A 56,749-nucleotide genomic window follows, 5' to 3' on the forward strand; every position below is an offset into this window, starting at 1 on the left:
TTTTCCCGCATGGAGCGGGGGGTGTCATTACGGCGATGCTCGTCGTGATCTACTCATACGGCGGAACGGAAATCATCGGCGTCACGCTGGCGGAGACAAAAAATCCCGAAAAGGTGATCCCGAAAGCTGTCCGAAGCACGTTAACGCGGATTGTCGCTTTTTACTTGCTGCCGTTCTTCATCATCGTCAGCCTGATTCCTTGGAATCAAGTCAACAGCGTTCCGGAAAGCCCGTTTGTCATAGTATTTAAGATGATCGGAATTCCGGGTGCCGACCATATTATGAATGCCGTCATTCTTCTTGCGATTATCTCGTCTATGAATTCGGGACTGTACGGATCATCCCGCGTCTTGTTTACGCAGGCTTCTGACGGCCGGTTGCCGAAAATTTTTTCAAAACTATCGAAGAAAAAGGTTCCCGTCTATGCGATTCTGACTTGTACGTCATTTTTATATGTAGGCGTCCTGATTTCTTTATTCGCAGGAAGCCGGACGTTTAATTATTTGATGGGTTCACTCGGCTATACCGTGCTGTTCATCTGGCTGATTATCGGATTCGCCCATTTGAAATCAAGAAAACATTCAACAGAACAGCCGGCTTATTACGTCAAATGGTTCCCGTACACGACATGGTTCGCGGTGCTTGCGCTTTTGGCCATCCTGATCGGCGTAATTGCGACGACATCCATCGTCATCACATGCATCACTGCGGCCATCTATCTCCTCATTACGGCTGCGTATCTTGTGAAAGGGAGACGTCAATAAATAAAAAAACTCTTGCCCCGCGGCAAGAGTTTTTTTAATGAACGGCCTTTTTTTCTGCGGCCAGAGCAGGTGTTTTCAGTTTCTTCGGTGTTATATTCACTAAACAAATGCTTGTGACGATCAGAAGCAGTCCGGCTAAAAGGCTGACGGTCAGCGGCTCATGCAGGAATATCGAGCTGACGACAATGGATATGAGCGGGATCAGGAAGGTGTAAGAGGCAACCTTGCTTGCTTCCCCTGAACCGACAAGCGTAAAAAAGGCGAGCCAGCCGAGCGCGATAACAAAAACTGAAATGAACAGAAGGCTGAGAATGAACGGAGCTTTCCATTGAATGGCTGAAAAGCTTTCTGAAAAATGGCCGGAGCTGACAAGCAGCACGCCGCCGATCAGAAGCTGAAGAGCGACCATCCAGATAGAATCCGCGCGTCCGCCCGTTCTTTTCACATATACCGTGCCGAGCGCCCAGCTGACCGCAGAGCCTAAGGCCAAAAGAATGCCGGCGATGGAAATATGGCCTCCGAAACCGGCTGCGCTGATGACGGCGACACCGGCAAAGCCCAGAATAAGACCGGCTATTTTTAAAGGATACATCGATTCCCCGAGCCACAGCCAAGAAAAAACGCCCATTAAAACCGGCTGGAAAAACACGATGGCTGAAAATAAGCCGGCAGGCAGGTAATTCAATCCGACCGTTTGCAGGCCGTAAAATAAAGTAATATTTAAAATGGCAGAAATAAGATAGATCGGCCACGTTTCTTTAAAACGCAGCTTTTTAAAACGGGGCAGCGCCACCATTAATAATAGAAGTCCGCCGATCAGCGTGCGGATTCCGGCAAACAGAAGAGGCGGCGAATAGGCAAGCGCGGCCTTTGTCAGCGGCCAGTTAATTCCCCATACCGTGACTAGAAACGCCAGCATAAGAGCCGTCTGTATTTTCGAAAGCTGTTTCACGTCGTTCACTCCTTGTAGAACAATTCCATCATATGATACGGTAATCAGTAAGATAAATAAAATGAATCTTTTTTATAAGGAGCATAAGTAAAACGTTATGACGATTACACAACTGCGGGTTTTTGTTCAAATCGCTGAAACGGGAAGCTTTACAAAAGCGGGGCAGGCGCTGAATATGACGCAGCCCGCTGTCAGCCATGCCATCTCTGCGCTTGAGTCAGAGCTCGGCATCAAGCTGATCATCCGCGAGCGCCGCAACGGCGTAAGGCTCACGGACACGGGCGGAAAAATTCTCGTCCATATCAGAGAGGTGCTCAAAGGCATAGAAAAAGCCGAGCAGCTGGCGGCCGCGGAAAGAGGGCTTGAACAGGGAACGATACACATCGGCACATTTCCGGCCGCTTCCGCTTATTTCATTCCAAAGCTGATCAGCGTGTTTAAAAAACGGTATCCGAAGCTTGAACTGGTGCTTCATGAAGGAACGGCGGACGAAGTAAAAGAATGGCTGCAATCCCGGATGATTGACGCGGGCATTCTGCTGTTCCCGACAGAGGATATGGATTACTTTCTGCTGAAAAAAGACAAAATGGCAGCGGTTATGCATAAAGACCATCCTCTCGCCGCACGCTCAACCGTAACGATAAAAGATCTGGACGGTGAACCGATGGTGGTTTGCGAAGGCGGTTACACGTCACCTTTTGCAGGCCTGTTTAAACAAGCCGGTGCCGAACTTTGCGCCGCCTTTACCGTGTTTAATGTCAGCACGTCCATCAATATGGTGCGGGAGGGGTTGGGCATGGCAATCTTATCCGATATGTCCATGGCCGGCAATCCCCTCCCGGAAGAAGTGGTGATTAAAGAGTTTGCGCCGGATGTATTCAGGGAGGTGCAGCTGGCGGTTCCTTCCATGAAAGACGCATCACTTGCCGCCAAGCTTTTTATTGATGTCGCCGAGGAGCTGTTCATCCGTAAGAAAACCGCCGCTGACTGATTGTTCGAAGATCATCGAATCAAATTGTTTAACTCACGGGAAAAGCTGTGGTAAGGTGTGTGGTAGAGACCTTGTTTAAGATCTGCTTACACTAAACCGCAAAGGAGAAAACGATGGCTGAACATACATTGAAAGATACTGCGTTTTCCGTATTGAATTTATCGCCGGTCGTACAGGGAGGAACGGTTGCTGAATCGTTCCGCAACAGCATGGATTTAGCGCGCCGCGCCGAGGAGTGGGGCTATAACCGCTATTGGCTTGCGGAGCATCATAATATAGAAGGAGTTGCCAGCTCGGCAACAGCGGTGCTGATCGGCCACATCGCCGGCGGCACGAAAAAAATCCGCGTCGGTTCTGGGGGTATTATGCTGCCGAATCATTCTTCACTTGTGATCGCGGAGCAATTCGGAACCCTTGAAACGTTATATCCGGGGCGGATTGACCTGGGGCTCGGACGCGCGCCGGGAACCGACCAATTAACGGCGAGAGCCTTACGAAGAAACATAAACAGCGGGGAAGATTTTCCGGAGCAGCTTGAAGAATTGAGAAATTACTTCAAACCGTCAGGCAATGTGCGCAATCAAGTCCGCGCCATTCCGGGCGAAGGGCTGGACGTGCCGATCTGGCTTCTGGGCTCAAGCGGCTTCAGCGCGCGTCTTGCGGGAGAGCTCGGGCTTCCGTTCGCCTTTGCGGCTCACTTTTCACCGAAAAACACCGTGCCCGCCCTTGAGCTGTACCGCAGCTCCTTCCGTCCGTCAGACGTACTCGATCAACCGTACGCGATGGTCGGCGTCACCGTCATTGCCGCCGATACGGATGAAAAGGCGGAGCATCTGGCAACATCGCATTATCAAAGATTTTTAGACCTCGTCCGCGGCACGCCGAACCAGCTGAAGCCTCCTGTTGAAGACATGGATCAAATCTGGTCGCCGTATGAAAAAGCGATGGTTAATGATCAGCTCAGTTCAACGATCGTCGGCGGACCGGAGCGTGTGAAGGAAAAGCTGGAAAGCTTCATCCGGACAACACAGGCGGATGAAATCATGGTGAATTCAGAAAGCTTTGAGCATGCCGACAGAATGAGATCATTTGAAATCATCGCCGAATTAAAAAACAGCTGAGCAAAAAAAGCAATGTGCCGCGCACATTGCTTTTTTTATTCGCCGATCCGCTTGACTGAATTCCGGATGACGAGTTCCGGTTCATACACGACGTCATCCTTCTTCGGTTTTTTATGTTCTAAGCAGTCGATGACGTATTTTGCCGCCGCTTTCCCCATAATGGATTTCGGATGCTTGACAGAGGTGAGCTTCACCTCGGAAATCTGGGCGAAATGTGAATCGTCATAGCCCATGACCGACACGTCATCAGGCACCTTTAACCCGAATTCTCTGAGAAGATTAATCGTCTTCAGCGCAATTTCGTCATTGTAGCAAAGAATGGCCGTCGGATGTGACCCGCTGTTTTGCTCAAGGGTATGCTTAATTTTTTGGAGAAGCACGGTTTCTTTTTCCTCAGTCGTGTAAGTCACGATCATGTCCGGAGACGGAAAAATCCCGCGCTCCCGATGCGCCTGAAGATAGCCGTTCATCCGTTTGACGCCCTGCGTGTCATCCGCTTTAAAGATTCCCATAATGTGCGTGTGGCCGAGGGACATGACGTATTCGCAAGCCATCATGCCGCCTTTGACATCATTGACGGAAAAGCTTGGTGCGGCCAGCTCCGCATAAGAGGCGTTAATCATGGCAAACGGAATGCCGTTTTTCTCCAGATTGAGATAGTAGCCGATGTTGGGCGTCTGCAGCGCGCTTTTTGTAGGCTCGACAATCAGCCCGTCTATATTTTTGGACAGCAGGTTTTCAAGGCCGCGCCGTTCACTTTCTGTATTGTTGTTGGTGCTCGTCAGCAGCATGGAATAGCCCTGTTCGCTTAAATACGATTCGATTCCCCTGATGATGCTCGGAAAAATATAGTCTGATATGTACGTTGTAATGACGCCGATCGTTTTGTTTGAATGCATGGCTGATTTCGCCGTGCGTGAAGCGACAAAGGTGCCTCCGCCCTGAACGCTGTACAGCAGCCCTTGCGAGACCAAATCTCCGATCGCCTTTCTGATGGTATGGCGGCTGACGCCGAACTGCTGCATCAGCTCATTTTCCGTAGGCAGCTTTTCGTCCGGCTGTATTTTTCCTTGATTCAGCCATGAACAAATTTCTTCTTTTACTTGAGCATATTTCGGTAGCATATCAATTCCTCCAAAATGTATACGGACAAATTCCAGTATAACATAGTAAGCCCTTTCATCAAGCTGTAAAAATAATTGACAGATTATGAAAAACTGCTTATTCTTTATTTGTACGTACTAATTTTCCTTATTTTTAGATAAAATTCTTTATAAGTACGTACAAATGTGGCGATTCTGAAGAAAACAAAGCAACATCAAGCGCCGCACTCAGATTTGTAAGCGTTTTTATTCTATTATTCGCGGGAGGGTAAAATTCATGAAGAATCACCCGGCACCAATTGGCTCAAATGTACCTGTCACTCGGCAGCATTCCAAGTGGTTTGTCATTCTCATCTCATGCGCGGCCGGACTGGGAGGGCTTTTGTACGGTTATGACACGGCGGTGATTTCCGGCGCCATCGGTTTCCTGAAAGATTTGTACCGCTTAAGTCCTTTTATGGAAGGGCTCGTGATTTCAAGCATAATGATCGGCGGTGTTTTCGGCGTCGGGATTTCCGGATTTTTGAGCGACCGTTTCGGACGGAGAAAGATTTTGATGGCAGCGGCGCTGTTGTTTGCGGTGTCAGCGGTTGTCTCTGCGCTTTCTCAAAGTGTGTCTTCCTTAGTGATCGCCAGAGTCATCGGCGGTCTGGGAATCGGCATGGGCTCCTCGCTTTCTGTCACGTATATTACCGAAGCCGCTCCGCCGGCAATACGCGGCAGTCTGTCTTCACTGTATCAGCTGTTTACGATATTAGGGATTTCCGGCACTTATTTTATTAACCTCGCCGTTCAGCAGTCCGGCTCATATGAATGGGGGGTGCACACCGGCTGGCGGTGGATGCTCGCTTACGGCATGATTCCGTCCGTCATCTTTTTTATCGTGCTGCTTATCGTGCCTGAAAGCCCGCGCTGGCTTGCGAAAGCGGGGCGCCGGAATGAAGCCCTCGCCGTGCTGACGCGCATTAACGGCGAGCAGACCGCGAAAGAAGAAATCAAACAAATCGAAACGTCTTTACAATTAGAAAAAATGGGGTCATTGTCTCAGCTGTTTAAACCGGGGCTGAGAAAAGCGCTTGTGATCGGGATTCTGCTGGCTTTATTCAATCAGGTCATCGGCATGAACGCAATTACGTATTACGGGCCGGAAATTTTCAAAATGATGGGCTTCGGACAGAATGCGGGGTTTATCACGACATGCATCGTCGGTGTCGTTGAAGTGATTTTCACCATTATCGCGGTTCTTTTAGTCGATAAGGTGGGCCGGAAAAAGCTGATGGGGGTCGGATCTGCCTTTATGGCGCTGTTCATGATCTTAATCGGGGCATCCTTTTATTTTCAGCTGGCGAGCGGTCCGGCTTTAGTCGTCATCATATTGGGATTCGTCGCCGCTTTCTGCGTATCAGTCGGGCCGATTACGTGGATCATGATTTCGGAAATCTTTCCGAACCACCTCCGCGCACGCGCCGCCGGTATTGCGACGATATTCTTATGGGGGGCCAACTGGGCGATCGGCCAGTTCGTGCCGATGATGATCAGCGGGTTGGGGCTCGCGTACACCTTCTGGATATTCGCCGTCATTAATATTCTCTGTTTCTTGTTTGTCGTGACGATCTGCCCTGAGACGAAAAATAAATCATTAGAAGAAATAGAAAAACTCTGGATAAAATGAAAGCGTTTTACGACAAAAGTCCGCTCCGGCGGGCTTTTGTCTGTCACCTTCATTCCGTTTCTGTATATAATGACTGTATCAAGGAGATACTGGGAAATCCTGCGAAGAATGTCGACGAATTGACCTTTAACAGTTGAATTAACAATGTCATCCTGTTAAAATAATTAAAGAAAGCAGACATAATTTTTTTTGGCTATGATGGGACGTTTTTTGTCATAGCGGGACATTTTCTGTCCAGTATGAATAGGAAGGAACGTTTGAGTCATGAACCAGTTAATACAAGCTCAAAAAAAATTATTGCCTGATCTTTTGCTTGTGATGCAGAAAAGATTTGAAATCTTGCAGTATATCAGGCTTACCGAACCGATCGGCCGCAGAAGTCTTGCAGCCAGTCTCGGATTGACCGAGCGCGTTCTCAGAAGCGAGGTTCAGTTTTTGAAAGAACAGAATCTCATCGATATTAAAACAAACGGCATGACAATGACGGAAGAGGGCTACTCACTGCTTTCGATTCTGGAAGATACGATGAAGGATGTTTTAGGATTGACGCTTTTGGAAAAGACATTAAAAGAGCGGCTTAATCTGAAAGACGCCATTATCGTTTCCGGAGACAGCGACCAATCTCCTTGGGTCAAAAAAGAATTAGGGAGAGCGGCCGTTGCATGTATGAAAAAGAGATTTTCAGGCAAAAATATCGTCGCTGTAACCGGCGGTACGACAATTGAAGCCGTCGCCGATATGATGACGCCGGATTCAAAAAACCGCGAGCTCCTGTTTGTGCCCGCAAGAGGCGGTTTAGGCGAAGATGTGAAAAACCAGGCGAACACCATATGCGCGCATATGGCGGAAAAGGCTTCAGGCACTTACCGGCTTTTGTTCGTTCCCGGGCAGCTGTCACAAGGCGCCTACTCATCTATTATTGAAGAGCCTTCCGTAAAAGAGGTGCTTCACACGATTAAATCAGCGAGTATGCTCGTTCACGGAATCGGCGAAGCTAGAACAATGGCGGAGCGAAGAAACACGCCTTTGGAAGATTTGAAGAAAATAGATGACAATCATGCGGTGACAGAGGCATTCGGCTACTACTTTAATGCGGACGGAGAAGTCGTTCACAAGGTGCATTCAGTCGGAATGCAGCTTGATGACCTCGATGCCATTCCCGACATTATCGCGGTAGCGGGCGGATCATCAAAAGCAGAAGCAATCGAAGCTTATTTTAAAAAGCAGCGAAACACGGTTCTCGTCACGGACGAAGGAGCCGCAAAGAAGTTATTAAGGGATAACAGTCCCTCAATATAAATATCTCTCACTTATTTAAAGGAGGAAATAATCATGGCAGTAAAAGTCGGTATTAACGGTTTTGGTCGTATTGGACGTAACGTATTCCGCGCAGCATTAAACAATCCTGAAGTTGAGGTAGTAGCGGTTAACGATTTAACAGACGCTAACATGCTTGCTCATCTTTTACAATATGATTCCGTACACGGAAAATTAGATGCAGAAGTTAAAGTTGACGGCAGCAACCTTGTTGTTAACGGCAAAACAATCGAAGTTTCTGCTGAGCGCGATCCTGCGAAACTCAGCTGGGGCAAACAAGGCGTTGAAATCGTAGTTGAATCTACTGGTTTCTTCACAAAACGCGCAGACGCTGCGAAACACTTAGAAGCAGGCGCGAAAAAAGTTATCATCTCTGCACCTGCTAACGAAGAAGATATCACAATCGTTATGGGTGTTAACGAAGACAAATACGATGCGGCTAACCACCATGTTATCTCTAACGCATCTTGCACAACAAACTGCCTTGCGCCGTTTGCAAAAGTACTTAACGACAAATTCGGCATCAAACGCGGTATGATGACAACTGTTCACTCTTACACAAACGATCAGCAAATTCTTGATCTTCCGCACAAAGACTACCGTCGTGCGCGTGCAGCAGCTGAAAACATCATTCCTACATCAACTGGTGCTGCTAAAGCAGTTTCCCTTGTTCTTCCTGAACTGAAAGGCAAACTGAACGGCGGAGCTATGCGTGTGCCGACTCCAAACGTTTCTCTTGTTGACCTAGTTGCTGAACTGAACAAAGACGTAACGGCTGAAGACGTAAACGCAGCTCTTAAGGAAGCGGCTGAAGGCGATCTTAAAGGAATCCTTGGCTACAGCGAAGAGCCATTAGTATCCGGAGACTACAACGGCAATGCTAACTCTTCTACAATCGATGCTCTTTCTACAATGGTTATGGAAGGCAGCATGGTAAAAGTAATCTCTTGGTACGATAACGAAAGCGGCTACTCTAACCGCGTTGTTGACCTTGCAGCTTACATCGCAAAACAAGGTCTTTAATTCATAGCTCCCGGAAAGGGCCGGACTTGGTTCTTTCGGACAGAAACGCTATAATGAAAGCGGACAAGGGAAGGGGACGGACTCCCTTTCCCTTTTTCCATGAGAACCGGCTTTCAGAAAGCGCCGGATTGCTGCAGAACGTCCGCGTTTTGAAGTTTCCGCGGCACTTTCGTTTTCTGAGCCGCCTGCCCTGGCTCAGAAGACGATCTGCCCCGTGCCCGGAAGCTGCAATCTGCCCCGCGGCGGAAGCATCATGAGGCGTTTTCACGTTTCACGTTTTTCGTGCTATGCAAACCATTTTGAAGGAGGATCTCCTAAGGCATGAATAAAAAAACAGTAAAAGACATCGACGTAAAAGGCAAAGTCGTATTCTGCCGCGTTGACTTTAACGTTCCAATGAAAGACGGGGAAGTAACAGACGATACTCGTATCCGCGCTGCGCTTCCAACAATCAAACACCTTGCAGACCAAGGCGCGAAAGTCCTTCTTGCGAGCCACTTAGGCCGCCCGAAAGGCGAAGTGGTTGAGGAGCTTCGTTTAACTCCTGTCGCTGCACGCTTAGGCGAACTGCTCGGCAAAGAAGTGAAAAAAGCGGATGAAGCTTACGGCGATGCTGTAAAAGCACAAATTTCCGAGATGAAGGACGGAGACGTTCTTGTATTGGAAAACGTACGTTTCTATCCTGGTGAAGAGAAAAATGATCCTGAACTTGCAAAAGCATTTGCTGAGCTTGCGGATGTATATGTCAATGACGCATTCGGTGCTGCCCACCGTGCTCACGCATCTACAGCCGGAATTGCCGAGCATCTGCCGGCGGTTGCAGGATTCCTGATGGAAAAAGAGCTTGACGTTCTCGGCAAAGCCGTGACAAATCCTGAGCGCCCGTTTACGGCAATCATCGGCGGCGCGAAAGTAAAAGACAAAATCGGCGTAATCGAAAGTCTGCTTGATAAAGTGGACAACCTGATCATCGGCGGAGGTCTTGCTTACACATTCGTAAAAGCGCTTGGCTATGAAGTCGGTAAATCTTTGCTTGAAGAAGATAAAATCGAACTTGCAAAATCATTCATGGACCGCGCGAAAGAAAAAGGCGTTACATTCTATATGCCGGAAGACGTGCTCGTTGCTGATGATTTCTCTAACGATGCAAACGTTCAAATCGTGCCGATCTCTGAGATTCCAAGTGATTTAGAAGCGATCGACATCGGAACGAAAACCCGCGAAACGTACGCTGAAGTTATCAAAAACAGCAAACTTGTCGTATGGAACGGACCGATGGGCGTATTCGAAATCGACTTGTTCGCTCAAGGCACAAAAGCAGTGGCTGAAGCATTGGCAGAGGCAAACGATACATACTCTGTCATCGGCGGAGGAGACTCTGCGGCAGCCGTTGAAAAATTCGGCCTTGCTGACAAAATGAGCCATATCTCAACAGGCGGCGGCGCATCCCTTGAATTCATGGAAGGCAAAGAGCTTCCGGGTGTAGCTGCGCTGAACGATAAATAAAAACTGCTATAAGGAAGTGGAACAGATGAGAAAACCAATTATAGCCGGTAACTGGAAAATGAACAAAACACTCGGCGAAGCTGTCAGCTTCGTTGAAGAAGTGAAATCTTCCATTCCAGCAGCAGACAAAGCGGAAGCCGTTGTTTGCGCACCAGCTCTTTTCTTAGAAAAGCTGACTTCTGCTGTTAAAGGAACTGACCTGAAAGTCGGCGCCCAAAACATGCATTTTGAAGAAAACGGTGCGTTCACAGGTGAAATCAGCCCGGTCGCTCTGAAAGACCTTGGCGTGGATTACTGCGTCATCGGCCACTCTGAGCGCCGTGAAATGTTCGCTGAAACTGATGAAACAGTTAACAAAAAAGCGCATGCCGCTTTCAAACACGGCATTGTGCCGATCATTTGCGTAGGTGAAACGCTTGAAGAGCGCGAAGCCGGAAAAACAAATGATCTTGTTGCCGATCAAGTGAAAAAAGGTCTTGCGGGTCTTTCTGAAGAGCAAGTTGCCGCTTCCGTTATTGCGTACGAGCCAATCTGGGCAATCGGAACAGGCAAATCTTCTACAGCGAAAGATGCTAACGACGTCTGCGCGCATATCCGTAAAGTCGTTGCTGAAAGCTTCAGCCAGGAAACTGCTGACAAGCTCCGCATTCAATACGGCGGCAGCGTAAAACCTGCAAATATTAAAGAATATATGGCAGAGTCCGATATTGACGGTGCTTTGGTCGGCGGCGCAAGCCTTGAACCGCAGTCATTCGTTCAATTATTGGAGGAAGGTCAATATGAGTAAAAAACCAGCTGCACTCATCATTCTTGATGGGTTCGGATTACGCAATGAAACAGTCGGAAACGCAGTCGCACAAGCGAAAAAACCGAATTTCGACCGTTATTGGAACCAATACCCTCATCAGACGCTGACGGCATCAGGCGAAGCAGTCGGACTGCCTGAAGGACAGATGGGGAACTCTGAAGTCGGTCATTTGAATATCGGCGCAGGACGTATTGTGTACCAAAGCTTAACACGCGTGAACGTTGCCATCCGCGAAGGCGAATTCGAACGCAATCAAACGTTCCTTGACGCCATCAAAAACGCGAAAGACAACGACAAAGCGCTGCACCTGTTCGGCCTTCTTTCTGACGGAGGCGTACACAGTCATATCAATCATTTATTCGCGCTGCTGAAGCTTGCGAAAAGTGAAGGACTGACGAAGGTGTATATTCACGGTTTCCTCGACGGCCGCGATGTAGGTCCGCAAACAGCGAAAACTTACATTCAGCAGCTGAATGAGCAGATCGAAGAAATCGGTGTCGGCGAAATCGCCAGCATTTCCGGACGCTACTACTCCATGGACCGCGACAAACGCTGGGACCGTGTGGAAAAAGCGTACCGCGCAATGGCTTACGGCGAAGGCCCGTCTTACCGCAGCGCGATGGATGTAGTCGACGATTCTTATGCGAACGGCATTCATGATGAATTCGTCATTCCGTCCGTCATCACAAAAGAAAACGGTGAACCCGTTGCGAAAATTCATGACGGCGATTCTGTGATTTTCTATAATTTCAGACCGGACCGCGCCATCCAGATTTCAAACACGTTTACCAACAAAGATTTCCGCGATTTCGACCGCGGTGAAAATCATCCGAAAAACCTGTATTTCGTCTGCCTGACTCACTTCAGTGAATCTGTTGACGGATATGTGGCTTTTAAACCGGTAAACCTTGACAATACGGTCGGTGAAGTATTAGCACAGCACGGGTTAAAACAGCTTCGCATTGCAGAAACTGAAAAGTATCCGCACGTTACGTTCTTTATGAGCGGCGGCCGCGAAGAAGAATTCCCGGGCGAAGAGCGCATCCTCATTAACTCGCCGAAGGTCGCGACATATGACCTGAAGCCTGAAATGAGCGCGTATGAAGTGAAGGATGCTCTTGTAAAAGAAATCGCGGCTGACAAGCACGACGCGATCATCCTGAACTTTGCAAACCCTGACATGGTCGGCCACTCCGGAATGGTCGAACCGACGATTAAAGCAATTGAAGCAGTGGACGAATGCTTAGGCGAAGTGGTTGACGCCATCATCGCTAAAGGCGGACATGCCATCATTACCGCTGATCACGGTAATGCGGACATTCTGATTACAGAAACAGGCGAACCGCACACTGCCCATACGACAAACCCAGTCCCTGTCATTGTGACGAAAGAAGGCGTGACGCTGCGCGAAGGCGGAATCCTAGGCGACCTCGCACCAACGTTATTAGACCTTCTCGGTGTTGAAAAACCGAAAGAAATGACAGGAACATCTTTAATTCAAAAATAAGCGTAAATCAAAAGGAGAGACAAACTCATGCCATACATTGTTGATGTTTATGCACGCGAAGTCCTCGACTCCCGCGGCAACCCAACAGTTGAAGTTGAAGTATATACAGAAACAGGAGCTTTCGGCCGCGCATTAGTGCCAAGCGGAGCTTCTACAGGTGAATACGAAGCGGTTGAGCTTCGTGACGGCGACAAAGACCGTTACCTTGGAAAAGGCGTGTTAACTGCTGTTAACAACGTAAACGAAATCATTTCTCCAGAGCTTCTCGGCTTTGACGTAACTGAACAAAACGCAATCGATCAGCTTTTAATCGAGCTTGACGGAACTGAAAACAAAGGCAAACTCGGTGCGAACGCAATCCTTGGCGTATCTATGGCTTGTGCGCGCGCAGCTGCTGATTTCTTACAGATTCCTCTTTACCAATACCTTGGAGGATTCAACTCAAAAACGCTTCCTGTACCGATGATGAACATCGTAAACGGCGGAGAGCATGCTGACAACAACGTAGACATTCAAGAATTCATGATTATGCCTGTAGGCGCGCCTAACTTCCGTGAAGCGCTTCGCATGGGCGCTCAAATCTTCCACAGCCTGAAATCAGTTCTTTCTGCTAAAGGAATGAACACAGCTGTAGGTGACGAAGGCGGATTCGCTCCGAACCTTGGTTCTAACGAAGAAGCGCTTCAAACAATCGTTGAAGCAATCGAAAAAGCCGGCTTCAAACCTGGCGAAGAAGTGAAGCTTGCTATGGATGCTGCATCTTCTGAGTTCTACAACAAAGAAGACGGCAAATACCATCTGTCTGGCGAAGGCGTTGTGAAAACATCTGCTGAAATGGTTGACTGGTACGAAGAAATGGTTTCTAAATACCCAATCATCTCTATCGAAGACGGACTTGACGAGAACGACTGGGAAGGCCACAAACTTCTTACAGAGCGTCTTGGCAAAAAAGTTCAGCTTGTCGGTGACGACCTTTTCGTTACAAACACGAAAAAGCTTGCTGAAGGTATCAAAAACGGCGTAGGCAACTCTATCCTGATCAAAGTAAACCAAATCGGTACATTGACTGAAACATTCGATGCGATCGAAATGGCGAAACGCGCGGGCTACACTGCCGTTATCTCTCACCGTTCAGGTGAAACTGAAGACAGCACAATCGCTGATATCGCTGTGGCAACTAATGCAGGACAAATCAAAACAGGTGCTCCGTCCCGTACGGACCGTGTTGCGAAATACAACCAGCTTCTTCGCATCGAAGATCAGTTGGCTGAAACTGCTCAATACCACGGTATCAACTCTTTCTATAACTTGAATAAGTAATCGAAAAAACCTCCCCATGGGGAGGTTTTTTTATATATCTGCATAAAGCCTTACCATGTCGCGGCACTGTATCCCGTTTTCGAAAATCTCCTCTTCATAATGCCTGATGAAAAAATCATGGTCGATGGCTTGAAGTCTGAAGCCGCATTTTTGGTAAAGGGCAAGCTGGCCTATACTGGAGTTGCCCGTTCCAATTTCAATAGTCGCCGCTCCCATTTGTTTTGCCTTATTCACGGCCTCTTCTATGAGCTTTCTGCCGATGCCATTGTTGTGCATTGATTCTTTCACCGCAATATTGACGATTTCTACTGTTTTTGGTCTTGTTTTCAAAAGGACGAAGACCCCTGCAAGCTCGTCTGACGTCCAAGCCGTATAGCATTCTCCTCTTACAAGATAATCATCGACAATCTCTTTCAACGGATCGGCCAGCAGCAATAGTTCATACAGCGCTTCATCCGGCTCCGCGGCTTTTCGGATGCTCAGTTTTTGCATGTCCGTTTCTCCTCCTCCGTTATGATCGACAGCTATTTTTCAAAATAACTCCAAAATCATTCTACTTTATTATAAAATATGAAACATAGGAAAAGTTATACAAGTTTTGCAGATTGAATAGGAGGAAAGTCATGTTTTTTTGTAAGTATTGCGGCCAGCAGAACAACGAAGAGGCGCATTTCTGTAAAGAATGCGGAAAACCGATCGGGAAAGGAAGCCGGCTGGAGCGGCAGGCGGCTGAATCCGCATCACAGCCGAGAAAGCCGATCCCTAAAAAAACGCTCTTCCTATGGGGAGGCATTGCCGCAGCGCTGATCTTATTGATTGCCGCATATAAAACCGGAGCCTGGCTGACATCTGAAAAAAGGCTCACAGATCAATTCGAACAGGCGGTTCATGACGGGGACACGAAAAAGCTCGCAGCCCTGCTCACTCCTTCAGACAAAAAACTGAAGCTGAATGAGACCAATGTCAAACCGCTCCTTGCATACGCAAAGAAACACGATGAACTGCTGGCATCGCTTCGCGGCAATTCATCAGAAAAAGATGCGGTATACGTCAAAAAAGAGGGAAAAACCCTTCTTTTGTTTGACCATTACGAACTGAAAGTCGATCCGGTTTATTTCCGCGTCACAAGCAATTATAAAGGCGCCGATCTTTATATCAACAGCGAGAAAACAGGTACGGTCAAAAAAGCCGATGAAACCCAAATCTTCGGCCCGTATGCACCCGGTGTCTACACGGCGGAAGCCAAGCTTAAAAATGAGACGGTTGACGTTGTCAAAAAGCAAGAGGCAGAGGCGGCCGGCAGCCGGAATGTTGAGTTTGACCTGCCGTTAGACGCCGAGGATGTGACATTCACTCCGGCAGACAGCTTCAAAAGCGCGAAAGGCGATCTGCTGATAAACGGCAAGTCCGTCCATAAAGATCCGTTTACATCCGTTACATACGGTCCGCTCTTAACTGACGGTTCCATGACAGCCGCCGTGGAGGCTGATTTTCCTTGGGGGAAAATGAAAACTGCCGATGTTCCGATCAACAGTACTGATGTGGACTTAACGCTTATCCCGGATCAAGATACACAACAAACAATCATGGACACGATTGTCAAAGCAACGAAGCAGTATACAAAAGCGATGGCAGACGGAAATACCGATCAGATGACCGAGGCTGGTTCCGCCTGGAAAGAGCAGACGAAAGAAGTGGTATCCGGCATGAAGAGTTCCGGCACCTTTTTGAAGGATCAGTATAAAGAGACAAGCTTTGATCTGGATTCATTTGCGATTTCTCAAGAGAACGGCCGCTGGCAAGTAACTGTTACGGGTAAAGAGCTTCATGAGTCTGCTTATTTCGACGGGAATACGAAGCCTGATATGGAAGAGGCTGAGCCGAGTTTTCACTATGTACTCTCATATGATACAAAACATAAAAAATGGGTTTTCGAAAAAGCTGACCCTGCCTCAGATTCTTCTGGGACAAATGTAAAAAAAATAAAAAATGACCAGCCGAATACCTATACATCCGCATGGGCATCATCCAAAGGAAATACAGCTTCAGGCAGCGTGACAAACGAGCAAGTCACATCGTTTATGACTGATTACCTGACAAATCAATCAAGCGCCGTCAGCCTTAACAATTTTGCCATCATGGCGGGCAATTTAGAAGAGGGAAGCCCTTTGTATGCTGATCAGCAGAAACTGGTCAAAAAACTGCACAGCGAGGGGACGACCGAAGTATTTAATGAAGTGAATGTCAAAAGCTTTTCACAGAAAGGCTCTCATCTGACGATTCATACGTACGAGGAGTTTTATATTACGAAAGCCGGCGGCAGTCCGAAGCTCAGAACATACAATTGGACGTATGGCGGCGTTGTTAAAGACGGAAGAATTTATTTAACATCCATTCAATAAAAAAACCCCCGTGCCAATCAGGCGGCGGGGGTTTCCGTTTTTAAAAGAAGAAATAATTCATGAGTTCTTTTATATAATGCTTGATCGTGAATTGAAACGTTACGCAAATGATCAAATAGATGACGATAACAGAATAAATGATATCCGCCTTAGTAGTGAGCTGATGCTGATAGCTCGCCAGCATGAGCGGAGGCACGGCAAACGCCGCTCCTAAAAGACCGACAGCCAGAATGGTGAAGCAAACGGTTGTATGAAGCAGCATAAAAATGAGGGCAAGAAGCAAAATAGCTGTAAACGGAATCAAAAAGGCCCCGAATCTGGACAGCGAATCTTTAAATGACACCTGCGCGCCGCCGGCCTTCAAAGCGATAAAAATCAAGAGATACAGGCAGAAAACGCTTAATGCAAAGGTAAGCGCCGGTTTGATCACAACCGCGGTAAAACTGACGTCACGAAAGCCGTCTGATAGGAGAATATAAAACATAATCGGCGTCACCAGGCAGAAAAGCACCATGTTGATGATGCTGCTGACAAGCTGTTCGCCGCCTGTCGTTTTACATGTTTGGTACGGTCTCTTTAACACATCAAGCACGAATAAGGCAAATTGCTTTGAAGCCTGCTTAGCCGCAGCGCCGGCCTGAGCGGCCTGGCCTTGCGTTTGGCCTGCGCCTCCCTGCCCGGGCTGGGGCGCACCGCACTTTTCACAAAACTTTCCGCCATCAGTATGATGGCCGCATTGAGAACAATACATTCTAAAACTCCTTTTACAAGTAATATAGGGATTTTGTTCAATATTTACATTATAAAAGAAAATAGGGCGGATGTAACGGAGTTTTCTAAAGATATACAAATCACTTTCTCTATGAATTGATAATAGAGAAAAAGTACCCATTATGGTAGAATTTTAATGGAGCTGATAGATATCATGTCTCTCGGCGCATTGATTCAGAGTGAAAAAGGAAATTAACGCATGCTAAAAAAATTGAAAATGCTTTATCGGCTGTTGAAATTCGGAAAAGGCTTATGGAGATAGCAAACAGAAAAAACCGTCCTTACAAGGACGGTTTTTTTCTGTTTCCGGACCGTCCGGCTGAGGTTATAAAAAGCAGGCCCCGGGGTAAAAACCATGCATAAGAAACAGCGGAGAACAAAACATAACTCAATAACCGCAAGCCATAAGGAGGTACGCATGTTTTCATTCATCATTCATGTCTTCATTTCACTGTTTGCAGTCTCCAATCCCATCGGAAACGTGCCGATTTTTCTTTCACTGACGGAAGGGTATTCGGAGAAAGAACGGACAGCGATTGCGCGCAAGGCTTCCGTGCTGTCGTTTATCATCTTGGCGGCTTTTTTAATCTTCGGCCATCTGATCTTTAAACTGTTTGACATTAACATTCATGCCTTACGTATTGCGGGCGGCATTTTTATTTTCGGCATCGCTTATAATCTTCTGAACGCGAAGAAATCTCATGTACAGTCTCTCCATCATGAAGAGAAAGGGGAGAGCAAGGAGAAAGCTGATATATCCGTGACGCCTTTGTCGATTCCGATTATCGCCGGACCCGGTACGATCGCGACGGTGATGAGTCTATCGGCCGGCCATGGCGGCATCATCCATTACATCAGCGTGCTTATCGGCATTGCGGCCGTCATCGCGATGACGTTTATCTTCTTTCACTATTCATCTTTCATCAGCAATAAGCTCGGGAAAACCGAAATGAACGTCATTACCCGACTGATGGGGCTGATTTTGGCGGTGGTGGCGATCGGCATGATCGGCGCCGGTCTGAAAGGCATGTTCCCGATATTGGTTTCCTGACTTAAAAAAGCAGCGCACGGTTATCTTCGGGTGCTGCTTTTTTCTATTTTCGGCACATGCTGAAACACTTCTTCACTCTCAAAAAATTCTATCAAACGGCTCAGCCAGTCATAATAATGGAGCCAATCCGTCAGTTCATCCAAAAGCTGACGGGCTTTTTCTTCAATATCGGGACTGAGATTTTCCGATTCCAGAAGCTCAGTCAGCTCGCGGTTCAGCTTTTTATAGAGCATTTTGTTTTTGCTGACCGCCTTTGTCCAATTTGCCGTAAACAGGGAGATAAACGTCTGGTAATAATCACGCTCGACGTCGTAAAGGTCTTTCCGAACGCCTTTTTCAAACACTTTTTCAGCCAGATTGGCATCGGTCATTTCGCGGACCACCTGGCTCATCCTCGTTTTGCTCATCCCGGTCGCCTCTGACAGCTCATTTAACGTCATCGGCTTGCGGTTCATATAAATAATACCGAGCACACGTCCAAGTGTGGCCGGCATTCCGAATGTATGCATATTCTCGGCGATTCTCTCAATGAGATGCTCTTCAGCATGCCCGATGATATCAAGAGCGTTTTTTTCCACGGCTGATCATCCCTTCACTGGCTTTTCATGCTGACAATATATCATATTTTTTACAGTTGATGAAAAAGATGATGCGGCAGGATATGCGAGCTATCGGGAGCGATTGTAAGAACATCCGCATTGTCAGCGGGATAACATGAAAAAATACGTATATTGTATATAATTTCAACACATTGTAAACTTTTTATTTTACAAATTTCATCTTATAATAAAGATTATACTTTTCAGAAAAATAACGGAACCCTTCGGAGGTGCACGGATTGCTGAGATTAGAAAATGTATCGAAAGTCTATAAAGGCGGAAAAAAAGCTGTCAACAGCATTGATTTAAATATCGAAAAAGGCGAGTTTATTTGTTTTATCGGGCCGAGCGGCTGCGGAAAAACGACGACGATGAAAATGATTAACAGACTGATTGAGCCGTCATCCGGAAAGATTTTTATCGATGGCGAAAACATTATGGAGCAGGACCCGGTGGAGCTGAGACGGAAAATCGGCTACGTCATTCAGCAGATCGGACTTTTCCCTCATATGACCATTCAGCAGAACATTTCCCTCGTGCCGAAACTGCTGAAATGGCCGGAACAAAAGCGGAAGGAACGGGCGCGGGAGCTTTTGAAGCTCGTCGATATGGGCCCGGAATATTTAGACCGCTATCCTCACGAGCTGAGCGGCGGACAGCAGCAGAGAATCGGCGTGCTGCGCGCCCTTGCAGCGGAACCGCCTCTTATTCTTATGGATGAACCGTTCGGAGCGCTTGATCCGATTACGCGGGATTCCCTTCAAGAAGAATTCAAAAAACTGCAAAGAACATTGAATAAAACGATTGTGTTTGTAACACACGATATGGATGAAGCTATTAAGCTGGCTGACCGGATCGTCATTTTAAAAGCGGGAGAGATCGTTCAGGCCGGCACTCCTGATGACATTCTCCGGAATCCGGCTAATGAGTTTGTCGAAGAATTTATCGGCAAAGAACGGTTATTGCAATCAAGACCGGACATTGAACGCGTCGAGCAGATGATGAACAAAAAGCCTGTCACCGTTACGGCGGACAAAACGCTTTCGCAGGCGATACAGGTGATGCGGGAGCACCGTGTCGATTCCCTGCTTGTCGTTGATGACCTGAATGTGCTGCAAGGGTATGTCGATGTCGAGATCATTGATCAGAACCGGAAAAAAGCGAGCCTCGTCGGCGACGTGCTCCGCTCTGATCTGTATATGGTCGAGCAGGGGACACTGCTGCGCGATACCGTACGCAAAATTTTAAAGCGCGGAATGAAATATGTACCCGTCGTTGATGAACAAAGGCATTTAGTCGGAATTGTCACGCGGGCGAGCCTTGTCGACATCGTTTACGATTCAATCTGGGGCGAGGAAGACCAGCTGGTGACAGGCTGACAAGGGGAGGAACGCTTACAATGAATGAAATGATCAAGTTTTTGCAGACGAACGGCGGAGAACTGTTATATAAAACGTGGGAGCATTTATACATTTCGATCATCGCCGTCATATTAGGCATTGTCGTCGCCGTTCCGCTCGGAGTGGCGCTGACGAGAATGAAAAAGGGCGCAGGCGCCGTCATCGGCGCCGTCAACATTGTGCAGACCTTGCCGAGTCTCGCGATACTGGCATTTTTTATCCCGCTGTTAGGCGTGGGAAAGGTGCCCGCGATCGTCGCGCTGTTTTTCTATTCGGTGCTGCCGATTCTCCGGAACACGTATACAGGCATTCAAGGCGTAAACAAAAATCTGCTGGAATCGGGAAAAGGCATCGGGATGACGGTCTGGGAGCAGATCAGGCTTGTGGAACTGCCGCTTGCGGTTCCGGTGATCATGGCAGGCATCCGCACATCCACCATTTATCTGATCGGCTGGGCGACGCTTGCTTCCTTTATCGGGGGCGGCGGGCTCGGAGACTATATTTTTATCGGCCTGAATCTCTATCAGCCTGAATATATTATCGGCGGCGCCGTGCCCGTCACCATTTTAGCCATTATCATTGATTATCTGCTGGCGGCGACGGAACGGAAGGTGACGCCGAAAGGGCTGAAAGGACTGAAGGAAGTATCATAAGGAGTTGGCTGTTTTGAAAAGAAATCAAAAGAGATGGATGTGCGCACTGGCGCTGTCGGCTGCTCTGCTTCTAGGCGGCTGTTCCCTTCCCGGCCTGAGCGGGGCTTCCGATGATACGATCAAAATCGGGGCGCAAAGCATGACGGAATCAGAAATTATCGCCAATATGATCGCACAGATGATTGAACACAATACAGACTTGAATACGGCATTAATTAAAAACCTCGGATCGAACTATGTCCAGCAGCAGGCGATGCTCGGCGGTGAAATCGATATCGCCGCGACGCGCTACTCGGGAACGGATTTAACGAGCACCCTCGGCATGGAAGCGGAAAAAGACCCGAAAAAAGCATTAGCCATCGTCCAGAAGGAATTTGAGAAACGCTTCCATTACAAATGGTTTGATTCTTACGGATTTGAGAACACATACGCTTTTACCGTCACGAAAGAGCTTGCGGAAAAAGATCATTTAGACAAAGTGTCCGATATTAAGAAGCATGCGGATCAATTTAAGCTCGGTGTAGACAATGCGTGGCTGAAAAGAAAAGGTGACGGCTATAAAGGCTTTATCGACACGTACGGCTTTGAATTCGGCACAACCTATCCGATGCAGATCGGACTTGTATACGATGCCGTGAAAAACGGGAAAATGGATGCCGTCCTCGCCTATTCAACGGACGGACGGATCAAAGCGTACGATCTGAAAATTTTAAAAGACGACAAGCAGTTTTTCCCGCCGTATGACTGTTCGCCGGTCATTCCCGACAGCGTGCTGAAGCAGCATCCTGAACTGAAGGGCATTGTGAATAAACTGGTCGGCAAAATTGATACGGAAACGATGCAGGGATTGAATTACGAGGTGGACGGCAAGCTGAAAGAACCGTCCGTCGTCGCTAAAGAATTTTTGGAGAAACATCATTATTTTGAATAAGAAATGAGGTGGGGCAAATGGAAGTGCTGCAGCAGCTCGGCACTTATTATTCTCAAAACGGCGCCTATGTGCTTCAGGAGTTTTACCGCCATTTTCTCATGTCGGTATACGGCGTTTTATTTGCGGCGATCGTCGGGGTTCCGCTCGGCATCTTCATTGCCAGGTACAGAACATTAAGCGGCTGGGTATTCGCGGTGACAAACGTGATTCAGACCGTGCCGGCGCTTGCGATGCTTGCGGTGCTGATGCTCGTCATGGGGCTCGGCGCCAATACGGTGATATTGTCGCTGTTTTTATATTCGCTTCTTCCGATCATCCGGAATACGTACACGGGAATCGCCAGCATTGAACACGCTTATCTTGAATCGGGAAAAGCGATGGGCATGACCAAATTTCAGGTGCTCCGCATGGTGGAGCTGCCGCTTGCGCTTTCCGTCATCATGGCGGGGCTGCGGACGGCGCTCGTCATCGCGATCGGCATTACGGCAATCGGTACGTTTGTCGGCGCGGGCGGACTCGGTGACATCATTGTCAGGGGCTCAAACGCCACGAACGGAACCGCGATTATTTTGGCCGGCGCCATTCCGACAGCGCTGATGGCCGTTATCGCAGATCTTGTGATGGCATGGCTGGAGCGGGCGCTGAGTCCGGTGAGAAAGAAAAAACGAACCAAAGCGCCGAATGCGGCATGAAAAAAACGCCTTGCGGGTCAGGGCGTTTTTTTCTTATGGCTTCGGAACATGCTTGAAAATTTCTTCGCTTTCAAAAAACTCGATCAGGCGGCTGATCCAGTTGTAGTAATCAAGCCAATCCTTTAATTCTTTCAGCAGTTCGTTGATTTTTTCCTCAGCTTCTTCCGGCACGCCGTTTTCAAGGACGGCTGTCAGTTCGCGGTTCAGCTTTTTATGCATCATTTTATTTTTGCTGACGACCTTGCTCCATGTGGCCGTAAACAGCGTAATAAAGGTTTGGTAATAATCCTGCTCGACGTCGTATAAATCTTTGCGGACGCCTTTTTCAAACACTTTTTCCGCCAGATTGACGTCAAGCATTTCACGGACCGCCTGGCTCATTCTCGTCTTGCTCATGCCGGTCGCTTCTGATAATTCAGTTAAGGTCATCGGCTTGCGGTTCATATAAATAATGCCTAAAATGCGCCCCACCGTCGCGGGCATTCCGAATGTATGCATATTTTCAGCGATTCGTTCTATCAAATGATCTTCAGCTTGTTCGATTACGTGTAACGGATCTTTCTCCAACAGTTTCAATCCTTTCAGTCAGCAATTCCGATGTCAATATACCACATTTTTAAACCGGCGGAAATGCTCTTCCGAGAGAATTTGGCAGTAATCCGGAGCAATAAGAAGAACTTTGCCGGTCAATACGGGTTAATCAGTGCTTACACAACCTTTATATATAATATGGACAAATTGTAAACTTTTTAATTTACAAAGTTTAATTTATAATGGGAAACGTTCAATTGTCTGAAAAGTTAAATTTGAATTTAACGAATTGAATAAACTTAATCATGGAGGTGTGAGTGTTTGCTGACATTAGAAAATGTCTCGAAAATGTATAAAGGCGGGAAAAAAGCCGTCAACAGCATCAACCTGAATATCGCCAAAGGCGAATTTATTTGTTTTATCGGACCGAGCGGCTGCGGCAAAACGACGACGATGAAAATGATCAACCGCTTAATTGAACCGACAGAAGGCAGAATCCTGATAGAAGGCCGAAACATTATGGAACAAGACCCGGTGGAACTCAGAAGAAGCATCGGCTATGTCATCCAGCAGATCGGGCTGTTTCCGCATATGACCATTCAGCAGAACATTACGCTCGTTCCGAAGCTTTTAAAGCATCCTGCCGAAAAACGGAAGGAACGGGCGCGGGAGCTTTTAAAGCTCGTTGATATGGGGCCTGAATATTTAGACCGTTACCCTCATGAACTGAGCGGAGGACAGCAGCAGCGAATAGGTGTATTACGGGCACTTGCCGCAGAGCCGCCGCTCATCTTAATGGATGAACCGTTCGGGGCGCTTGACCCGATTACGAGAGATTCCCTTCAGGAAGAATTTAAAAAACTGCAAAAAACCTTACATAAAACCATCGTATTTGTTACCCATGATATGGATGAAGCCATCAAGCTAGCGGACAGAATCGTCATTCTGAAAGCGGGAGAAATCGTCCAGGCCGGAACGCCTGATGAGATTCTCAGATTTCCGGCGAATGAATTTGTTGAGGAGTTTATCGGCAAGGAACGGCTGATCCAATCATCCAGCCCTGATATTGAACGGGTGGAGCAGATCATGAATCCCGATCCCGTGACGGTAACACCTGAGAAAACACTGTCAGCCGCCATTCAGCTGATGCGTGCCGAGCGGGTGGATTCGCTGCTCGTCATTGATGAAAAGAACGTTCTCCAAGGTTATGTCGATGTGGAGATGATTGACCGCAATCGAAGACAAGCGGTAACCGTCGCGGAAGTGCTTGAACGGGATCTGTACACGGTCAGAAGCGGCACTCTGCTCCGCGACGCCGTCCATAAAATTTTAAAAAGAGGCATGAAATTTGTGCCGGTCCTTGATGAAGCCGGCCGATTAACGGGAATCGTGACAAGGGCAAGCCTCGTTGACATCGTCTATGACTCCATCTGGGGAGAAGAGAATCAGCTCGCGGTGATGTCATGAGGAGGCTTCAATTGATATGAATCAGACCGTGCAATTTTTACAGGCAAATGGAGGAGAGATGCTTTATAAAACATGGGAGCATCTGTACATCTCATTAATCGCCGTCATGGCGGGCATTCTCGCCGCCGTTCCGCTCGGCGTCCTGCTGACGAGGATGAAAAGAGGAGCCGGCGCCGTCATCGGCATCGTCAACATCATTCAAACCTTGCCGAGCCTTGCCATTCTTGCGTTTTTTATTCCGCTTTTAGGCGTAGGAAAGGTCCCGGCCGTTGCGGCGCTGTTTTTCTATTCCATGCTGCCGATTCTCAGAAACACGTATACGGGGATTCTCGGCGTCAATCGGCATCTTCTGGAATCGGGAAAAGGAATCGGCATGACGGCATGGGAGCAGATCAGGCTTGTAGAGCTCCCGCTTGCCGCTCCGGTCATCATGGCGGGCATCAGAACGTCTTCGATTTATTTAATCGGCTGGGCGACACTCGCCTCCTTTATCGGCGGAGGCGGGCTGGGAGATTACATTTTTATCGGCTTGAACCTTTATCAGCCGGAGTATATTATCGCAGGCGCCGTTCCGGTCACAGTGCTGGCGGCAGCCGTCGATTACATGCTGGGGATGACAGAACGGAAAGTCACGCCTGACGGGCTGAAGAGCATAAAGGATGCTACATAAGGAGGAGGTCTCTCATGGGGAATAGATGCAAAAAACGGCTGCTCGCAATCGCCTGTATCGGCATGCTGCTCCTTGGCGGATGCTCGCTCCCGGGATTGAGCGCCGCATCGGAGGATACCATTAAAATCGGCGCGCAAAGCATGACCGAATCAGAAATCATCGCGAGCATGCTCGGACAGATGATCGAACATCACAGCGGGTTGAAAACATCCGTTATTAAAAATCTCGGTTCCAACGCCGTACAGCAGCAATCCTTGATCAACGGTGATATTGATATCGCCGCTACGCGCTATACAGGTGACGCGCTGACCGGGACGCTTCGCATGGAGCCGGAAAAAGACCCGGACAAAGCGCTGCGGCTCGTTCAGCGTGAATTTCAAAGCAGATATGACATGAAATGGTTTGATTCTTACGGCTTTGATAATACATACGTCTTTACCGTTTCCGGACAGCTTGCCCGCAAGTACCATTTAGAATCGGTATCCGATGTCAAAAAAGAAGCGTCTCATCTGAAATTCGGCGTAGATAACTACTGGATGAAGCTGAGAGGCAACGGATATCAGGATTTTATGAAAACATACGGAATGTCATTTGAAGGCACGTATCCGATGCAGATCGGCCTCGTTTACGACGCGCTGAAAAGCAGAAAGATGGATATCGCGCTCGCTTATTCCACCGACGGAAGAATCATCGCTTACGGACTGAAAACGCTGAAGGATGATAAGCAGTTCTTTCCTCCGTATGACTGTTCACCCGTCGTTCCGGATCAAGTATTAAAAGAGCATCCCGAACTGGAGGGCGTGATCAATAAAATGATCGGCGCGATTGATACAAAGATGATGCAGAAAATGAATTACGAAGTTGACGGCCGATTAAAAGAGCCGTCCGTCGTGGCCAAGGAATATTTAGAAAAACATCATTACTTTGAATAACGGAAAGGAGATGTGCGGATGGACACGATGAAGGAGCTGTTTACGTATTACGCTCAAAACGGCAGCTATGTTCTGTATGAGTGCTGGCGGCACTTTCTCATGTCGGCGTACGGCGTCGTTTTCGCCGCCGTTTTCGCCATTCCGGCCGGAATTGTGACAGCAAGGCACGGGCGTCTCTCCGGCTGGGTGTTTGCTGTGGCGAATGTGATTCAAACCGTTCCGGCACTGGCGATGCTCGCCGTCCTGATGCTTGTCATGGGACTCGGCGCCAATACGGTCATCACGGCTTTGTTTTTGTATTCCCTGCTGCCGATTCTCAGAAATACGCACACGGGCATTATCAATATCGAGCACGCTTATCTCGAGTCGGGAAAAGCGATGGGCATGACGAAATACCAAATCCTTCGTATGGTGGAGCTGCCGCTTGCGCTTTCCGTCATTATGGCGGGGCTCCGAACGGCGCTCGTCATTGCCATCGGCATCACGGCGATCGGCACCTTCGTCGGGGCGGGCGGCCTCGGCGATATGATCGTCAGAGGGTCGAACGCGACAAACGGAACCGCCATTATTCTGGCGGGCGCCATCCCGACCGCGCTGATGGCGGTGGCCGCAGACCTGCTGATGGCGTGGCTGGAACGAGCCCTCAGCCCGGTGAAAAAACAAAAAAGAAAGCTGATCGTACGCTCAGCCTCATGAAAAAAAGCATTCTTCCGCGGGAAGGATGCTTTTTTTGATTTCTTGATTAAATTTTGATAACTGCGCTGTAAAGTCTTACTTATCAAATAACAAAGCAGAGGGGTAATCAAATGAGCAACATCATAGAAACGAGACAGCTGCAAAAATCATTCGGCAGACAACAGGCAGTGGCTGATGTGTCTCTATCAGTAAAACGCAACAGTATATACGGCCTGCTCGGTCCGAACGGCGCGGGAAAATCAACGACACTTAAAATATTGACCGGCATGCTGCAGCAAACATCCGGCGAGGTCCTGTTCGACGGACATACATGGAAGCGCGAAGACTTGAAAAGCATCGGTTCCCTGATTGAAGCGCCGCCGCTTTACAGCAACCTGACAGCCGCTGAAAATCTGAAAGTCCGCTGCGTGATGCTCGGACTGCCTGATTCAAGAATTGCGGAAGTGCTGGAAATCACGGGATTAACGGGAACCGGAAAAAAGCGCGCCGGACAATTTTCCATGGGAATGAAACAGCGTCTCGGCATTGCGTTAGCATTATTAAGCCGTCCGTCGCTCTTAATTCTTGATGAGCCGACAAACGGATTGGACCCGATGGGAATTCAGGATTTGCGGGAATTTATCCGCTCCCTCCCCGGACAGGGCATGACGGTTATTTTATCAAGCCATCTGTTATCAGAAGTCGAGCAGATCGCAGACCATATCGGGATCATCAGTGACGGCGTTTTAGGATATCAGGGAGAAATCAGCCGGGAAGATGATCTGGAGCAGTTGTTTCTGGAGGTAGTCAAATCAACACGGGAGAAAGCGGGGACAGGAAAATGATTCAGTACATGCAGGCGGAACATCTTACATCTAAAAGAACATTTATCAGAAAGCTCATCATTCTGATTCCGCTTCTGAACACGGCTTTTTCTTTTCTGCTGAATACGGCTTATTTTATGACGGGCACGTTCAATTGGTGGGCGGTTATTTTCATGCCGCTCATGATTGCTCTAATGTGCGGTTTATCTGTTAAAAAAGAGAAAAAATCTGCGAATGACCGCGCGGTGTACTCATTGCCGGCAGGTTTAAAAAGCATATGGCTCTCAAAAATAAGCTTGATCGCGCTGTATTCACTCCTGTCGCAAATCGTTTTTTTCATCATCATGTTTTTACTTGGCCTTGTATTTCCGGGAATTGCTGCGCTGCAGCTGAAAGGCGTTGAAGCAGGCTCCCTTTTATGGCTGACGACGCTTTGGGAAATTCCGTTCTGCTTATGGATTGCCAGACAGTTCGGATTTACGGCAGTCATTCTCGTGAATATGATCGCCGCTTTTGTTTTGGGTATTGTGCCGGCGTCCGGTTCATTGTGGTGGCTGAGCCCATGGAGCTGGTCAGTCCGGGTGATGTCACCGATTCTTGGGATCCATCCGAACGGAATTCCGCTTCCCGCAGACAGCGGCTTATTAAACGGAAACGTGATCATTCCGGCTATTATTCTTTCTATTCTTTCTTTTATCGCGATAAGTTTTGTTTCCGCAGTGTCTTTTTCAAAAGGGGGAAACCGGTCATGACCGTGCTTTTACGATATATGTGGGCCGATGTATTAAAAATGAAGCGCACGCCGCTCATATGGATGCATGTTGCGGCGCCGGCCGTATGCGCGGGATTTTTCCTGTTATATATGATGTATGGAAGGATTCAGGAGCCTTATGTGCTGTACAGCGTCTTCTTCAGCGCGATTGCCGTTTTATACCCTTTCATCATCAGTATTGTCTGCGGCATGTCTGCCTCCGTCGAGGAACAGGCGGGCCATTTTCAGATGATGCTGGCGGCGCCGTATTCGAAAATCGTCAGTTTTGCGGGCAAGCTGCTTTTGCTGCTCCTATTGAATGTGTTATCGGCAGGTCTCGCCATCTGTCTTTATTTGGCGGGGATGAAATTTGTTCTTCACATCAATGATCTCCCCTATCTTACGTTTTTAAAAGGAGGGGCGTGGCTGATTGCCGGCAGTATTCCGCTTTATATGATGTCTTTTTTTGTCGGCGTAAAGTACGGCATGGGACCGTCCGGGCTTTTAGGGGGTGCGGGATTATTAATGGCGGCGCTCATGAATACGGGACTTGGCGATATCATCTGGCGTTTTTTCCCGTGGGCATGGAGCGTGCGGCTTTCAGGCCTTGCAGGACTGCTGCATTTTGACAAAGTCAAAAAAGAGTTCCTCCCTTATGTAAGATACGATATGAGATTCGGAGAAATAATGTTATATTTTTCTATAGTGATATTAAGTCTGGCCGGCCTCTATTGGTGCAGAAGATGGGAAGGGCGGCGTTCATATGAATAAAGGCAAGGAGCGATTCGGCCGGTGGCAAACATTTTAGCAATTGATGATGAAAAAGATATTCTCGTTCTGATCAGAAATATTTTACAGCGTGATCAGCATACAGTAACGATTCTGGAAAAAGCGGAGGATCAGTCATTGGATTTTTTTCAAGGCTATGATTTGATTCTTCTCGATGTCATGATGCCCGGAACGGACGGGATTGAACTCTGCCGGCGGATTCGGCCGCTGGTGGACAGCCCGATCCTGTTTTTAACGGCAAAGTCTGACGAAGAATCCATTGTGAAAGGCCTCATGACAGGCGCTGATGATTACATCACAAAGCCGTTCGGCGTACAGGAATTGATGGCAAGGGTAAACGCGCATGTCAGAAGGGAACGGCGTGAGAAGCATCAGACGAAACGGCTGATATCAGGCTTCATGTTTGATTTTGACAATAAAGAAGTGTGGATGGATGACCGGAAACTGCCTCTTACGAAAAACGAATATAAAATCGTTGAATTTCTGGCACAGCATAAAAACAGAACATTCTCACGGGAGCAGATTTACGAGGAAGTGTACGGCTTGGACGGCGATGCGCTCTATTCAACCATTACGGAGTTTATCAGAACCATCCGGAAAAAATGTAAAGAACACGGGGCTGATCCGATCAAAACGGTGTGGGGTGTCGGATACAAATGGGAATAGCAAAAGGAAAATCCAGCATCCGCAAAGAGCTTGTCAAATTTACCATCACGCTGTGTCTGAGCACGATGGGGGTGGCGGCATTATGCGTCGCCTTAAATGCCATTGCCATGAATGCCGGAGCGATCCTGCCCGCAAACTACAGCGAGCATGAGGCGGAACAGATCAAACCCCGCCTGAAATCAGCGGAAAAAATAACAGAAGACATGATCCCCGCAGGTATGACATACGCCGTTTTTGATAAAAAAACAAAGCGGATGACGAAAGGAACGATGACGGAACAAGATGCGGCCAACGCCAGAAAAAAGATTCAGCATCAGCCGTATTTTAATTATGCTCAAAAAGGATTCATGGTGATAAATCGGAAAGATGAATACGGCGTTCTCCAATATTCACTCAGGTCGGAATTTCAGTCGCCGCTGTTAAGGCGCTATCTGCCGAATTATGAATGGACGGGTCTTACGATTCTGATCACTTTGCTTCTTTTGACCGTTTTTATCGTGACGACGCGTTTCGCCAATCAGCTGAGACGGCATTTCAGCACACTCAGCTCCATTACGGCAAGCATTCAAAAACAGAATTTAAATATCAATCCAAAAAGGTCGCGTATAAAAGAATTTGACGATGTCATTGACTCTCTGCTGAAAATGAAAGACGCGCTTCAAGCATCTCTGGCGGCGCAGTGGGAGGCGGAACGGATAAAGAAAGAACAGATCGGCGCGCTTGCGCATGATATTAAAATTCCGGCAACGATCATTAAAGGAAATGCCGAGCTGCTTCAGTTAACAGAGCCTGATGAGGAGCAGGCGGAATATGCGCAGTATATTCTGGATGCCGGAAACAAAATCGAGCATTATGTCGGACAGCTGATCCAGCTTTCCAAAGCGGAGGAGGCAGTTGCCGTTCATGTGGAATATACTGACCTCAAAGAGTGGATTCAAAACATATATCGTGACGCGGCGGCGCTTGCGGGGCCGAAGCAGATTGATCTCGTCCTCAGCGAACGGGGAAGTGACCGAAAAGAAGCGCCGATCGATCATGAGCTGCTCCACAGGGCGGTCATGAATATCGCGGCAAATGCCGTCGACTATACGCCGGAAGGAGGAGAAATCCGTGTGGACGTCCTGTGCACCGATTCCGCCCTCCATCTTGCCGTATCCGACAGCGGAAGCGGGTTCTCGCCGGAAGCGCTGAAAAGAGCGACACAGCTTTTTTACACGGAGGATAAAAGCAGACATTCGGCGGGGCATCACGGCATGGGGCTTACATTCGCCCATCATGTCGTACATCTTCACCACGGCGAATTAATACTTGAAAATCAGGAGTCTGGAGGAGCCCGGGCGGAGATTCGAATTCCGCTGGAAGGCGTCAGACAAAAACAAGCCCTGCACGTATGAGGGCTTGTTTTTTTCTGTTTCCATGTTTCTTTGAGAAAGGCAAAAATAAAAACGGCTGCCCGTTTGAGAGATCAGCCGCTTATGCGGAAAAGAGTTTATCAGGAAGGATCAATCCATTGTGAAGACCACTTGGAAATTTCCTCTAAAATAGGGGCTAATGCGCAGCCTTTTTCCGTTAATGAATACTCAATGCGGACAGGCGTTTCGGGGATAACATCCCGTTTGATGACACCTTCTGTTTCAAGTTCTTTCAGACGTTCTGACAAGACTCTTCCGCTTAAATTCGGAAGCGCCGCTTCAATTTCGCTAAATCGCTGCTGTCCGTTCAATAACTGAAAGACGATTAGAGCCACCCAGCGTTTACTTAGGATGTCGACCGCTTTTTCGAATCTGGGGCACATTTCTGATTGGTTCATGCTTTTTCACCTCGTCTTCTGCTATTATACCGCAAAATCGGAGGGAACGTATGTCTGGCGCTCGTTAAGTTGGGAGGGAATCAAAAAGAGGATGAGGAATCCGGGGAGCGCTTTTTCGCTTCAGCCGCGATAAAATCAAAGTATTTGCTGACGCTTTCAATATCTTCTTTTGTGAAGTGCTGCCACTTTTTGCTGTCAAACAGCGGCAGATGCTCCGCGCCTCTGTCAACGGCGGTCTGATAGATGGCGCAGATGGATTGATAGCTTTCGGATGTTTCGCGGATTTCCTCCTGAAATGCCTTGATGTGTCCGGCCCGCGCCATTAACTCCTCGTACGGAATTTTTAATGTGTCCGCCAATTTTCTGATGGTCGCGGGTTTAGGAATGCCGCGGTGCCCGTTTTCAATTCTGGAAATGGTCGCCGAGCTGACACCGGAATAGACGGCAAGCTGATTGACGGTAAGCTTCCGGGCGCGGCGCAGCTCTCTTAATTGCTTTCCGAATGTGTTCAATAAGATCGCCTCACATGTGCAAAGTCATGAGTCTTCGTTTGTTCTTTTTTTGGCTTCCGCCGATAAGAACGCAAAGTATTTATCAAGCAGAACCAAGTCTTCTTTCGACAGGTGCCGCCAGTTCTCCCGCTCCAATAGGGATAAATCATGCAGCTCATACGTTTCGGCTTTTTCCAGCAAGGTGCAGCCCGTGTCGTACGGGGCTCTCGTTTCCTGGACGGTCTCTATGTATCCCGCCGTCTGCATCAGTTCCTCATACGGGATTTTTAACGCATCTGCAAGCTTTTTAATGGTTGCAGGTTTCGGCACCCCGCGTTTGCCGTTTTCAATCCGCGAGATTCCCGCGGCGCTGACGCCTGAATACGTTGCCAGCTGGTTCACTGTCAGATGCCTTTTTTCCCGCAATGTCCGCAATTGTTTCCCGAAGCTTTCCACAGTCTCTCCCCCTCCCGCGGTCTATTTATATTCTAGTATGTTTATTGACTAAAGGGAATAGCCAGGCTGGAAAAGTATTGACAAAAGTTAACAAAAGCCGTATCTTATGTATAAGAAAGAAAGTATTTGACAGAACGGAAGGTGAAGAAAGTGGTCGAAAAGATACAGATCAGAAGAGATTATGTGCTGCAGTATATGGTCAATAATGACTACTCGTTAAACCAGCTCGCCCTGGAGATCGGAATATCTCCCGCCACACTGAGCCGTGTACTGAATGGAGAGCGGAGGCCGGGACAGCTGGTCATCGGAAAAATGCTCTATTACTTTGACATGAAATTTGAAGATCTTTTTTACTACGACTTTGTTGACAAAAGTCAATGATGATGGAAGATTCAAACGCATTTCCGTTTTTCTGACATGATGTGCACCGATACGGCGTGACATGCCTTTGTTTTTCATGTAAAATAGAAGCAATGTAGGCCAGTCAGTCTGGAGGTGTATGGGATGCACACATTATTGATTACCTTATTGGTTATCGTCAGTATTGCACTTATTATTGTCGTATTGCTTCAAACCAGCAAAAGCGCCGGTTTATCGGGTGCAATTTCAGGCGGGGCGGAGCAGCTTTTCGGAAAACAGAAAGCAAGGGGCCTTGATCTGATTCTTCACCGCACAACCGTTGTGCTGGCAGTCTTGTTTTTCGTGTTGACGATTTCGCTGGCGTATATCGTATAAGGCAATGTTTGTATAAGGTCTGATTTAATATCAGGCCTTTTTCTTGTTGAGAGACGGCGTTTGTTTCTCGCAAAACTGTGGAAAACTAAATTGAATGTGCAAAAAAGGGGTTATGAGCATGAAAATTGTGACACCAAAACCATTTACATTTAAAGGCGGAGACAAAGCGGTGCTTCTGCTGCACGGATTTACGGGAAATACGGCAGACGTCAGAATGCTCGGCCGCTACTTGAATGAGCGCGGCTACACTTGTCACGCGCCTCAATATAAAGGGCACGGCGTTCCGCCGGAAGAGCTGGTACATACGGGGCCTGAAGATTGGTGGAAAGACGTCATGGACGGTTATGAATATTTACGGTCTGAAGGCTATGAAAACATTGCGGCCTGCGGACTGTCGCTTGGCGGGGTTTTTTCATTGAAATTGGGTTACACTGTACCCATAAAGGGAATTGTTCCTATGTGTGCGCCGATGCACATTAAAAGTGAAGAGGTTATGTACGAAGGAGTTCTTTCCTACGCGCGCAATTATAAAAAATTCGAAGGAAAACAGCCGGAGCAGATTGAAAAGGAAATGAAGGAGTTTGAAAAAACACCGATGAATACGCTCAAATCGCTTCAAGAGCTGATTGCCGATGTGCGCAAAAACGTCGACATGATCTATTCCCCGACATTTGTGGTTCAGGCACGGCATGACCATATGATCAATACAGAAAGTGCGAACATCATTTACAACGAGGTGGAAACGGACGACAAACAGCTGAAATGGTATGAAGAATCAGGCCATGTCATCACGCTCGATAAAGAACGGGACCTCGTTCATCACGATGTGTACGAATTTTTAGAGAAACTCGATTGGTAACAAACAGGAGGTCGAATAATGGAAAAAGAAGCGTTTATGGACCGTCTTCTCGCGTTTATGAAGGAAGAGGCGTACAAGCCCCTTACCGTTCAGGAACTCGAGGAGATGCTGAACATCACGGAAGCAGATGAATTTAAAGAGCTGGTAAAAGCGCTGGTGGCGCTCGAGGAGACGGGACAGATCGTCCGCACCAGAAGCAACCGCTACGGGCTTCCGGAAAAAATGAATTTAGTAAAAGGAAAAATTTCCGCGCATGCAAAGGGATTCGCGTTTCTATTGCCGGAGGATACCTCTTTAAGCGACGTGTTTATTCCGCCGAATGAGCTGAATACGGCCATGAACGGCGATATCGTTATGGTGCGGCTCAATTCCCAGTCAAGCGGATCGAGACAGGAAGGCACGGTCATCCGCATCCTGGAAAGAAGCATCGACCGCGTCGTGGGCACATACACAGAAACGAAAAGCTTCGGCTTTGTCATCCCGGATGATAAGAAAATCACGAGTGATATTTTTATTCCGAAACATGCCAATAACGGCGCTGCGGAAGGCCATAAAGTCGTCGTCAAACTGACAAGCTACCCTGAAGGCAGAATGAACGCCGAAGGAGAAATCGTTGAAATACTCGGCCATAAAAATGATCCGGGGATCGATATTTTATCAATTATCCATAAGCACGGCCTGCCGGGGGACTTTCCGGCTGAAGTGATGGAGCAGGCAACAAGCACGCCCGATACCATCGATGAAAAAGACATCAAAGACCGCCGTGATCTCCGCGATCAGGTCATTGTCACCATTGACGGCGCGGATGCGAAGGATCTGGATGACGCCGTCACCGTGACAAAGCTTGATAACGGCAGCTACAAGCTCGGCGTTCATATTGCCGACGTCAGCCATTACGTCACGGAGAATTCCCCGATTGACAAAGAAGCGCTGGAAAGAGGGACAAGCGTGTACTTGGTTGACCGGGTCATTCCGATGATTCCGCACAGACTGTCTAACGGAATCTGTTCTTTAAATCCGAAGGTCGACCGGCTGACGCTTTCCTGCGAAATGACAATCAACCAGCAGGGGCAGGTAACAGAGCACGAGATCTTCCAAAGCGTCATTAAAACGACGGAAAGAATGACCTATTCAGATGTCAACCGGATCCTCACAGAAGACGACGCCGAGCTGAAAGAAAGATATGAGCCGCTCGTCCCGATGTTTAAAGACATGGAACGTCTGGCGGAAATTCTCCGGGCGAAACGGATGGACCGCGGCGCCGTGGATTTTGATTTCAAAGAGGCGAAGGTGCTCGTCGATAAGGAAGGCGCCGTAAAAGACGTCGTCATCAGAGAGCGCTCAGTAGCGGAAAAGCTGATCGAAGAATTCATGCTTGTCGCAAACGAAACGGTGGCCGAGCACTTCCATTGGATGAACGTGCCGTTTATTTACCGGATTCACGAAGAGCCGAACGCCGAAAAACTGCAAAAGTTTCTGGAGTTCGTCACGACATTCGGTTATATCGTCAAAGGGAAAGCCGGAGACATTCACCCGCGCGCGCTGCAAAGCATTCTTGATGAAGTACGGGACCGTCCGGAAGAAACGGTGATTTCAACCGTCATGCTCCGTTCCATGAAGCAGGCGAAATACGACCCGCAAAGCCTGGGCCATTTCGGGCTGGCGACTGAATTTTATACGCACTTCACATCGCCGATCCGCCGTTATCCTGACTTAATCGTTCACAGGCTGATCAGAACGTATTTGATCAACGGACAATCGGACGAAGCGACTCAAGAAAAGTGGGCCGAACGCCTTCCGGAAATTGCTGACCATACGTCAACGATGGAACGGCGCGCCGTTGACGCCGAGCGGGAAACGGACGATCTGAAAAAAGCGGAATATATGCTTGATAAAATCGGCGAGGAGTTTGACGGCATGATCAGTTCCGTCACGAATTTCGGAATGTTTGTCGAGCTGCCGAATACGATTGAAGGGCTTGTGCACGTCAGCTTTATGACGGATGATTATTACCGTTTTGACGAGCAGCATTTCGCCATGATCGGTGAACGCACGGGCAACGTTTACCGCATCGGAGACGAAATCACGGTCAAAGTCGTCGACGTCAATAAAGATGAGAGAAACATCGACTTTGAAATTGTCGGCATGAAAGGCACCCGCCGTCCGAGAGAAACAACAGGCGACCGCAGAAAACGAGGCAGACCGGCGCGGAAACGCGTGTTAAACAGCAATACCCCGGCTTCACCGCCGAAATCGGAGGAAAAAGGGGAATGGTTTACAAAACCGAAGAAGAAAAAGAAAAAACGCGGTTTCCAAAACGCGCCGAAACAAAAACGCAAAAAGAAGAAGTAAATGCGAAAAGCAAATGGGGCAAAATGCTCTGTTTGCTTTCTTTCGCAAGCCGCATTTTCATTGTCGCGGAACGCTCCATTTGCTAAAATAAAGCGTATCGCACACATGAACGGTTTTTGCGGAGAGAGGAGGATAAGGCATGCCAAAAGGATCAGGCAAAGTATTATCGCAAAACAAAAAAGCAAACCATGATTACTTTATAGAAGAAACCTATGAAACAGGCATCGTGCTGCAGGGAACGGAGATTAAGTCCATCCGCGCCGGCCGCGTAAACATGAAGGATTCCTTTGCGAAAATCGAACGCGGCGAAGTGTTCCTCCACAACATGCACATCAGCCCGTACGAGCAGGGAAACCGCTATAACCATGACCCGCTCCGGACGAGAAAGCTTTTGATGCACCGGAAAGAAATCAATAAGCTGATCGGCCTGACGAAAGAGAAAGGCTATTCCCTCGTGCCGCTGAAGCTGTATTTGAAAAACGGCTTTGCCAAAGTGTTAATCGGCCTCGGAAAAGGGAAGAAAACATACGATAAACGCGAAGATTTAAAACGAAAAGACGCCAAAAGAGAAATCGAAAGAGCGTTCAGAGACAGACAAAAAGGCTTCTGATGCATGAGCCTTGATGTGATGATATGCCCTGTGCTATACTGTTCACACATCAGATTCACAGGCTGTTTATTGAAGACATTCCCAATTGAATTTGCCTGTGATCATGGTATAATAACAGTACAGCCAGTTGAGCAAGAGCTTGATAGATCTCCCGTATACCCTTAACAAGGGGACGTTACGGATTCGACAGGGATGGATCGAGCTTGAGCTGCGAGCCGAGAGGCGATCTCGTTAACACGCACCTAAATATAACTGGCAAAACTAAAAGTTTTAACCAAAACTTAGCACTAGCTGCCTAATAAACGCAGCGAGCTCTTCCTGACATTGCCTATGTGTCCGTGAAGAGCACATCCAAGTAGGCTACGCTTGCGTTCCCGTCTGAGAACGTAAGAAGAGACTGACAGACTAGCTCTCGGAAGGCCCGCCCGCAGGCACGAAGACGAGTGAAACACGAAATATGCAGGCTACGCTCGTAGACGCTTAAGTAATCGATGTTTCTGGACGTGGGTTCGACTCCCACCGTCTCCATACATAACAGAGGAACCGCAGTGCCGTCACATGACGCACTGCGGTTTTTTCATGCCGAAATCAAGGAGTGAAAGTGAATGGAAATCGTCATCATAGACGGAAAAGATGTTACAAGCACAGAAGCATTACACCGAATCTTAAAAGATCAATTAGATTTCCCGGACTATTATGGTGAAAATTTGAATGCCTTATGGGATTGTCTGACAGGCTGGATCGAATTTCCCCTGACTTTGGTGTGGAAGAATTTTGAGATCAGTCAGAAGGAATTGGGTTCGGATGCTGATGATGTATTAAGGATATTAAAAAAGGCTCAGGCAGAATTAGATGGTGAATTTTTCATTCAAATCGATCAGCCGTCAGCCGGGACAACGGACAGGCACTAAAAAGTGCGTACTTCCCCTCATCCATTTTTCTATCCGATAATAGGGACGGAAGGTTTCAGGCTTTCGATTTCTGTCCATATATAAGAAGAGACTTGCGATAGGGAGGAATGGATGATGGATTTGCAGTTGAAAGGGAAGACGGCGCTTGTGACGGGATCTACGTCAGGCATCGGGAAGGCGATTGCGGCTTCGCTGATTGCAGAAGGTGCGGCCGTGATCATTAACGGCCGCCGTGAAGAAAAGGTGAACGAAACGATCCGGGAACTAGAGAAACAGACGCCGGATGCCCGTCTCTATCCGGCCGCATTTGATTTAGGCACGGCGGAAGGGTGCGGCGCGATTTTTCAGCAGTATCCGGATGTGGATATTCTCGTCAACAATTTAGGAATCTTTGAACCTGCGGAATACTTTGATATTCCTGACGAAGAGTGGCTCCGGTTTTTCGAGGTGAATATCATGAGCGGCGTGAGGCTGACACGCCGGTATGCAAAGCGGATGATTGAACGGAAGGAAGGGCGGGTGATTTTTATCGCGAGTGAAGCGGCCGTCATGCCTTCTCAGGAAATGGCCCATTACAGCGCTACGAAAACGACGCAGCTGTCGCTGTCACGCAGTCTGGCCGAGCTCACGGAAGGGACGAATGTGACGGTGAATACGGTCATGCCCGGCTCCACGAAAACAGAGGGCGTCGAAACAATGCTCGAGTCGCTTTATCCCGGTGAAAACCTGACCGCGGTGGAGGCGGAGAGACGATTTATGAAGGAAAATCGTCCGACGTCGATCATTCAGCGATTGATCCGTCCGGAAGAAATCGCCCACTTTGTCGCCTTTTTAAGCAGCCCGCTGTCGTCTGCCATTAACGGATCTGCATTGCGGATCGACGGCGGCTTGGTGCGGAGCATTATATAAGATGAACGTAAAAAAACCCCCGTAAAGCGGGGGTTTTTTTAATGCGGATCACGCTGAAACCGGCCGATGATCCTGCTGATTAAATCTTTTGTGGCGCAGTCAAAATGCTCTTCTTTTTGGTTTGTCAACAGCCCGACCGGCGGTGAAATTGTTAAGTTATTGATCGGAATGACCTTCGTGCCCTCGATCGGTTCTGAGTGCGCCGTCGCCGTAAAGATTGAGACGCCGATATTTTCCCTGACATAGTATTGATGAGCCATGCTGCTGGTCAGCTCCATTTTTCGATAGCGGCTCCCGATGGCACGCTGCAGGTGCTGTTCAATTTGAATCCGGATCGGGCAATTGGCGGGCGTGAAAATCAGGCATTCATTTTCTAAATCCTCGAGATTGACGCTTGCTTTGTCGGCAAGGGGATGTCTGTCTGACACGATGACATTGAGCGAGTCATGGAAAAACGGATCGAAATAATTTTCCAGAATCAGCTCCGGCTCGCCGCATACGGCAAAATCAATGGCGCCCTCCAGCAGTTTGCGGCTGCATGTATTGGCATCATCCACGCTGACATTGACCGACATGTCAGGATAATCATGTAAGAAACCCCGCAGTACGGCAGGGAAGATCAGGCTTGCCGTCGGTTCGGATATGCCGATCTGAATAAGGCCGGCCTGGCCCTGTCTGATGTCGGCCAAAGTATGGTCAAGCACCTCGTATTGCGCGAGAAGCTGCCCGGCCCGCTCATGAAACAGCCGCCCCGCCCTTGTCAGTTTCAGCTTCTTTCCCCGTTCAAACAGCTGCGCGCCTACATCTTGTTCCAGCTGTTTAATCCGCATTGAAATCGTCGGCTGTGAGTAGTTCAGAATTTCGGCGGCCTTATAAAAGCTGCCTGACTGTACGATGGTATGAAACGTTTTAATGGTGCGTAATTCCAACGAAATCCCCTCCCGGCTGTTCATTAATTTTCTTGAACCTTTCCTTTACTTTTTTTGATTAGTCAAATAAATCAGTTTGTTTTATAGTATAAACAATCAAAGCTTAGTAAACAAATTGGAATTATATATTTTTGCGGGGAGAGTGACCGGAATGAGTGAAGACATATTTCGATTGGCTGAGAAAAAGGATGCGCCGGAGTTTTTAGAGCTGCTGTACAGCGCGTTTCAGCCGATCCGCAATTTGGAGATTGACTGGCCGTCGGCGCGGGCCGACATCGATATGGTAACAGAAAATATTGAAAATCATTCAGCCGTCGTGCTCGAACGGGACGGACGGCTTCTTTCAACAATTACGATCCGTTTTCCGTGGGAGAGTGACACGCCTCCGTCAAAATATCCGTTTGTCTGGTGGTTTGCGACGCTTCCTGAGCTGAAGGGGCAGGGCATCGGCAGCAAACTTTTGACTTATGTGGAAGAACACGTGCTGCGGGATACGCTGAAGGCCCCGGCCATCACGCTCGGCACTTCGGCGCGCAAGCATCCCTGGCTTGTAGATATGTACAGACGGAGGGGGTATGAAGTGTATTTTGAGCAGGAGAAAGACGGAGACATCGGAGTCATGATGAGAAAGGTGCTCATACCGGAGCGGTTTGACGCGTCGCTGTTAGGCACACCGAGCTGGGCGCAATGATAAAAAAACGGATCAGAGCCGGCTGTCTGCTTCTGCTGCTCGGCGTGCTGGCCGGGTGCGGGCAAGGAGAAAGCACAAAAGCGGGGAGCGGCGTGCAGACCGTCATTGTCGGCACGGGAACTGATTTTCCGAACATTGCTTTTATGGATGAAAAAGGCGAGCTGACCGGCTATGACATTGAAGTGATGAAAGCCATTGATAAACAGCTGCCGCAATACAAATTTGTCTTTAAGACGATGGATTTTTCGAATCTGCTCACAAGTCTCGGAAACCGGAAAATTGACGTGATCGCGCACAATATGGCGAAAAATAAGGAACGGGAGAAACGCTTTTTGTATCACAAGATCCCGTATAACTACTCGCCGATGTACATCACGGTGAAGGCGGATAATGACGCGATACACACGCTCCGGGATTTAAAAGGGAAAACCGTCATCGTCGGCGCGACGTCAAACGCGGCGGACTATATGACGGCATACAACAAAACCCACGGCAGCCCGATACATTTGAAATACGCCGGGCAGGGCAGCAATGATACAGCAAACCAAATTGAGACGGGACGCGCTGACGCCACCGTATCCACGCCGTTTGCCGTCGATTTTCAAAATAAGACGCACGCGTTCAAACAAAAAACGGTCGGTGATGTGCTGCTGGATACCGAGGTGTATTTTATGTTCAATAAAAACAGCCAAACCCTGGCGGACGATACGGATCGGGCGATTCAAAAGCTTGAGAAGGACGGCACATTGAAAAGGCTGAGTGAAAAATGGCTCGGCGCGGATTATTCAAAATCAAGTTTCACGAAATAACTGAAGCAGAAAACGGGGCGATCACATGAAAATAAGACTGGCGGTCATGTCATTAACAATTGCCGCAACGGCGGCGTTATCAGCCTGCGGCGCGGGCGGGGAGGCGGCATCAGGCAATCAGAAAAACGTGAAGAACATCACGGTCGGCACGGGAACTCAATTTCCGAATATTTGCTTTATTGATGATAAAGGCAAATTGACGGGCTACGACGTTGAGCTGGTGAAAGAGCTTGACAGGCGCCTGCCGGACTATCGTTTCACTTTTAAAACGATGGATTTCTCCAACCTGCTTGTCAGCCTCGGCCAGCATAAAGTCGATATCGTAGCCCATCAAATGGAGAAAAGCGCCGAACGGGAGAAAAAATTTCTGTTCAATCAAGTCGCGTATAACAACTTCCCGCTGAAAATCACGGTGCTCCAAGATAACGGGAACATTCACGGCATTGAGGACTTGAAAGGGAAGCGGGTCATTACGAGTCCGACGTCAAACGGCGCGCTTGTGCTGAAAAAATGGAATGAAAAACACGGCAGTCCGTTTGAAATCGCTTATGCCGGCCAAGGTTCAAACGATGCGGCCAATCAGCTGAAATCCGGCCGCGCCGATGCGACGATTTCTACGCCGTTTGCCGTCGATTTCCAAAACAAAACGAGCGCGATCAAAGAAAAAACAGTCGGCGGGGTGCTGTCAAATGCCAAAGTGTTCTTTATGTTTAACAAAAATGAACAAACGCTGAGCGATGACATTGATAAAGCCCTGCAGGAAATCATTGATGACGGCACGCTTAAAAAGCTGAGTGAAAAGTGGCTCGGCGCGGATTATTCAAAGGAGCAATATTAAGTGAAAAAGAGAGGGATCGGCAATGGAAAAAGCGTTTGATATCAGTATGATCGCGTCCTTTGTGCCGACATTGCTCGGGTATTTGCCCGTCACGCTGTATATATTGGCGGTGTCTTTGCTGTTCGGCTTTCTATTGGGGCTGCTTTTGGCGCTGCCCCGCATCTATCGCATTCCCGTTTTGAATCAGTTTGCGAAGCTGTATATCTCTTTTTTCAGAGGAACGCCTATCATGGTGCAGCTGTTCATTGTATTTTACGGCATTCCGGCGCTCACGGCGCTCGCCGGAATTGATACCTCCAAAATGGACCCTTTGTATGCGGCCATCGCCACGTATGCGCTGAGCAGCGCGGCAAGAGCGGCCGAAATCATCAGGGGAGGTGTGAACAGCGTCGACCGCGGGCAGGCGGAGGCGGCGTTCAGCATCGGGCTGAACGGGGGGCAGACATTCCGGCGCATCATTCTGCCGCAGGCGCTTGTGCAGGCCTTTCCCAACATCGGGAATATGGTGATCGGTTTCTTAAAAGATACATCACTCGCTTTTTCGATCGGGGTGATGGATATGTCGGGCAGAGGACAGACCTTGATTACATCGAGCAATCATTCTTTAGAAGTGTATATCTCGCTTTCTGTTCTGTATTATGCGGCCGCCCTTTTATTTGAATGTGTCTTCAGATGGGCCGAAAAACGAATCAAGAAAGATGAGACGCGCCTTGTGACGGTTTTTGACATGAGCGCGCACGGCTGAAAAGGAGGGAGAACAGTGGAGCTGGACATTCCGTTTATCGGCACTGCGATAAAACAAATGGTGAAAACCGTTCCGCTTACATTGGCGATGACGGTCATTCCGATTATCACCGGATTTTTCATAGCTCTCGGCAATATCACGGTGCGTATATTCCGCATCAAATGGCTGCTGGCCTGCTCATCGTTTTACGTGTCTTTTTTCCGCAGCACCCCGGCGATTCTCCATATTATGCTGATTTATTTAGGGATTCCGCTGATTGCCGATCAATTCAGCCGCGCGTTTCATCTCGGCTGGTCGGCCAATCAGATTCCGGTCGCCGTGTTTGTCATCATGGCACTGTCATTAACGGCAGGCGCTTATATGACGGAAATTCTCCGATCCGGGATCATGGCCGTCGATACAGGGCAGGCGGAGGCGGCATATTCAATCGGCCTGACGCGGGGACAGATGATTCGGCGCGTGGTTCTGCCGCAGGCGTTCATGATATCGCTGCCGAACTTCACCAATATAGGCATCGGCTTTTTGCATACCACTTCCATCGCGGCAATTGTTGCAGTGCCTGAAATTACAGGAACGGCGACGATTGCGGCATCCGATAACTATGCGTTTCTGGAAGCATTTATCGGGGCGGCCGTGATTTATTGGGGATTAACGCTGATTCTCGAAGCTGTAAACAGTCTGGCGGAAAAAAGAGCGGCCAGATATCAAGGAGGCGCATTATGATCGAAATCCGAAACATTCAAAAACATTTTGGCAGTCATCACGTGCTAAAGGGGATCAATTTAAGTGTCCGGAAAGGAGAAGTCGTGACCATCATCGGCCCGAGCGGTTCCGGGAAAACCACTTTTCTGCGCTGCCTTAATTTACTTGAGCGGCCGGATGAGGGCGCCATTTCGCTGCACGGTGAAGTCATTAACTGCAAAAAGCCTGCCAAAAAAGACATTCTCAGACTGAGGAAACAGACGGCGATGGTTTTTCAGCAATATCATTTGTTTTCGCATAAAACGGCGATTCAAAATGTCATGGAAGGCCTGACGGTCGCAAGGAAAATGAAAAAAACAGATGCGTACGCCATTGCCGAGCGGGAACTGGCCAAGGTGGGGCTTCAGGATAAATTGCACGCCTATCCGAATCAGCTATCGGGAGGACAGAAGCAGCGGGTCGGAATTGCCCGGGCGCTTGCCATTCATCCTGATGTGATGCTGTTTGACGAACCGACCGCAGCCCTTGATCCGGAGCTTGTCGGCGAGGTGCTCGATGTGATGCTTAACATTGTGCGGACCGGCGCCACCATGATCATTGTCACACATGAAATGGAATTCGCCAGAAGAGTGTCCGACCAAATTGTGTTTATGGATGAAGGAGCAATCGTGGAACAAGGAACGCCTGAGGAAGTCTTTTACAAGACGAAAAAAGAAAGAACGAAGAAGTTCCTCCGCCGCGTGCTGCCTGATTACGGTTATGACATAAAAGAGCGCATAAAGGAGCCTGTCGTATGATTCGTTTAAGCATTTTAGACCAAAGTGTCACCGCGGAAAACCAAACCGCAGAAGAAGCCTTGCGGCAAACGGTGAAATTGGCTCAGGAGGCCGAACAATACGGATATGACCGTTTCTGGGCGGCGGAGCATCATAACAATGAAGAGATAGCAGGATCAGCTCCGGAAATTGTTCTGGGGTATCTTGCCGCAAGCACGAAAAAAATCCGTCTCGCATCCGGCGGGGTGATGCTGCAGCATTACAGTCCTTATAAAGTGGCGGAGCAGTTCCGGGTTCTGTCCGCCCTTGCTCCCGGCCGTGTGGCGCTCGGTGTCGGCAAAGCGCCCGGCGGATTTCAGCTGTCAACCGATGCGCTGCAGCGGGAGCTTATTCAGCCCGCCCGTTTATTTGAAGAAAAGCTTGAGGAGCTGACTCATTTCATCCGAAATGATTTTCCGGACTCGCACCGCTACGCGTCATTGCGGCCGGCGCCGCATACTGAGTATGCGCCTGACCTCTTTTTGCTCGGCGGCAGCGCGGAAAGCGCGATATCCGCGGCCAAACTCGGCATTTCCTTCGTTTTCGCCTATTTCATAAACGGTGAAGAGGCTGCGTTAGAAAAAGCGCGCCACGCCTTTGACGAGCATCTGCCGAAAGGGTCGAAGGCGGAATTTCACCTTGCGCCGATGGTATTTACCGCGCATACAAAAGCAGAAGCGGAAAAACACGTGGTATCGCGTGAGTCGGTCAAAATCATTCTCGAAGACGGCAAAAAGGTGAATGTCGGTTCCCGGGAACAAGCGGCAGCGTTTCTTGAACAAGTCACGCAGCCATATAAGCTGATTACACAAAAGACGGGTGTGATTGCCGGGACAAAAGAAGAGGCCGCCGCCGAGCTGCGACGATTATCCGTTCAATACAGCATTACTGATTTTGTGATTTTGTCGCCTATCAAAAACGCTGAGGAAAAACGATTGTCTTACCGGCTGTTAAGCGAAGCGGTGCAGCCGGCCCCACAATTATAGGAGGGATGAACATGAGTCATGAAGTAAACGTAGTGGTCTGGAGCAAACAGGGCTGCTCCTATTGCGATGAAGTGAAAGGATATTTGCGGGAAAAAGCCGTTGCATACGAAACAATTGATGTGACAGAGCGGGATGAATTACGTGACGTGCTGCAGGCGAAGTACGGCATCCGTCATGTCCCCGTCGTTGAAATCGGCAGCGGTGACAGTCGTGTGTATCAGGCCGTTACTCAAGTCGGCATTGAACATGTAGAACGGGCGCTTGCCGATTACGAGGGGAAAAAGGGGGAGAGAAAATGAACCGGACGGATCTTATTCAATTCGGAGCCATGATTCACGGTGTCGGCGGCACAACGGACGGCTGGCGTCATCCCGACGCCGATCCGACAGCAAGCACGAATGCGGCGTTTTACAGGCAAAAAGCGCAGACTGCTGAAAGAGGGCTGTTCAGCTTTGCTTTTATTGCGGACGGCTTGTTCATTTCTGAAAAGTCCATCCCGCACTTCTTAAATCGGTTTGAGCCGATCACTATTTTATCGGCGCTTGCCGCATCTACAACCCATCTTGGTTTAATCGGCACATTTTCCACATCGTTCACTGAGCCGTTCACCATCGCAAGACAGCTGATGTCTCTTGACCATATCAGCGGCGGCCGGGCTGGCTGGAATCTCGTCACCTCTCCGCAGGCGGGAGCCGCGCGCAATCACAGCAAAGAAAGCCTTCCCGACCACAGCCGGCGCTATGCCATCGCCCAGGAACATGTGGACGTGGTGCGCGGTCTGTGGAATTCCTGGGAAGAAGATGCCTTCGTCCGCAACAAAGAAACCGGGCAGTTTTTTGACCCTGACAAACTGCATCGCCTGTATCACAAAGGCGAGTATTTTCAAGTGGAGGGCCCGCTGAATATCGGCCGGTCCAAACAGGGAGAGCCGGTCGTTTTCCAAGCGGGGTCTTCAGAAACCGGCCGGTCGTTTGCCGCGAGGAATGCAGATGCAGTCTTTACGCACTCCAATTCACTTGAGGAAACGAAAGCTTTTTATGATGATGTGAAGAAGCGGGCGGCGGATTACGGCCGAGACGCTTCCAAGCTGCGGATCTTTCCGGGAATCAGTCCGATTATAGCCGGTTCACAAGAAGAAGCGGAAGCGAAATACCAAGAATTTGCCGAGCTCATTCCGATAGAGAACGCTGTTAAATATGTGGCCAGATTCTTTGACGATTATGATCTGAGCCGTTTTCCGCTGGATGAGCCGTTTCCTGATTTGGGCGACGTCGGGAAAAACGCGTTTCAAAGCACGACAGACCGTATCAAAAGAGAGGCGAAAGCCCGGAATCTTACGCTGCGTCAAGTGGCGCGCGAAGCCGCGTTTCCGCGAACCCATTTTATCGGCACACCGGAACGTGTGGCATCATTAATTGCAACATGGTTTCAGCGGGAAGCGGCGGACGGATTTATTATTCATTCTGACATTCCGGGCATGCTTGAAGCCTTTGTGGATCAAGTCATACCGATCCTTCAGGAAAAGGGGCTGTACCGAAAAAGCTATCCGGCCGATACACTGCGGGGGAATCTCGGATTGGATATTCCGGCCTGCAGACCCAATCCGATTTTGAGCAGAAACTGAGGTTTCTGCTTTTTCTGCTGCTTGCCATTCCCGTCATTGCAGCCTTTTCAAAAAAATATACTGATTTCGAGATATTATTGTTGCTAAATGATTTTTTTGTAACTATAATTATTACAGAACTGATCAGTATAAAAAAACATTCATATTTCATAATAAATGTGTGTGTAATCTGAAAACGAAAGGGCTGTTTATAATGGCAAAAGTACTTTATATCACTGCTCATCCTCATGATGAAAAGACATCTTACAGCATGGCGACAGGAAAAGCGTTTATCGATTCTTATAAAGAATCAAACCCGAATGATGAGGTTGTACATATCGACCTTTACAAAGAGAACATTCCTCATATCGACGCGGATGTATTCAGCGGCTGGGGAAAACTTCAATCCGGCACAGGTTTTGAAGAGCTTTCTGAAAACGAAAAAGCGAAAGTCGGCCGTCTGAACGAGCTGAGCGATCAATTCGCGGCAGCTGATAAATACGTATTCGTCACACCGCTTTGGAACTTCTCATTCCCGCCTGTTATGAAAGCGTACCTTGATTCCGTTGCTGTAGCCGGAAAATCATTCAAATATACAGAGCAAGGCCCGATCGGTCTGTTGACAGACAAAAAAGCGCTCCACATTCAGGCGCGCGGAGGCTATTACTCTGAAGGACCGGCGGCTGACATGGAAATGGGCCACCGTTACATCGGCATCATGATGAACTTCTTCGGCGTTCCTTCTTTCGACGGATTAATCGTTGAAGGCCATAATGCTGAACCGAATAAAGCACAGCAAATTAAAGAAGATGCGATTGCCCGCGCGAAAGAAGCCGGAAAATCATTCTGATCTTAAAAAAACCTCCCCGCCGTACGGCTGGGAGGTTTTTTATATTAAAGGGCAATCGTCCGTTTTTGTTCGCTGCTTTTCATCGCCGCTTCAATGACACGGATGACATCGATGCCTTCTTTTGCCGTAACGGGAAGCGGTTTTCCGTTTAAGATGCTGTCTGCCAGCAGTTTGTAGTACGTAAGGTAAGAGCCGTTCTCAGAGGGGATTGTTTCTGTATGCCTTTTCTCATCCGCTGCGGTTGTCAGCTCTCCGAAGTTGTCAGGATCATCGGCGCCCCAGCTGTCGTCAACCGGCTTTTTGCCCGCTAAAAGCGCATCTTCCTGCCCATCCATTCCGTATTTGATAAAGCTAGCATTCCGTCCGTGAATCTGATAGCGCGGGCCGCTTGCCGCATTCATGGAGCCGGATTGAAGGATGACTTGAAGCTTGCCGTAATGGAGCGCGGCCAGAAAATTATCAACGGTTTCGCTGTTGTCCCGCTGCTTCATCACATGTGCGGTGACGGATTCCGGCATTCCGAAAAGCAGAAGTGTCTGGTCAATAATATGTGAACCGAGATCATACAGCGTTCCCGTGGCGGGTCCGTTCTTTTCGCGCCATTTTTCCTGTACAACCGGGTTGTATAGATCGTAGCTGACTTGATATGTATGAATGTCTTGAAGCGCCCCGTCCCGAATCAGCTTTTGTATTGTTAAAAAGTCATTGTCCCACCGCCGGTTGTGATACACGCTCAGTAAGACGCCTTTATCTTCAGCCGTTCTTCTCAGTTCCTCCGCTTCTGCTGAAGTCGCCGTCATCGGTTTTTCCACGACGGTGTGTTTTCCCGCCAGGAGACATTTCATCGCTGATTCATAATGCATTCCGCTCGGTGTCGTGACGATGACGAGGTCAATGTCAGGATCACCGGTAATGTCTTCAATCGCGCGCACGGCTTCAGCCCCCGGCAGATCACGTTTGACCTCCTCCGTTCTGGACGTCATGACTTTTTTGATCTGATAATCATTAAGGACGTCCAAAAGCGACGCATGAAAGACTTTACCCGACAAACCATATCCCAATATGCCAACCTGTATCGTTTTCAATGAATTTCCCCCTCTTGATATGTGATAACAATATATACCCCGCGGGTGTACTGGTAAAACTTGTGTGTTGAAAATTTTTTACACCGGATTTTCAAGTCTGTATAATGAAGATAACGAAGAAAAAAACCGAGGTGGAAAATGGACAAACATACCGAGCATCAATCGTTAAATCATAAAAGCGCCAAAGAAAAAGACCAGATCCTGAACCGGCTGAAACGGATTGAAGGCCAGGTCAGGGGCATTCAGAATATGGTGGATAACGAACGATACTGCGTGGATATTCTCGTGCAGATTTCAGCCGTACAGGCAGCCATGCAGAAAGTCGCGTTTCATCTGCTGGAAGATCACGCCCATCACTGCGTAGCCGGCGCCATTGAGAGCGGCAACGGGGAGCAGGCGATTGCCGAGCTGCTTGACGTTGTGAAAAAAATCGCAAAATCGTAAAATAAAATGTTTTGAAATACCCTACAGGGGTATGGTAACATGAAGAAGAAAAAACAAGACGTGGAGGGAATCATCATGGAACAAAAAACACTGCAAGTCGAAGGCATGTCCTGTCAGCACTGCGTCAAAGCAGTAGAGACCGGAGTAGGAGAACTGAACGGAGTGACGGCGGTTCAGGTGAAATTGGAAGCCGGACAGGTGGATGTGACGTTTGATGAGAACAAAGTCTCCGTATCAGATATAAAAGACGCGATTGAAGATCAAGGTTATGACGTCGTATAGGATTTATCGCGCTGCGGAAACGGGCGCGGTTTTCTTTTATCATAATTATACCCCCCTGGGGTTTATGAAGAGAGATGAGGACATTGAGTGAACCGAAAGAAATGACCATTCAAGTGGGGGGCATGACATGCGCCGCCTGCGCTTCAAGAATTGAAAAAGGGCTGAAACGGATGGACGGCGTCAATGACGCTTCCGTCAATCTTGCGCTTGAGACTTCAAACATTTCCTATCACCCTGACAAAATCGAAGCAAGCGCCATAAAAGAAAAAATTGAAAAACTCGGCTATCACGTCGTGACGGAAAAAGCCGAGTTTCAGATTGAAGGCATGACGTGCGCCGCTTGCGCCAACCGGATTGAAAAGCGCCTGAACAAAATAGGGGGAGTTGACAGCGCACCGGTGAATTTCGCACTGGAAACAGTCACCGTTGAATACAATCCGAAAGAGGTGACACCGAAAGAGCTGAAAGAGACCGTGGCAAAACTCGGCTACAGATTAGACGAGAAGAAAGCGGTTGATGGAGACGGCGGATTATCCCAAAAGGAGAAAGAGCAGCGAAAACAGCTGATCAGGCTGATATTTTCTGCCGTTCTCTCCTTTCCGCTTCTATGGTCGATGGTCAGCCATTTTTCTTTTACTTCTTTTATCTGGATGCCGGATATCCTGATGAATCCGTGGCTGCAATTCGCGCTTGCCACCCCGGTGCAGCTCGTCATCGGTTGGCCTTTTTATATGGGGGCGTACAAGGCGCTGAGAAACAAAAGCGCCAATATGGATGTTCTCGTTGCGCTCGGAACGACGGCCGCTTACGCATACAGCCTGTACATGACGATTGCGTCTCTCGGACGAGACGGACATGTTGAGGGGCTTTATTATGAAACGAGCGCCATTTTGCTGACTTTGATTTTGCTTGGAAAGCTTTTAGAGATGAAAGCGAAAGGCCGCTCATCAGAAGCGATTAAAAAGTTAATGAAGCTTCAGGCGAAGACGGCGGCGGTTGAGCGGGACGGCAAAGTACAGGTGATTCCGATTGATGAGGTCCGGACGGGGGACATCGTATACGTGAAACCGGGAGAACGCGTCCCTGTCGATGGCGAAGTGATTGAAGGCCATTCCGCAATTGATGAATCGATGATTACGGGAGAGAGCATGCCTGTCGATAAGTCTCCCGAAAGCAGTGTCACCGGTGCGACGATCAATGCAAACGGCTTTCTCAAAATCAGAGCGGTGAATGTCGGGAAAGATACCGCGCTTGCACACATTATTAAAATCGTGGAAGAAGCCCAAGGATCAAAAGCCCCCATTCAGCGGCTCGCGGATCACATTTCAGGCATTTTCGTCCCGATTGTGCTGGGGCTGGCCGTGCTGACTTTTCTCATTTGGTATGTATGGGCCGCGCCGGGACAGTTTTCTGAAGCGATCGGCAAATTCATCGCCGTGCTTGTCATTGCCTGTCCGTGCGCACTCGGGCTCGCCACACCGACGAGCATTATGGCGGGCTCGGGCCGCGCAGCTGAATTCGGCATTCTTTTTAAAGGCGGAGAGCATTTAGAAAAAACACAGCGTCTGACGACAATCGTACTGGATAAAACAGGAACGGTGACAAACGGCAGACCGGTTCTGACAGACGCCGTGCCGGCAGCGGGAATGAACGAAGAGGAACTCCTGCGGCTGGCGGCGGCCGCCGAAACGGGATCAGAGCACCCGCTTGGAGAAGCCATCGTGTCAGGAGCCGAAAAACGGGGGATTGCCATCCCGAAAATCACCCGGTTCCAAGCCCGGATCGGTTCCGGAATCTATGCAGAGGCTGACGGCAGAACGATTCTAGCCGGATCAAGACGGCTGATGGAATCAGAACACATTGAACATGAGGCGCTGCTTCCGCAAATGGCCCGCTTGGAGGCGGAAGGAAAAACGGTGATGCTTATTGCGGCAGACGGCAAAGCGGCGGGGCTTATCGCAGTCGCCGATACAATCAAAGAAACATCTCCGGCCGCGGTGAAACGCCTGAATGATATGGGGCTTGACGTCATCATGATGACCGGTGACAACAAAAAGACCGCAGAAGCCATTGCAAAAGCCGCGGGCATCGGCAGCGTGATCGCCGAAGTGCTTCCCGAACAAAAGGCGGCGGAAATTTCCCGGCTGCAAAAAGAAGGCCGGCGCGTGGCGATGGTCGGTGACGGCATCAATGATGCTCCGGCGCTGGCTGTGGCCGATATCGGAATGGCCATCGGCACCGGCACAGATATCGCAATGGAAGCGGCGGATATTACGCTGATCCGCGGTGACCTGAACGGCATTGCCGACGCCATCGGCATGAGCAGGCTGACCATGAGAAACATCAAGCAGAATTTAGGCTGGGCATTGGGATACAACAGCATCGGCATTCCGATTGCGGCATCCGGCTTTCTGGCCCCGTGGGTGGCAGGCGCTGCCATGGCGTTCAGCTCAGTATCGGTCGTGCTTAATGCTTTGCGTTTACAGAAGGTGAAAAAAGACAAAATGGGCTGATGCCTGTTTTGTCTTTTTTATTGACACTTTATTCAAAGCCTGCATATAATAGAGAAAACACATATATGAGTATATGTTCATATATATAAATTCGTTTAGCTGTATTGATGTTATGGGAATCCTATTACGGAAAGTAGGGTGAGTCGAAAATGAAAGCAGCCAAAGGTGAATTTGTTTTAGACGGACTTGATTGCAGCAACTGTGCAAAAAAAATAGAAAACGGCGTAAAAGCCATTGACGGCATAGACGGCTGTGCTGTCAATTTTGCGGCAAGCACCATCACGGTCTCAGCCGGCGGCAAAAACGAGCAATGGATGAAAGACGAAGTCGCGAAAAAAGTAAAGTCCATTGATCCTCATGTGACCGTCCGTGCGAAACATGAAGATAAACCCGGCGAGGATGAATACCGCAAAAAGCTGCACCTGATGTTAGTGAGGCTGGCAGCGGGAGCCGTTTTGGCCGTCATCGCTTACTTCGCGCACACGGGCGCCGTCCTTGAGTTTCTGCTCTTTTTTGCTTCATATTTGATCATCGGCGGCGATATCGTAGCCAGAGCGGGAAAAAACATTGTCCGCGGCCAGGTATTTGATGAGCATTTTCTGATGGCGCTTGCCACGATCGGCGCATTTGTGATTCATCAGTATCCGGAAGGCGTCGCGGTCATGCTGTTTTACCAAATCGGTGAATTGTTTCAGGGAGCGGCCGTCAGCCGATCCAGAAAATCGATCAGCGCGTTATTGGACATCCGTCCTGAGTACGCCAATGTGAAAACGGAAAACGGCATGGCTGCCGTTCCGCCGCAGGACGTCAAAGTCGGACAGGTCATCGTCGTGAATCCCGGAGAACGGATTCCGCTGGACGGAAAGGTGCTGAGCGGTTCTTCGATGGTTGATACATCCGCTTTAACGGGCGAATCCGTGCCGAGAAAAGCGGAGCCGGGGCAAGATGTGATGGCCGGATTTATGAATCAGAACGGCGTGCTTCATATTGAAACCTCTAAAGGATATGAAGACTCTGCCGTGTCAAAAATATTGGATCTGGTCGAAAATGCGGCCGGACGTAAAGCGAAAACGGAAAACTTTATTACGAAGTTTGCCAAGTATTATACACCGGCCGTTGTCATTGTTGCGGTGCTTCTCGCCTTTTTACCGCCGCTTCTCGTGCCTTCAGCGGCGCTATCCGACTGGGTGTACCGCGCGCTGATTTTCCTTGTGATTTCTTGTCCGTGCGCACTCGTCGTCTCCATTCCGCTCGGGTTTTTCGGCGGTATCGGGGCTGCGTCTAAAGCAGGGGTGCTCGTGAAAGGCAGCAACTATTTAGAAGCGCTCAATCAGGTGGAATACGCCGTGTTTGATAAAACGGGAACCTTAACGAAAGGCAATTTCGCCGTTACTGATATCAAACCGGCGGCGGGATTTACGAAAGACAGCCTGCTTCAAGCGGCCGCGCTTGCGGAAGTCCATTCCAATCATCCGATTGCTTCTTCTATCCGTGAAGCTTACAATCAACCGCTCGCGGCAGACGAGATTGAAGAATATGAAGAAATACCCGGACACGGCATTCGGGTGAAAACCGGCGGATCAACGATTTTGGCCGGAAATCAAAAACTGATGGCAAAAGAACAAATCGCTTCCGGCACAGCTGAAAACAACGGAACCGTCGTCTATGTCGCCGTTGATCAGCGGTATGCGGGGGCGATCGTGATCGCCGACGAAATCAAAGAGGACGCCAAACAGGCCATTGCCAATTTAAAAGCGCTCGGCGTGAAGCGGACAGTGATGCTGACGGGTGATTCAAAGCAGACCGGAGAAGCTGTCGGCCGAGAGCTCGGTATTGATGACGTGTACACAGAGCTTTTGCCGGGTGACAAGGTAGACCGCGTCGAAGAACTTGAAGCGGCGCTTGCACCGAATGAAAAACTGATGTTTGTCGGCGACGGGATTAATGATACGCCTGTGCTTGCCAGAGCTGACATCGGAGCTGCCATGGGGGCTCTCGGCTCTGATGCCGCCGTCGAAGCGGCCGATGTCGTCCTGATGACAGACCAGCCGTCAAAAGCAGCCGAAGCCATCCGGATTGCACGCCGCACACGCCGGATCGTCTGGCAGAACATCGGATTTGCTTTAGGCGTAAAAATCATTTTTCTCCTGCTTGGCGCATTCGGATTTGCCACCATGTGGGAAGCGGTCTTTTCAGATGTAGGCGTCACGCTGATCGCCGTTGCCAACGCGATGCGCGTCATGAGAGTGAAAGCGGAATAATTGTCAAAGATAATTCGTTTTTCAGGGTTTTCTTAAACAAGGTTGTCTTGGTAAAATAGAGAAGCGGGCCATCCGGCATCCGCTTCTTTTTTATTTTAAAAACAATGAGGTGTCTGAGTGAAAAAGAAACAATCGTCTGCGAAATTTGCGGTGATACTGACGTTAATCGTTGTCGTTTTATTTGCGGCCATCGTAATTATTAACAACCAAACGGAAAAAGCGGGCGAAACAGTCGCCGAACAGCCTTCCATTAAAGGACAGCCCGTGCTCGGCAAAGACAGCGCGCCTGTTACGGTAGTTGAATTCGGAGATTACAAATGTCCGTCATGCAAAGTATTTAACAGCGATATCTTTCCGAAAATCAAAAAAGATTTTATCGATAAAGGCGACGTGAAATTTTCATTTGTGAACGTCATGTACCACGGAAGCGGCTCGCGTCTGGCGGCTCTTGCTTCAGAAGAGGTGTGGAAAGAAGACCCGGCATCATTCTGGACTTTCCATGAGAAGCTGTTTGAAGAGCAGCCGTCAAGCGAACAGGAATGGGTCACGCCTGCATTGCTTGAAAAAACGGTCAAAAGCACCGCGAAAAAGGTTGATCCTGACAAGCTGAAGGAAAACCTTGATAAAGAGACATTTGCAAAAGAGCTGAAAGCTGACACTGACCTGAATGATAAATTAAACATTACGGCGACACCGACGATTTATGTAAATGACAAGGTGATTAATGACTTCTCTAAATATGATGAGATTTCAAAAACGATTAAGAAAGAGCTGAAAAATGAAAAATAGAATCGTATTTTTATATGCTTCTTGGGTGATAGCTCTTGCTGCCATGCTCGTCAGCCTTTATTTCAGCGAGATCAGAAAATTCATACCGTGCGAGCTGTGCTGGTATCAAAGAATTCTCATGTACCCGCTTGTCCTGATTTTAGGAATCGCCACCTTCCAGGGTGACACGCGCGTGAAAAAATATGTGCTGCCGATGGCCGTCATCGGCGCGTTTATATCGATCATGCATTACCTTGAGCAGAAGGTGCCCGGTTTCAGCGGCATCAAGCCGTGTGTCTACGGCGTGCCTTGCTCATCTGAATATATTAACTGGTTCGGTTTCATTACCATTCCTTTCCTGGCATTGACGGCATTTATTCTCATTATTATCTGCATGTGTTTTGTCAAAACGGAACGCACGGCAAAATAAAGAGCCTGCTCCATAGGAGCGGCTCTTTTTCTATTATTTGTACCAAGCTTTGTTTGTCTCAATCTGTCTGTTATGGGAGCTGTCCCAAATATCCACGGAATAGGCATAATCATAATTCATGACGCAGCGGATGCCGCTGCCTTGGGCGTCATGCTGAAGGCCGAAGTTATGGGAAAACTCGTGCTGTGCCGCTTTCGCCGTGTTGGCCGTTCCTTGATCAAGGTTCACGCTGAAAGCAGGGCCGCTCGGTTTGCCGTTATATACATACGCGATACCGCCGGCGTCAAAACTTGATTTTGCGGTAAAACCGACGACAAAATGATAATTTTGATTTCTGAAGCTGCCTTGGAGATTCGATAAAATCTGAGAACTGTTTGAGCCGGAAGAATTCCAAGCCTGCACGGCCTGTACGACGAAATCAATGTTGTGATCACGGTTAAAAGCGACATCCGCCTGCTCCACGATCTGGACGATTCGCGTTTGCCAGTCGCTGTATTTGGCGCGGTATTCAGCGTCCGCCACCGCCAGCACTCTGACCTTCTGGCTGCCCGTACCGGCTTTAGTTGAGGCTTTATCCTGACTGACATTGGCATTAAATCGTTTCGTGCCGACCTGCTTGCCGTTTTCATCCAGAATTTTTGTGTCAACCGTCTGTTCAACTTGGACCGGGCCCTTCAGATCTTTAAAATGATCGGCTTTCGGAAGCGGGTCCGTATACACCGTTTTCGCCGGCTCCGCATGAGTGTGCGAATGTGTATGGCTTTCGGCTGACGGCAGGCCGGGAATTAATCCGGCGGCCAATAAAACAGGAAAAACAAGTGAACTGATTTTCATCTCATAACCCCCTTTTTGTTAGAGAAAGTATTCAATGAAACTTCTAATAAACCTTCCATTAAAGTATAAAATAGGAAAATACTCTCGCTCTCAGCCGTTGCGGGTGAGGTTGTCCCGGATTAGGAATCAGAATCTTTCAAAAA

The 56,749-nt window shown here is 48.6% G+C and carries 60 protein-coding genes and 1 other RNA gene (1 of these 61 running past the window's edge); 49 read left to right on the top strand and 12 right to left on the bottom strand.

Going from position 1 to position 56,749, the window contains the following annotated elements:
* Positions 1-764, top strand: partial view of an amino acid permease gene (locus AR442_RS09210; RefSeq protein WP_014418915.1) — the 3' portion only. Its footprint begins 577 nt before the window's first position; 764 of the gene's 1,341 nt are visible here — the last part of the coding sequence; its start codon lies beyond the left edge, outside the window; it ends in the stop codon at positions 762-764.
* Between the two features lie 34 nt (positions 765-798).
* Here AR442_RS09210 and AR442_RS09215 read toward each other — a convergent pair whose 3' ends face one another.
* Positions 799-1,716 carry a DMT family transporter gene (locus AR442_RS09215; protein WP_022553811.1) on the bottom strand — a complete coding sequence of 306 codons (918 nt, stop codon included), beginning with the start codon at positions 1,714-1,716 and terminating at the stop codon, positions 799-801.
* 97 nt (positions 1,717-1,813) lie between these two features.
* Between AR442_RS09215 and AR442_RS09220 the strand changes: the two genes are divergently transcribed.
* Both AR442_RS09220 and AR442_RS09225 read left to right on the top strand, forming a co-directional pair.
* Complete coding sequence (locus AR442_RS09220; RefSeq protein WP_053285139.1) at positions 1,814-2,707, top strand: LysR family transcriptional regulator; 894 nt, start codon at positions 1,814-1,816, stop codon at positions 2,705-2,707.
* Between the two features lie 113 nt (positions 2,708-2,820).
* Positions 2,821-3,828, top strand: a complete 1,008-nt coding sequence (locus AR442_RS09225) for an LLM class flavin-dependent oxidoreductase (RefSeq protein WP_053285140.1) — start codon at positions 2,821-2,823, stop codon at positions 3,826-3,828.
* 35 nt (positions 3,829-3,863) lie between these two features.
* Here AR442_RS09225 and araR read toward each other — a convergent pair whose 3' ends face one another.
* The gene (gene araR, locus AR442_RS09230) at positions 3,864-4,952 is read right to left on the bottom strand and encodes an arabinose utilization transcriptional regulator AraR (protein WP_007409953.1); all 1,089 of its coding nucleotides are present in this window, start codon (positions 4,950-4,952) and stop codon (positions 3,864-3,866) included.
* Positions 4,953-5,208: 256 nt separating this feature from the next.
* Between araR and araE the strand changes: the two genes are divergently transcribed.
* From araE to eno, 7 genes are all read left to right on the top strand, one after another.
* The gene (araE, locus tag AR442_RS09235; RefSeq protein ID WP_003151605.1) at positions 5,209-6,603 is read left to right on the top strand and encodes an arabinose-proton symporter AraE; all 1,395 of its coding nucleotides are present in this window, start codon (positions 5,209-5,211) and stop codon (positions 6,601-6,603) included.
* Positions 6,604-6,867: 264 nt separating this feature from the next.
* Entirely contained in the window at positions 6,868-7,902 is a 1,035-nt protein-coding gene (cggR, locus tag AR442_RS09240; protein ID WP_003151607.1) for a gapA transcriptional regulator CggR, read from the top strand.
* A 33-nt stretch (positions 7,903-7,935) separates the two neighbouring features.
* Positions 7,936-8,943: a type I glyceraldehyde-3-phosphate dehydrogenase gene (gene gap, locus AR442_RS09245; RefSeq protein WP_003151611.1), complete on the top strand. Its 1,008-nt coding sequence runs from the start codon at positions 7,936-7,938 to the stop codon at positions 8,941-8,943.
* Between the two features lie 321 nt (positions 8,944-9,264).
* Positions 9,265-10,449: a phosphoglycerate kinase gene (locus tag AR442_RS09255; RefSeq protein ID WP_053285142.1), complete on the top strand. Its 1,185-nt coding sequence runs from the start codon at positions 9,265-9,267 to the stop codon at positions 10,447-10,449.
* Positions 10,450-10,474: 25 nt separating this feature from the next.
* Positions 10,475-11,236: a triose-phosphate isomerase gene (tpiA, locus tag AR442_RS09260; protein WP_003151618.1), complete on the top strand. Its 762-nt coding sequence runs from the start codon at positions 10,475-10,477 to the stop codon at positions 11,234-11,236.
* Positions 11,229-12,764: a 2,3-bisphosphoglycerate-independent phosphoglycerate mutase gene (gene gpmI, locus AR442_RS09265; RefSeq protein ID WP_003151620.1), complete on the top strand. Its 1,536-nt coding sequence runs from the start codon at positions 11,229-11,231 to the stop codon at positions 12,762-12,764. The genes tpiA and gpmI overlap by 8 nt, the downstream gene beginning before the upstream one ends.
* Positions 12,765-12,791: 27 nt before the next feature.
* Entirely contained in the window at positions 12,792-14,084 is a 1,293-nt protein-coding gene (gene eno, locus AR442_RS09270) for a phosphopyruvate hydratase (RefSeq protein WP_007409956.1), read from the top strand.
* A 30-nt stretch (positions 14,085-14,114) separates the two neighbouring features.
* Here the strand turns inward: eno and AR442_RS09275 are convergent, their stop codons facing one another.
* On the bottom strand, positions 14,115-14,576 hold the full coding sequence (locus tag AR442_RS09275; RefSeq protein ID WP_014418908.1) for a GNAT family N-acetyltransferase: 462 nt from the start codon (positions 14,574-14,576) through the stop codon (positions 14,115-14,117).
* A gap of 131 nt (positions 14,577-14,707) precedes the next feature.
* On the opposite strand from AR442_RS09275, the gene AR442_RS09280 reads away from it, so the two are divergent.
* On the top strand, positions 14,708-16,486 hold the full coding sequence (locus tag AR442_RS09280) for a zinc ribbon domain-containing protein (protein WP_014418907.1): 1,779 nt from the start codon (positions 14,708-14,710) through the stop codon (positions 16,484-16,486).
* A gap of 40 nt (positions 16,487-16,526) precedes the next feature.
* Here AR442_RS09280 and AR442_RS09285 read toward each other — a convergent pair whose 3' ends face one another.
* Positions 16,527-17,237, bottom strand: coding sequence for a hypothetical protein (locus AR442_RS09285; RefSeq protein WP_053285143.1), 711 nt, complete (start codon positions 17,235-17,237; stop codon positions 16,527-16,529).
* Positions 17,238-17,675: 438 nt separating this feature from the next.
* Between AR442_RS09285 and AR442_RS09290 the strand changes: the two genes are divergently transcribed.
* Positions 17,676-18,308, top strand: a complete 633-nt coding sequence (locus tag AR442_RS09290; protein WP_025649294.1) for an NAAT family transporter — start codon at positions 17,676-17,678, stop codon at positions 18,306-18,308.
* 20 nt (positions 18,309-18,328) lie between these two features.
* On the opposite strand, the gene AR442_RS09295 is transcribed toward AR442_RS09290, so the two are convergent.
* Complete coding sequence (locus AR442_RS09295; RefSeq protein ID WP_014418904.1) at positions 18,329-18,886, bottom strand: GbsR/MarR family transcriptional regulator; 558 nt, start codon at positions 18,884-18,886, stop codon at positions 18,329-18,331.
* Between the two features lie 260 nt (positions 18,887-19,146).
* Here AR442_RS09295 and opuCA point away from each other — a divergent pair, with 260 nt between their 5' ends.
* Genes opuCA through opuCD form a run of 4 tightly spaced genes read left to right on the top strand, consistent with a single transcriptional unit; the run spans position 19,147 to position 22,583 of the window.
* The gene (gene opuCA / locus AR442_RS09300; protein WP_053285144.1) at positions 19,147-20,286 is read left to right on the top strand and encodes an osmoprotectant ABC transporter ATP-binding protein OpuCA; all 1,140 of its coding nucleotides are present in this window, start codon (positions 19,147-19,149) and stop codon (positions 20,284-20,286) included.
* 20 nt (positions 20,287-20,306) lie between these two features.
* Positions 20,307-20,960 carry an ABC transporter permease gene (locus AR442_RS09305; protein WP_003151654.1) on the top strand — a complete coding sequence of 218 codons (654 nt, stop codon included), beginning with the start codon at positions 20,307-20,309 and terminating at the stop codon, positions 20,958-20,960.
* Positions 20,961-20,997: 37 nt separating this feature from the next.
* Positions 20,998-21,891, top strand: a complete 894-nt coding sequence (gene opuCC, locus AR442_RS09310; protein WP_101560372.1) for an osmoprotectant ABC transporter substrate-binding lipoprotein OpuCC — start codon at positions 20,998-21,000, stop codon at positions 21,889-21,891.
* Positions 21,892-21,908: 17 nt separating this feature from the next.
* Positions 21,909-22,583 carry a glycine betaine/carnitine/choline/choline sulfate ABC transporter permease OpuCD gene (opuCD, locus tag AR442_RS09315; protein ID WP_003151658.1) on the top strand — a complete coding sequence of 225 codons (675 nt, stop codon included), beginning with the start codon at positions 21,909-21,911 and terminating at the stop codon, positions 22,581-22,583.
* 33 nt (positions 22,584-22,616) lie between these two features.
* On the opposite strand, the gene AR442_RS09320 is transcribed toward opuCD, so the two are convergent.
* A complete protein-coding gene (locus AR442_RS09320; RefSeq protein ID WP_003151660.1) occupies positions 22,617-23,150 on the bottom strand; it encodes a GbsR/MarR family transcriptional regulator in 534 nt (177 codons plus the stop codon).
* A gap of 285 nt (positions 23,151-23,435) precedes the next feature.
* Here AR442_RS09320 and AR442_RS09325 point away from each other — a divergent pair, with 285 nt between their 5' ends.
* From AR442_RS09325 to AR442_RS09365, 9 genes are all read left to right on the top strand, one after another.
* Positions 23,436-24,581 (top strand): betaine/proline/choline family ABC transporter ATP-binding protein, encoded by a 1,146-nt coding sequence (locus AR442_RS09325; RefSeq protein WP_029973568.1) that lies wholly within the window; start codon positions 23,436-23,438, stop codon positions 24,579-24,581.
* A 16-nt stretch (positions 24,582-24,597) separates the two neighbouring features.
* Positions 24,598-25,251, top strand: a complete 654-nt coding sequence (locus AR442_RS09330; RefSeq protein ID WP_053285146.1) for an ABC transporter permease — start codon at positions 24,598-24,600, stop codon at positions 25,249-25,251.
* 14 nt (positions 25,252-25,265) lie between these two features.
* A complete protein-coding gene (locus AR442_RS09335) occupies positions 25,266-26,183 on the top strand; it encodes an osmoprotectant ABC transporter substrate-binding protein (RefSeq protein ID WP_021494140.1) in 918 nt (305 codons plus the stop codon).
* A gap of 18 nt (positions 26,184-26,201) precedes the next feature.
* Positions 26,202-26,879: an ABC transporter permease gene (locus tag AR442_RS09340; RefSeq protein ID WP_021494139.1), complete on the top strand. Its 678-nt coding sequence runs from the start codon at positions 26,202-26,204 to the stop codon at positions 26,877-26,879.
* A gap of 110 nt (positions 26,880-26,989) precedes the next feature.
* Entirely contained in the window at positions 26,990-27,703 is a 714-nt protein-coding gene (locus AR442_RS09345) for a lantibiotic protection ABC transporter ATP-binding protein (protein ID WP_022553802.1), read from the top strand.
* Positions 27,700-28,434, top strand: coding sequence for a lantibiotic immunity ABC transporter MutE/EpiE family permease subunit (locus tag AR442_RS09350; RefSeq protein WP_053285147.1), 735 nt, complete (start codon positions 27,700-27,702; stop codon positions 28,432-28,434). The genes AR442_RS09345 and AR442_RS09350 overlap by 4 nt, the downstream gene beginning before the upstream one ends.
* Complete coding sequence (locus AR442_RS09355; RefSeq protein ID WP_053285148.1) at positions 28,431-29,204, top strand: lantibiotic immunity ABC transporter MutG family permease subunit; 774 nt, start codon at positions 28,431-28,433, stop codon at positions 29,202-29,204. Before AR442_RS09350 ends, AR442_RS09355 begins: the two co-directional genes overlap by 4 nt.
* Positions 29,205-29,225: 21 nt before the next feature.
* Positions 29,226-29,888: a response regulator transcription factor gene (locus AR442_RS09360; protein WP_003151668.1), complete on the top strand. Its 663-nt coding sequence runs from the start codon at positions 29,226-29,228 to the stop codon at positions 29,886-29,888.
* Positions 29,879-31,282, top strand: coding sequence for a sensor histidine kinase (locus AR442_RS09365; RefSeq protein WP_014418896.1), 1,404 nt, complete (start codon positions 29,879-29,881; stop codon positions 31,280-31,282). Before AR442_RS09360 ends, AR442_RS09365 begins: the two co-directional genes overlap by 10 nt.
* A gap of 98 nt (positions 31,283-31,380) precedes the next feature.
* Here AR442_RS09365 and AR442_RS09370 read toward each other — a convergent pair whose 3' ends face one another.
* From AR442_RS09370 to rghR, 3 genes are all read right to left on the bottom strand, one after another.
* The gene (locus tag AR442_RS09370) at positions 31,381-31,698 is read right to left on the bottom strand and encodes a catDE operon transcriptional regulator CatR (RefSeq protein WP_007613812.1); all 318 of its coding nucleotides are present in this window, start codon (positions 31,696-31,698) and stop codon (positions 31,381-31,383) included.
* A gap of 80 nt (positions 31,699-31,778) precedes the next feature.
* Entirely contained in the window at positions 31,779-32,210 is a 432-nt protein-coding gene (locus AR442_RS09375; protein WP_003151674.1) for a helix-turn-helix domain-containing protein, read from the bottom strand.
* Between the two features lie 24 nt (positions 32,211-32,234).
* On the bottom strand, positions 32,235-32,645 hold the full coding sequence (gene rghR / locus AR442_RS09380) for a transcriptional repressor RghR (RefSeq protein ID WP_003151677.1): 411 nt from the start codon (positions 32,643-32,645) through the stop codon (positions 32,235-32,237).
* 195 nt (positions 32,646-32,840) lie between these two features.
* Between rghR and AR442_RS09385 the strand changes: the two genes are divergently transcribed.
* The 8 genes from AR442_RS09385 (at position 32,841) to AR442_RS09420 (ending at position 39,021) form a co-directional block, all read left to right on the top strand.
* Entirely contained in the window at positions 32,841-33,026 is a 186-nt protein-coding gene (locus AR442_RS09385; protein ID WP_087920807.1) for a helix-turn-helix domain-containing protein, read from the top strand.
* Between the two features lie 123 nt (positions 33,027-33,149).
* Entirely contained in the window at positions 33,150-33,380 is a 231-nt protein-coding gene (secG, locus tag AR442_RS09390) for a preprotein translocase subunit SecG (protein WP_003151681.1), read from the top strand.
* A gap of 118 nt (positions 33,381-33,498) precedes the next feature.
* Positions 33,499-34,239, top strand: coding sequence for an alpha/beta hydrolase (locus tag AR442_RS09395; protein WP_053285149.1), 741 nt, complete (start codon positions 33,499-33,501; stop codon positions 34,237-34,239).
* A gap of 18 nt (positions 34,240-34,257) precedes the next feature.
* A complete protein-coding gene (rnr, locus tag AR442_RS09400; RefSeq protein WP_022553798.1) occupies positions 34,258-36,591 on the top strand; it encodes a ribonuclease R in 2,334 nt (777 codons plus the stop codon).
* 139 nt (positions 36,592-36,730) lie between these two features.
* Positions 36,731-37,201, top strand: a complete 471-nt coding sequence (gene smpB / locus AR442_RS09405; protein ID WP_003151688.1) for an SsrA-binding protein — start codon at positions 36,731-36,733, stop codon at positions 37,199-37,201.
* 168 nt (positions 37,202-37,369) lie between these two features.
* Positions 37,370-37,732, top strand: a transfer-messenger RNA (tmRNA) gene (gene ssrA, locus AR442_RS09410).
* A gap of 74 nt (positions 37,733-37,806) precedes the next feature.
* On the top strand, positions 37,807-38,112 hold the full coding sequence (locus tag AR442_RS09415) for a barstar family protein (RefSeq protein WP_053285150.1): 306 nt from the start codon (positions 37,807-37,809) through the stop codon (positions 38,110-38,112).
* A gap of 114 nt (positions 38,113-38,226) precedes the next feature.
* Positions 38,227-39,021 (top strand): SDR family NAD(P)-dependent oxidoreductase, encoded by a 795-nt coding sequence (locus tag AR442_RS09420; RefSeq protein WP_014721805.1) that lies wholly within the window; start codon positions 38,227-38,229, stop codon positions 39,019-39,021.
* A 38-nt stretch (positions 39,022-39,059) separates the two neighbouring features.
* Here the strand turns inward: AR442_RS09420 and AR442_RS09425 are convergent, their stop codons facing one another.
* Complete coding sequence (locus AR442_RS09425) at positions 39,060-39,950, bottom strand: LysR family transcriptional regulator (protein ID WP_017418907.1); 891 nt, start codon at positions 39,948-39,950, stop codon at positions 39,060-39,062.
* Positions 39,951-40,101: 151 nt separating this feature from the next.
* Here AR442_RS09425 and AR442_RS09430 point away from each other — a divergent pair, with 151 nt between their 5' ends.
* From AR442_RS09430 to AR442_RS09475, 10 genes are all read left to right on the top strand, one after another.
* Positions 40,102-40,641 (top strand): GNAT family N-acetyltransferase, encoded by a 540-nt coding sequence (locus AR442_RS09430; RefSeq protein WP_003151702.1) that lies wholly within the window; start codon positions 40,102-40,104, stop codon positions 40,639-40,641.
* Positions 40,638-41,450, top strand: a complete 813-nt coding sequence (locus AR442_RS09435) for an amino acid ABC transporter substrate-binding protein (protein ID WP_014418889.1) — start codon at positions 40,638-40,640, stop codon at positions 41,448-41,450. The genes AR442_RS09430 and AR442_RS09435 overlap by 4 nt, the downstream gene beginning before the upstream one ends.
* A 25-nt stretch (positions 41,451-41,475) precedes the next feature.
* Complete coding sequence (locus AR442_RS09440; protein WP_020956346.1) at positions 41,476-42,288, top strand: amino acid ABC transporter substrate-binding protein; 813 nt, start codon at positions 41,476-41,478, stop codon at positions 42,286-42,288.
* Positions 42,289-42,310: 22 nt separating this feature from the next.
* Complete coding sequence (locus tag AR442_RS09445) at positions 42,311-43,033, top strand: amino acid ABC transporter permease (protein WP_007409997.1); 723 nt, start codon at positions 42,311-42,313, stop codon at positions 43,031-43,033.
* 15 nt (positions 43,034-43,048) lie between these two features.
* The gene (locus tag AR442_RS09450; protein WP_014418887.1) at positions 43,049-43,756 is read left to right on the top strand and encodes an amino acid ABC transporter permease; all 708 of its coding nucleotides are present in this window, start codon (positions 43,049-43,051) and stop codon (positions 43,754-43,756) included.
* Positions 43,753-44,532, top strand: coding sequence for an amino acid ABC transporter ATP-binding protein (locus tag AR442_RS09455; RefSeq protein WP_014418886.1), 780 nt, complete (start codon positions 43,753-43,755; stop codon positions 44,530-44,532). The genes AR442_RS09450 and AR442_RS09455 overlap by 4 nt, the downstream gene beginning before the upstream one ends.
* Positions 44,529-45,536 (top strand): LLM class flavin-dependent oxidoreductase, encoded by a 1,008-nt coding sequence (locus tag AR442_RS09460; RefSeq protein ID WP_014418885.1) that lies wholly within the window; start codon positions 44,529-44,531, stop codon positions 45,534-45,536. The genes AR442_RS09455 and AR442_RS09460 overlap by 4 nt, the downstream gene beginning before the upstream one ends.
* Positions 45,537-45,547: 11 nt before the next feature.
* Positions 45,548-45,835, top strand: coding sequence for a glutaredoxin family protein (locus AR442_RS09465; protein WP_017418913.1), 288 nt, complete (start codon positions 45,548-45,550; stop codon positions 45,833-45,835).
* Positions 45,832-47,160, top strand: a complete 1,329-nt coding sequence (locus tag AR442_RS09470; protein WP_022553793.1) for an LLM class flavin-dependent oxidoreductase — start codon at positions 45,832-45,834, stop codon at positions 47,158-47,160. The genes AR442_RS09465 and AR442_RS09470 overlap by 4 nt, the downstream gene beginning before the upstream one ends.
* A 193-nt stretch (positions 47,161-47,353) precedes the next feature.
* Entirely contained in the window at positions 47,354-47,989 is a 636-nt protein-coding gene (locus AR442_RS09475; RefSeq protein ID WP_012118449.1) for an FMN-dependent NADH-azoreductase, read from the top strand.
* A gap of 44 nt (positions 47,990-48,033) precedes the next feature.
* Here AR442_RS09475 and AR442_RS09480 read toward each other — a convergent pair whose 3' ends face one another.
* The gene (locus AR442_RS09480; RefSeq protein ID WP_053285151.1) at positions 48,034-49,074 is read right to left on the bottom strand and encodes an oxidoreductase; all 1,041 of its coding nucleotides are present in this window, start codon (positions 49,072-49,074) and stop codon (positions 48,034-48,036) included.
* 138 nt (positions 49,075-49,212) lie between these two features.
* On the opposite strand from AR442_RS09480, the gene csoR reads away from it, so the two are divergent.
* The 6 genes from csoR to AR442_RS09510 all read left to right on the top strand — a co-directional run bounded on the left by csoR (position 49,213) and on the right by AR442_RS09510 (position 55,772).
* Positions 49,213-49,518 (top strand): copper-sensing transcriptional repressor CsoR, encoded by a 306-nt coding sequence (csoR, locus tag AR442_RS09485; RefSeq protein ID WP_003151723.1) that lies wholly within the window; start codon positions 49,213-49,215, stop codon positions 49,516-49,518.
* A gap of 75 nt (positions 49,519-49,593) precedes the next feature.
* Complete coding sequence (gene copZ / locus AR442_RS09490) at positions 49,594-49,800, top strand: copper chaperone CopZ (protein ID WP_015240581.1); 207 nt, start codon at positions 49,594-49,596, stop codon at positions 49,798-49,800.
* A gap of 83 nt (positions 49,801-49,883) precedes the next feature.
* Positions 49,884-52,313: a heavy metal translocating P-type ATPase gene (locus AR442_RS09495; protein WP_017418917.1), complete on the top strand. Its 2,430-nt coding sequence runs from the start codon at positions 49,884-49,886 to the stop codon at positions 52,311-52,313.
* A gap of 149 nt (positions 52,314-52,462) precedes the next feature.
* A complete protein-coding gene (locus AR442_RS09500) occupies positions 52,463-54,574 on the top strand; it encodes a heavy metal translocating P-type ATPase (RefSeq protein WP_025649286.1) in 2,112 nt (703 codons plus the stop codon).
* Between the two features lie 117 nt (positions 54,575-54,691).
* Positions 54,692-55,363 carry a disulfide bond formation protein BdbD gene (locus AR442_RS09505; protein ID WP_007613765.1) on the top strand — a complete coding sequence of 224 codons (672 nt, stop codon included), beginning with the start codon at positions 54,692-54,694 and terminating at the stop codon, positions 55,361-55,363.
* On the top strand, positions 55,353-55,772 hold the full coding sequence (locus AR442_RS09510; protein WP_021494127.1) for a disulfide oxidoreductase: 420 nt from the start codon (positions 55,353-55,355) through the stop codon (positions 55,770-55,772). Before AR442_RS09505 ends, AR442_RS09510 begins: the two co-directional genes overlap by 11 nt.
* Before the next feature lie 33 nt (positions 55,773-55,805).
* Here AR442_RS09510 and AR442_RS09515 read toward each other — a convergent pair whose 3' ends face one another.
* Positions 55,806-56,606: a zinc-dependent metalloprotease gene (locus AR442_RS09515; RefSeq protein ID WP_053285152.1), complete on the bottom strand. Its 801-nt coding sequence runs from the start codon at positions 56,604-56,606 to the stop codon at positions 55,806-55,808.
* Between the last annotated feature and the right edge of the window lie 143 nt (positions 56,607-56,749).

This window comes from Bacillus velezensis (assembly GCF_001461825.1).
Taxonomy (GTDB): domain Bacteria; phylum Bacillota; class Bacilli; order Bacillales; family Bacillaceae; genus Bacillus; species Bacillus velezensis.

Excerpts from the sequence above, each read along its gene's own strand:
- opuCD (WP_003151658.1), top strand. The coding sequence starts at position 21,909 with ATGGAAGTGCTGCAGCAGCTCGGCACTTATTATTCTCAAAACGGCGCC.
- AR442_RS09220 (WP_053285139.1), top strand. The coding sequence starts at position 1,814 with ATGACGATTACACAACTGCGGGTTTTTGTTCAAATCGCTGAAACGGGA.
- AR442_RS09440 (WP_020956346.1), top strand. The coding sequence starts at position 41,476 with ATGAAAATAAGACTGGCGGTCATGTCATTAACAATTGCCGCAACGGCG.
- AR442_RS09365 (WP_014418896.1), top strand. The coding sequence starts at position 29,879 with ATGGGAATAGCAAAAGGAAAATCCAGCATCCGCAAAGAGCTTGTCAAA.
- AR442_RS09225 (WP_053285140.1), top strand. The coding sequence starts at position 2,821 with ATGGCTGAACATACATTGAAAGATACTGCGTTTTCCGTATTGAATTTA.
- AR442_RS09420 (WP_014721805.1), top strand. The coding sequence starts at position 38,227 with ATGGATTTGCAGTTGAAAGGGAAGACGGCGCTTGTGACGGGATCTACG.
- AR442_RS09415 (WP_053285150.1), top strand. The coding sequence starts at position 37,807 with ATGGAAATCGTCATCATAGACGGAAAAGATGTTACAAGCACAGAAGCA.
- gap (WP_003151611.1), top strand. The coding sequence starts at position 7,936 with ATGGCAGTAAAAGTCGGTATTAACGGTTTTGGTCGTATTGGACGTAAC.
- AR442_RS09395 (WP_053285149.1), top strand. The coding sequence starts at position 33,499 with ATGAAAATTGTGACACCAAAACCATTTACATTTAAAGGCGGAGACAAA.
- AR442_RS09340 (WP_021494139.1), top strand. The coding sequence starts at position 26,202 with ATGGACACGATGAAGGAGCTGTTTACGTATTACGCTCAAAACGGCAGC.
- AR442_RS09275 (WP_014418908.1), bottom strand. The coding sequence starts at position 14,576 with ATGCAAAAACTGAGCATCCGAAAAGCCGCGGAGCCGGATGAAGCGCTG.
- AR442_RS09515 (WP_053285152.1), bottom strand. The coding sequence starts at position 56,606 with ATGAAAATCAGTTCACTTGTTTTTCCTGTTTTATTGGCCGCCGGATTA.
- AR442_RS09355 (WP_053285148.1), top strand. The coding sequence starts at position 28,431 with ATGACCGTGCTTTTACGATATATGTGGGCCGATGTATTAAAAATGAAG.
- AR442_RS09255 (WP_053285142.1), top strand. The coding sequence starts at position 9,265 with ATGAATAAAAAAACAGTAAAAGACATCGACGTAAAAGGCAAAGTCGTA.
- copZ (WP_015240581.1), top strand. The coding sequence starts at position 49,594 with ATGGAACAAAAAACACTGCAAGTCGAAGGCATGTCCTGTCAGCACTGC.
- opuCC (WP_101560372.1), top strand. The coding sequence starts at position 20,998 with ATGTGCGCACTGGCGCTGTCGGCTGCTCTGCTTCTAGGCGGCTGTTCC.
- AR442_RS09290 (WP_025649294.1), top strand. The coding sequence starts at position 17,676 with ATGTTTTCATTCATCATTCATGTCTTCATTTCACTGTTTGCAGTCTCC.
- rnr (WP_022553798.1), top strand. The coding sequence starts at position 34,258 with ATGGAAAAAGAAGCGTTTATGGACCGTCTTCTCGCGTTTATGAAGGAA.
- AR442_RS09350 (WP_053285147.1), top strand. The coding sequence starts at position 27,700 with ATGATTCAGTACATGCAGGCGGAACATCTTACATCTAAAAGAACATTT.
- AR442_RS09345 (WP_022553802.1), top strand. The coding sequence starts at position 26,990 with ATGAGCAACATCATAGAAACGAGACAGCTGCAAAAATCATTCGGCAGA.
- AR442_RS09285 (WP_053285143.1), bottom strand. The coding sequence starts at position 17,237 with ATGTATTGTTCTCAATGCGGCCATCATACTGATGGCGGAAAGTTTTGT.
- cggR (WP_003151607.1), top strand. The coding sequence starts at position 6,868 with ATGAACCAGTTAATACAAGCTCAAAAAAAATTATTGCCTGATCTTTTG.
- araR (WP_007409953.1), bottom strand. The coding sequence starts at position 4,952 with ATGCTACCGAAATATGCTCAAGTAAAAGAAGAAATTTGTTCATGGCTG.
- AR442_RS09465 (WP_017418913.1), top strand. The coding sequence starts at position 45,548 with ATGAGTCATGAAGTAAACGTAGTGGTCTGGAGCAAACAGGGCTGCTCC.
- AR442_RS09280 (WP_014418907.1), top strand. The coding sequence starts at position 14,708 with ATGTTTTTTTGTAAGTATTGCGGCCAGCAGAACAACGAAGAGGCGCAT.
- AR442_RS09460 (WP_014418885.1), top strand. The coding sequence starts at position 44,529 with ATGATTCGTTTAAGCATTTTAGACCAAAGTGTCACCGCGGAAAACCAA.
- AR442_RS09445 (WP_007409997.1), top strand. The coding sequence starts at position 42,311 with ATGGAAAAAGCGTTTGATATCAGTATGATCGCGTCCTTTGTGCCGACA.
- tpiA (WP_003151618.1), top strand. The coding sequence starts at position 10,475 with ATGAGAAAACCAATTATAGCCGGTAACTGGAAAATGAACAAAACACTC.
- AR442_RS09430 (WP_003151702.1), top strand. The coding sequence starts at position 40,102 with ATGAGTGAAGACATATTTCGATTGGCTGAGAAAAAGGATGCGCCGGAG.
- AR442_RS09500 (WP_025649286.1), top strand. The coding sequence starts at position 52,463 with ATGAAAGCAGCCAAAGGTGAATTTGTTTTAGACGGACTTGATTGCAGC.
- AR442_RS09470 (WP_022553793.1), top strand. The coding sequence starts at position 45,832 with ATGAACCGGACGGATCTTATTCAATTCGGAGCCATGATTCACGGTGTC.
- AR442_RS09385 (WP_087920807.1), top strand. The coding sequence starts at position 32,841 with ATGGTCAATAATGACTACTCGTTAAACCAGCTCGCCCTGGAGATCGGA.
- AR442_RS09330 (WP_053285146.1), top strand. The coding sequence starts at position 24,598 with ATGAATCAGACCGTGCAATTTTTACAGGCAAATGGAGGAGAGATGCTT.
- eno (WP_007409956.1), top strand. The coding sequence starts at position 12,792 with ATGCCATACATTGTTGATGTTTATGCACGCGAAGTCCTCGACTCCCGC.
- gpmI (WP_003151620.1), top strand. The coding sequence starts at position 11,229 with ATGAGTAAAAAACCAGCTGCACTCATCATTCTTGATGGGTTCGGATTA.
- AR442_RS09510 (WP_021494127.1), top strand. The coding sequence starts at position 55,353 with ATGAAAAATAGAATCGTATTTTTATATGCTTCTTGGGTGATAGCTCTT.
- secG (WP_003151681.1), top strand. The coding sequence starts at position 33,150 with ATGCACACATTATTGATTACCTTATTGGTTATCGTCAGTATTGCACTT.
- csoR (WP_003151723.1), top strand. The coding sequence starts at position 49,213 with ATGGACAAACATACCGAGCATCAATCGTTAAATCATAAAAGCGCCAAA.
- araE (WP_003151605.1), top strand. The coding sequence starts at position 5,209 with ATGAAGAATCACCCGGCACCAATTGGCTCAAATGTACCTGTCACTCGG.
- AR442_RS09370 (WP_007613812.1), bottom strand. The coding sequence starts at position 31,698 with ATGAACCAATCAGAAATGTGCCCCAGATTCGAAAAAGCGGTCGACATC.
- AR442_RS09455 (WP_014418886.1), top strand. The coding sequence starts at position 43,753 with ATGATCGAAATCCGAAACATTCAAAAACATTTTGGCAGTCATCACGTG.
- AR442_RS09305 (WP_003151654.1), top strand. The coding sequence starts at position 20,307 with ATGAATGAAATGATCAAGTTTTTGCAGACGAACGGCGGAGAACTGTTA.
- AR442_RS09475 (WP_012118449.1), top strand. The coding sequence starts at position 47,354 with ATGGCAAAAGTACTTTATATCACTGCTCATCCTCATGATGAAAAGACA.
- AR442_RS09335 (WP_021494140.1), top strand. The coding sequence starts at position 25,266 with ATGGGGAATAGATGCAAAAAACGGCTGCTCGCAATCGCCTGTATCGGC.
- smpB (WP_003151688.1), top strand. The coding sequence starts at position 36,731 with ATGCCAAAAGGATCAGGCAAAGTATTATCGCAAAACAAAAAAGCAAAC.
- AR442_RS09435 (WP_014418889.1), top strand. The coding sequence starts at position 40,638 with ATGATAAAAAAACGGATCAGAGCCGGCTGTCTGCTTCTGCTGCTCGGC.